The sequence below is a fragment of the Haliscomenobacter sp. genome (genome assembly GCF_041740695.1).
In the GTDB taxonomy this organism is placed as follows: Bacteria; Bacteroidota; Bacteroidia; order Chitinophagales; family Saprospiraceae; genus Haliscomenobacter.
Window position 1 is genome coordinate 1 of sequence record NZ_JBGSLK010000078.1, and the last position, 52,331, is coordinate 52,331.

General features: G+C 47.7%; 41 protein-coding genes. 33 read left to right on the plus strand and 8 right to left on the minus strand.

Annotated features, from left to right (window positions below):
- Window positions 1-418 precede the first annotated feature (418 nt).
- The 20 genes from ACEW9O_RS15975 to ACEW9O_RS16070 all read left to right on the plus strand — a co-directional run bounded on the left by ACEW9O_RS15975 (window position 419) and on the right by ACEW9O_RS16070 (window position 14,847).
- A complete protein-coding gene (locus ACEW9O_RS15975) occupies window positions 419-703 on the plus strand; it encodes a YtxH domain-containing protein (protein ID WP_373551180.1) in 285 nt (94 codons plus the stop codon).
- An 81-nt stretch (window positions 704-784) separates the two neighbouring features.
- Entirely contained in the window at window positions 785-1,126 is a 342-nt protein-coding gene (locus ACEW9O_RS15980; RefSeq protein ID WP_373551181.1) for a phage holin family protein, read from the plus strand.
- Between the two features lie 8 nt (window positions 1,127-1,134).
- On the plus strand, window positions 1,135-1,542 hold the full coding sequence (locus ACEW9O_RS15985; protein WP_373551182.1) for a hypothetical protein: 408 nt from the start codon (window positions 1,135-1,137) through the stop codon (window positions 1,540-1,542).
- A 36-nt stretch (window positions 1,543-1,578) separates the two neighbouring features.
- On the plus strand, window positions 1,579-2,223 hold the full coding sequence (locus tag ACEW9O_RS15990) for a PIG-L deacetylase family protein (RefSeq protein WP_373551183.1): 645 nt from the start codon (window positions 1,579-1,581) through the stop codon (window positions 2,221-2,223).
- Window positions 2,220-3,362 (plus strand): glycosyltransferase family 4 protein, encoded by a 1,143-nt coding sequence (locus ACEW9O_RS15995; RefSeq protein WP_373551184.1) that lies wholly within the window; start codon window positions 2,220-2,222, stop codon window positions 3,360-3,362. Before ACEW9O_RS15990 ends, ACEW9O_RS15995 begins: the two co-directional genes overlap by 4 nt.
- Window positions 3,363-3,385: 23 nt before the next feature.
- Window positions 3,386-4,582 (plus strand): glycoside hydrolase 100 family protein, encoded by a 1,197-nt coding sequence (locus ACEW9O_RS16000; protein WP_373551185.1) that lies wholly within the window; start codon window positions 3,386-3,388, stop codon window positions 4,580-4,582.
- 26 nt (window positions 4,583-4,608) lie between these two features.
- Window positions 4,609-5,274 (plus strand): DUF305 domain-containing protein, encoded by a 666-nt coding sequence (locus tag ACEW9O_RS16005; RefSeq protein ID WP_373551186.1) that lies wholly within the window; start codon window positions 4,609-4,611, stop codon window positions 5,272-5,274.
- 121 nt (window positions 5,275-5,395) lie between these two features.
- Window positions 5,396-5,578, plus strand: coding sequence for a Thivi_2564 family membrane protein (locus ACEW9O_RS16010; RefSeq protein ID WP_373551187.1), 183 nt, complete (start codon window positions 5,396-5,398; stop codon window positions 5,576-5,578).
- Window positions 5,579-5,681: 103 nt separating this feature from the next.
- Window positions 5,682-6,407, plus strand: a complete 726-nt coding sequence (locus ACEW9O_RS16015; RefSeq protein ID WP_373551188.1) for an OmpA family protein — start codon at window positions 5,682-5,684, stop codon at window positions 6,405-6,407.
- Window positions 6,408-6,479: 72 nt separating this feature from the next.
- The gene (locus tag ACEW9O_RS16020) at window positions 6,480-7,079 is read left to right on the plus strand and encodes a porin family protein (protein ID WP_373551189.1); all 600 of its coding nucleotides are present in this window, start codon (window positions 6,480-6,482) and stop codon (window positions 7,077-7,079) included.
- Between the two features lie 15 nt (window positions 7,080-7,094).
- On the plus strand, window positions 7,095-7,958 hold the full coding sequence (locus tag ACEW9O_RS16025) for a universal stress protein (RefSeq protein WP_373551190.1): 864 nt from the start codon (window positions 7,095-7,097) through the stop codon (window positions 7,956-7,958).
- Window positions 7,959-8,107: 149 nt separating this feature from the next.
- Window positions 8,108-8,632, plus strand: coding sequence for a ferritin-like domain-containing protein (locus ACEW9O_RS16030; RefSeq protein WP_373551191.1), 525 nt, complete (start codon window positions 8,108-8,110; stop codon window positions 8,630-8,632).
- Between the two features lie 18 nt (window positions 8,633-8,650).
- Window positions 8,651-9,118 carry a PA2169 family four-helix-bundle protein gene (locus tag ACEW9O_RS16035; RefSeq protein WP_373551192.1) on the plus strand — a complete coding sequence of 156 codons (468 nt, stop codon included), beginning with the start codon at window positions 8,651-8,653 and terminating at the stop codon, window positions 9,116-9,118.
- Between the two features lie 76 nt (window positions 9,119-9,194).
- Window positions 9,195-9,758: a helix-turn-helix domain-containing protein gene (locus ACEW9O_RS16040; RefSeq protein ID WP_373551193.1), complete on the plus strand. Its 564-nt coding sequence runs from the start codon at window positions 9,195-9,197 to the stop codon at window positions 9,756-9,758.
- Between the two features lie 91 nt (window positions 9,759-9,849).
- On the plus strand, window positions 9,850-10,317 hold the full coding sequence (locus tag ACEW9O_RS16045) for a hypothetical protein (protein WP_373551194.1): 468 nt from the start codon (window positions 9,850-9,852) through the stop codon (window positions 10,315-10,317).
- Between the two features lie 214 nt (window positions 10,318-10,531).
- A complete protein-coding gene (locus ACEW9O_RS16050; RefSeq protein WP_373551195.1) occupies window positions 10,532-10,705 on the plus strand; it encodes a hypothetical protein in 174 nt (57 codons plus the stop codon).
- A 309-nt stretch (window positions 10,706-11,014) separates the two neighbouring features.
- A complete protein-coding gene (locus ACEW9O_RS16055; protein WP_373551196.1) occupies window positions 11,015-11,383 on the plus strand; it encodes a hypothetical protein in 369 nt (122 codons plus the stop codon).
- Window positions 11,380-12,057, plus strand: a complete 678-nt coding sequence (locus tag ACEW9O_RS16060) for a hypothetical protein (protein WP_373551197.1) — start codon at window positions 11,380-11,382, stop codon at window positions 12,055-12,057. Before ACEW9O_RS16055 ends, ACEW9O_RS16060 begins: the two co-directional genes overlap by 4 nt.
- Window positions 12,050-14,425, plus strand: a complete 2,376-nt coding sequence (locus ACEW9O_RS16065) for a glycosyltransferase (RefSeq protein ID WP_373551198.1) — start codon at window positions 12,050-12,052, stop codon at window positions 14,423-14,425. The genes ACEW9O_RS16060 and ACEW9O_RS16065 overlap by 8 nt, the downstream gene beginning before the upstream one ends.
- On the plus strand, window positions 14,422-14,847 hold the full coding sequence (locus ACEW9O_RS16070) for a hypothetical protein (protein ID WP_373551199.1): 426 nt from the start codon (window positions 14,422-14,424) through the stop codon (window positions 14,845-14,847). Before ACEW9O_RS16065 ends, ACEW9O_RS16070 begins: the two co-directional genes overlap by 4 nt.
- 2 nt (window positions 14,848-14,849) lie before the next feature.
- On the opposite strand, the gene ACEW9O_RS16075 is transcribed toward ACEW9O_RS16070, so the two are convergent.
- Complete coding sequence (locus ACEW9O_RS16075) at window positions 14,850-15,410, minus strand: helix-turn-helix domain-containing protein (RefSeq protein WP_373551200.1); 561 nt, start codon at window positions 15,408-15,410, stop codon at window positions 14,850-14,852.
- A 127-nt stretch (window positions 15,411-15,537) separates the two neighbouring features.
- Between ACEW9O_RS16075 and ACEW9O_RS16080 the strand changes: the two genes are divergently transcribed.
- The 3 genes from ACEW9O_RS16080 (at window position 15,538) to ACEW9O_RS16090 (ending at window position 21,185) form a co-directional block, all read left to right on the plus strand.
- The gene (locus ACEW9O_RS16080; RefSeq protein ID WP_373551201.1) at window positions 15,538-17,685 is read left to right on the plus strand and encodes a prolyl oligopeptidase family protein; all 2,148 of its coding nucleotides are present in this window, start codon (window positions 15,538-15,540) and stop codon (window positions 17,683-17,685) included.
- A 206-nt stretch (window positions 17,686-17,891) separates the two neighbouring features.
- Window positions 17,892-18,392, plus strand: a complete 501-nt coding sequence (locus ACEW9O_RS16085; protein WP_373551202.1) for a dihydrofolate reductase — start codon at window positions 17,892-17,894, stop codon at window positions 18,390-18,392.
- Between the two features lie 354 nt (window positions 18,393-18,746).
- Window positions 18,747-21,185, plus strand: coding sequence for an outer membrane beta-barrel protein (locus tag ACEW9O_RS16090; protein ID WP_373551203.1), 2,439 nt, complete (start codon window positions 18,747-18,749; stop codon window positions 21,183-21,185).
- A 218-nt stretch (window positions 21,186-21,403) separates the two neighbouring features.
- Here the strand turns inward: ACEW9O_RS16090 and ACEW9O_RS16095 are convergent, their stop codons facing one another.
- Together ACEW9O_RS16095 and ACEW9O_RS16100 are read right to left on the minus strand one after the other, a co-directional pair.
- Entirely contained in the window at window positions 21,404-23,302 is a 1,899-nt protein-coding gene (locus tag ACEW9O_RS16095) for a KUP/HAK/KT family potassium transporter (RefSeq protein WP_373551204.1), read from the minus strand.
- Between the two features lie 196 nt (window positions 23,303-23,498).
- Window positions 23,499-24,806, minus strand: coding sequence for an NAD(P)/FAD-dependent oxidoreductase (locus tag ACEW9O_RS16100; protein ID WP_373551205.1), 1,308 nt, complete (start codon window positions 24,804-24,806; stop codon window positions 23,499-23,501).
- Between the two features lie 428 nt (window positions 24,807-25,234).
- Between ACEW9O_RS16100 and folE the strand changes: the two genes are divergently transcribed.
- The 3 genes from folE (at window position 25,235) to ACEW9O_RS16115 (ending at window position 27,341) form a co-directional block, all read left to right on the plus strand.
- On the plus strand, window positions 25,235-25,915 hold the full coding sequence (gene folE / locus ACEW9O_RS16105; protein ID WP_373551220.1) for a GTP cyclohydrolase I FolE: 681 nt from the start codon (window positions 25,235-25,237) through the stop codon (window positions 25,913-25,915).
- A 37-nt stretch (window positions 25,916-25,952) separates the two neighbouring features.
- Window positions 25,953-26,606: an ABC transporter ATP-binding protein gene (locus tag ACEW9O_RS16110; protein WP_373551206.1), complete on the plus strand. Its 654-nt coding sequence runs from the start codon at window positions 25,953-25,955 to the stop codon at window positions 26,604-26,606.
- A 117-nt stretch (window positions 26,607-26,723) separates the two neighbouring features.
- The gene (locus ACEW9O_RS16115) at window positions 26,724-27,341 is read left to right on the plus strand and encodes a tRNA-(ms[2]io[6]A)-hydroxylase (protein WP_373551207.1); all 618 of its coding nucleotides are present in this window, start codon (window positions 26,724-26,726) and stop codon (window positions 27,339-27,341) included.
- Window positions 27,342-27,503: 162 nt separating this feature from the next.
- Here ACEW9O_RS16115 and ACEW9O_RS16120 read toward each other — a convergent pair whose 3' ends face one another.
- Window positions 27,504-33,776 carry a M43 family zinc metalloprotease gene (locus tag ACEW9O_RS16120; RefSeq protein ID WP_373551208.1) on the minus strand — a complete coding sequence of 2,091 codons (6,273 nt, stop codon included), beginning with the start codon at window positions 33,774-33,776 and terminating at the stop codon, window positions 27,504-27,506.
- Between the two features lie 242 nt (window positions 33,777-34,018).
- On the opposite strand from ACEW9O_RS16120, the gene ACEW9O_RS16125 reads away from it, so the two are divergent.
- The 7 genes from ACEW9O_RS16125 (at window position 34,019) to ACEW9O_RS16155 (ending at window position 47,795) form a co-directional block, all read left to right on the plus strand.
- A complete protein-coding gene (locus ACEW9O_RS16125; RefSeq protein WP_373551209.1) occupies window positions 34,019-35,089 on the plus strand; it encodes a hypothetical protein in 1,071 nt (356 codons plus the stop codon).
- Window positions 35,090-35,196: 107 nt separating this feature from the next.
- A complete protein-coding gene (locus ACEW9O_RS16130) occupies window positions 35,197-36,693 on the plus strand; it encodes a C1 family peptidase (protein WP_373551210.1) in 1,497 nt (498 codons plus the stop codon).
- Window positions 36,694-36,914: 221 nt separating this feature from the next.
- Window positions 36,915-39,872 carry a caspase family protein gene (locus ACEW9O_RS16135; RefSeq protein ID WP_373551211.1) on the plus strand — a complete coding sequence of 986 codons (2,958 nt, stop codon included), beginning with the start codon at window positions 36,915-36,917 and terminating at the stop codon, window positions 39,870-39,872.
- Between the two features lie 70 nt (window positions 39,873-39,942).
- The gene (locus ACEW9O_RS16140; RefSeq protein ID WP_373551212.1) at window positions 39,943-45,009 is read left to right on the plus strand and encodes a gliding motility-associated C-terminal domain-containing protein; all 5,067 of its coding nucleotides are present in this window, start codon (window positions 39,943-39,945) and stop codon (window positions 45,007-45,009) included.
- A gap of 27 nt (window positions 45,010-45,036) precedes the next feature.
- On the plus strand, window positions 45,037-45,996 hold the full coding sequence (locus tag ACEW9O_RS16145; protein ID WP_373551213.1) for a PorP/SprF family type IX secretion system membrane protein: 960 nt from the start codon (window positions 45,037-45,039) through the stop codon (window positions 45,994-45,996).
- 29 nt (window positions 45,997-46,025) lie between these two features.
- On the plus strand, window positions 46,026-46,853 hold the full coding sequence (locus ACEW9O_RS16150) for a DUF4846 domain-containing protein (protein WP_373551214.1): 828 nt from the start codon (window positions 46,026-46,028) through the stop codon (window positions 46,851-46,853).
- 75 nt (window positions 46,854-46,928) lie between these two features.
- The gene (locus ACEW9O_RS16155; protein ID WP_373551215.1) at window positions 46,929-47,795 is read left to right on the plus strand and encodes an SMP-30/gluconolactonase/LRE family protein; all 867 of its coding nucleotides are present in this window, start codon (window positions 46,929-46,931) and stop codon (window positions 47,793-47,795) included.
- Between the two features lie 153 nt (window positions 47,796-47,948).
- On the opposite strand, the gene ACEW9O_RS16160 is transcribed toward ACEW9O_RS16155, so the two are convergent.
- From ACEW9O_RS16160 to ACEW9O_RS16175, 4 genes are all read right to left on the minus strand, one after another.
- Window positions 47,949-48,992 (minus strand): aldo/keto reductase, encoded by a 1,044-nt coding sequence (locus ACEW9O_RS16160; protein WP_373551216.1) that lies wholly within the window; start codon window positions 48,990-48,992, stop codon window positions 47,949-47,951.
- Between the two features lie 8 nt (window positions 48,993-49,000).
- Window positions 49,001-50,275 (minus strand): family 16 glycoside hydrolase, encoded by a 1,275-nt coding sequence (locus ACEW9O_RS16165; RefSeq protein ID WP_373551217.1) that lies wholly within the window; start codon window positions 50,273-50,275, stop codon window positions 49,001-49,003.
- A gap of 48 nt (window positions 50,276-50,323) precedes the next feature.
- Entirely contained in the window at window positions 50,324-51,475 is a 1,152-nt protein-coding gene (locus ACEW9O_RS16170) for a redoxin domain-containing protein (RefSeq protein ID WP_373551218.1), read from the minus strand.
- A 211-nt stretch (window positions 51,476-51,686) separates the two neighbouring features.
- A complete protein-coding gene (locus ACEW9O_RS16175; protein ID WP_373551219.1) occupies window positions 51,687-52,037 on the minus strand; it encodes a hypothetical protein in 351 nt (116 codons plus the stop codon).
- Window positions 52,038-52,331 lie beyond the last annotated feature (294 nt).

A 52,331-nucleotide genomic window follows, 5' to 3' on the forward strand; every position in this document is an offset into this window, starting at 1 on the left:
TATTTTTGCTTTGGCTTGTTGCTTCCCTGATCTGCTTTTGCTATCTTTGACATGGGCTGGTTTTGGTTGGGTTTTTCTTCGCAAAAGCAAATTTAACCGGATCAGCCTATTTTTTTAGCGGAGATTCATGCAACAACGCCATACCGAATGGAATGGAGAAAGCCTGGCCGGTGGAATTTACTATTGCAAAATTGTCAATGGCCGCCAGATTACTTACAAAAAACTGATTCTCATCAAGCAATAATTATTTGGGGTTGGAACCAGGTTTGGTTTCAACCCTAAATACTAAAATCGACCTGTGAATGATGTAACTCTTATGAAGAATTGTGTAATGCTTTCCCCAGTGAAAGACTGCACCTTTGCAAGGAGAAATTGTTCCACTTCGAACTTTTTTAAAATCAAGTCAAAAACGAAAACCATGAGTTTAGGTAAAGTTTTAATCGGCGTAATGGCTGGAGTTGCAGTTGGTACTGCCATTGGTGTTTTGTATGCACCAGACAAGGGGTCTTCTACCCGGCGGAAAATTTCTAAACAAGGAAATCAATACGCTGAAGACCTGAGTAGCAAATTCAACGCGTTTGTGGAAAGTGTCAACAAAAAAATTGAGGCTGTCAACAACGAGGTGATCCGTATGACCCACAACGGCAAAGTCAAACTGGAAGAAGTCGAAAATGACTTGCTGGCCAGCAAACAGGCTAAATAAACAAACCCAATCAACAAAACCCAATAGGTACCAACTGGTGCTTATTGCTTTTTGTTGGTGCCACACCAAATACCAACAAGCATGGAAGCATCAAGTGGCTCAGCAGAACTACTCTTCGAAAGTCTGGAAACCTACAGCAAAACAACCGTTGAATTGGCCAAACTCAAAGCTTTGGAAGCACTCAGCAAAGGTATTGCTGCATTGTTGGCCAGGTTGGGCGTAGTGATTATGGTTATACTGTTTGTGGTGCTTTTGAGCATTGGTGTGGCCATGCTGCTAGGTGATTTATTGGGAAAACCACACTACGGTTTTTTTATTGTAGCAGGGTTTTACCTCATCGCAGCACTGCTGTCGCATTTTTTTCTGTACCAATGGATCAAGGCCCCCATTGGCAATACCCTGATTAACCAAGTTCTTCAATAATATCGGAGATGCAAAAATTAGATTCAACAACTAACCTGAACGATGCCATCCTGGAATTGGAAACCCGCCGAGCTGAGGAAGGAAAAATGTTGAAGGAGCATGTCAATCAAGCCTACGAAAGCATCAAGCCTATCAACCTAATCAGAAGCACTTTTAAAGAAGCAATTGCCTCTCAGGATTTGCGGGAAGACATCATCAATTTATCACTTGGTTTGGTTGCCGGGTATGTATCCAAAAAGGTATTCTCCGGGCTGGAAGAAAGCCCTTTGAAAAAATTGTTGGGTACTTCCTTACAATTTGGCATCACCCTGTTCATCGTCAACAATCCTGAAACCATTCAAGCGATTGGTGATGGGATCATAAAATTCATCAGTGGTGACCAAGACCAAGATCAGCAGATTGAGCCTGGTGATTGAGCATTTAGTTGCAAAATTTGGCTACAATTTTTACTCATGATTCAATTGCCCCGAAAACAAGTTGCCATTATTGTTGCACACCCAGATGATGAAACTTTATGGGTAGGCGGAACCATCCTTTCTCACCCCTCTTGGGAGTGTTTTATTGTGTGCCTTTGTCGAGGCAGCGACCTGGAACGGGTACCCAAATTTAAACAAACCCTGGTTTTGCTCCACGCGGAGGGAATTATGGGCGACCTGGATGATGGGCCAGAACAAACACCCATCCCCGATTTTGACTTCCAATATGCGATACTTCAGCTCTTGCCAACCACACACTTTGACTTGATCATCACTCATCACCCTGCCGGAGAATACACCAGACACCTCCGGCACGAAGAAACCAGCAGGGCCGTAATTGAACTTTGGCATGCTGGCAAAATAGCGGCTACTACGCTTTGGTTTTTTGCTTTCGAGGATGGGGCTAAAGCCTATTTTCCCAAAGCAGTCCAAAATGCCTCGATCTGCCACCGACTATCACGCCTGATTTGGCTTAAAAAATACCGACTGATGACCAAAACCTACGGGTTTGATACCAACAGTTGGGAAGCCTTAACCACCCCTTCTACAGAATCATTTTGGCAGTTTTCTGACCCAAAAAGAGCTGTACAATGGCTCAATAATGGATGTGTTTCCATATGAAAGTACTCCTACTATACGAATACCCACCTTCACCCGGTGGACTGGCCACTCAAGGTGACCTGCTTTATCGGGGCTTGCTGGAATTGGGCGTTGATGCCCATGCGGTTCACTATGAGTCTGCACAAGAAAAAGAATGGTATTATCGTTGGTTCGAGCCAGACGTCGTCGTTGGTGTGGGGTATTGGGGGTATACGCCCCAGTTGGTACTTCACCCACAACGCTATGGTATCCAGCCAGTACCCTGGCTGGTGGCCAATGGCTACATCGCCAACTATCAGGACGTCCTGAATCAATTGCCACTGATCCTGGTTACTTCGCAGTGGGTCAAAGAAATGTACGTACGGGATGGCATCAGTGGCGACAACATTGAAGTTTTGCCCGTGGGCTGTGATACCCATACCTTTAAACCTCACGCTCGGGATGACCCCAAAATCCTGGCTGTACGCGAATCACTGGGGATCACGCCCGAACAATTGATGATCCTCACCGTAGGTGGAGATGCGGCCTCCAAAGGGGCGCAAGAGGTCATGCAGGCCTTGGCCATTATTGATACCCAGGCACCCGATTGGAAATACGTCTGCAAAGTATGGCCTCAGCCACGCACCAGCCTGCAAAATTCGGAAGATTTGAAAATGGCAGTGGCCCTTGGCATTGATAAAAGCGTCACTTATGCCACCAACATCATTTCCCGTGATTTTATGCCCTACTTGATTGGAGCTTGCGACATCTACGCTGCACCCTCACGACTCGAGGGTTTTGGTATGCCTCAGGTCGAAGCGGGCGCCTGCCAAAAACCAGTCATCGGCATCAAGGCAATGGGCATGCTGGATACCCTGGTCCATGGCGAAACCGCTTTTTTAGCAAATGTAGCCCAACGCATTGTGGTGAACGAAGTCACCCTGGGGGATGAATCGGGCTTTAAAGCGCAGTCTACCATCGTCTTCGACGAACCCCGCACTGTTGATTACAGGGCCAGTGTAAAAGACATCAGCGAACACTTGTTGACCTTGATGCACGACGCTGAGCTGCGAAAAAAAATGGGATTAGCGGGCCGGAAGAGAGTGGTGGAAAATTTTGACTACCGTGTAGTTGCCCGGCGCTTTGTACAAATCATGCGGGACAAACTGGGCATTGATTAAACCGGCCTCTAAAAACAAAAACCATGCAAACGATCAATTGGCAAGCCATTGGGCAGGCAAAACAGGCCGCGCTTGAAGTGCTGCTTTACAATGCCAAGGGACCCCATTTCGGTTTCCCACGAACGGCTGGCTGGGGTTATCCCGAACCCTACACTCGAGATTTGATGATTTCTATTTTGGGAATAGGAGTATCGGGTAATGAACAATTGTTTGAAAGCATCCGCAAAGTTTTGCATGCCCTGGCCCTAAACCAGAGCGAGCGGGGGCATATTTCCTCTATGGTGCACAACCCCGACGACCGTGGTTCAAGTGATACCACACCTTTGTTTTTAATCGCGGTCGCAGTGTTTCGAAACATGACTGGCGAACGTGAATTTTTGCATGAAGCCACCCAAAAGGCCCTGACCTGGATGGAGTACCAAAGCCCTGAGGATTTTTACCTCGTTGCCCAACAACCCACTAGTGATTGGCGCGATGAGCAATGGGTACTTGGCCATGGGCTGTTTGTCAATACCCTCGTTTACACCTACCTGCGCTTATTGGGGCAGCCTGAAAGAGCTGAACTGTTGCGCCAGGAAATGCGGCACTTTGCGGTTCGTGAAGCGCCTTGGAATCAACATGTCCATGATCGGCTGGTGTTAAAAAACAAGCCTTACTACGCCTTGTGGTCTTACAAAATTCTCGGCAGCGAACGTTTCGACCTGCTGGGCAATAGCCTGGCGATTCTCTCGGGAATTGCTTCACCAGCGCGGTCCTGGGAGATCATCTCCTGGATCGAGGAGGAGTGTACCAGTATGCAACACCGCGGCGAGCTGGCCCTGAATTTACCACCCAATTTTTTCCCCTTTGTTCAACCCGGCGATCCCGACTGGAATTGGCGTTACCCCGAATTTAACCAACCCGGCAACTACCACAATGGTGGCATTTGGCCATTTGTTTGTGGCTTTTACATCGCCGCTTTGGTTGCAGCTAAAAAATACGAATTGGCCGCTGAAAAACTGATGGCATTGACCGATAGCATCAAACTGGTCAATAAGGCCAATGTCGACTACGGATTCAATGAATGGATCAAAGCCCAGGATGGTCAAGCCATGGGGCAAGACTGGCAAACCTGGAGCGCTGCCATGTACCTCTATGCTGCCCACTGTGTGGAGCACAAGCAGACCCCATTTTTTGAAGCCATGCGCCAGGAAACCGCGACAGAAGTGATCACCTTTTAATGGACTATAAAAAAGTAAAAATGACTATGAAAATATCAATCGCGGCGGTTTTGCTGCTCAATATTTTTTTGCTGAGCGCTTGTGTGGACAACCGGAATGCAAGCGAGGCGGATATCACTACACTTCCCAAGGCACCAAAAGATTCACTGGGAAACCCCAAAATGATCATGGACAATGACTTAATGCACGCATTGAGTGGGACCATGGCAAAAATGAACCAGTTGGAGATGAGTGGTGCCTTTGATCTCGACTTTGCCAATATGATGATCCTGCACCATCAGGCGGCCATTGACATGAGTAAGATAGAAATTGCCCAAGGCCGTGACGAACAAATTATCGCAATGGCGCAAAGCATCCAGACCCTACAAACAGCGCAAATTGAACAAATGGAAGAGTTCGTTGCGAACTTTAAAATGCCAGTTGTAAAAACTGGAACGACTGGTAATCAGCCTATTCTGGCTTTGATCATGAAAAGTATGATGAACAAAATGAACAACATGGCCATGACTGGCCATACCGACCAGGACTTTATTGCAATGATGATTCCCCATCACCGCTCAGCAGTGGTGATGGCCGAAAATGAACTGAGACAAGGCAAAAACGTGGAATTGAAAAAGCTCGCCGAGCAAATGATCATAGATCAAAACAGTGAAATAGAAGAATTCAAGGCCTGGCTCATCAACCACAAATAGCTGGATCGACATAGGTCTATCTTCCTGGATATGTGAATAATGTAACTTATTCCAACTATTGTGTAAGGCACAAGACACTTGCTAGCCCTAACTTTGTGTGAATCCTTTCAAAATCATCATTATGACTCTCTTGAATATTATTATCGTCCTCGTTGTCGTGGGCTTGGTGCTTTGGCTGATTAATAACTACATCCCCATGGATCGCAAAATCAAAAGCATCCTGAATGTGGTGGTTGTGATAGCGGTAGCAATATGGTTGTTGCAGGCATTTGGTTTGCTAGGTGCCCTGAATGTTAAAATCTAGGACTGGTACACAACGCAAAACTGTTGAGACGCACGATCGTGCGACTTTAAACCGGAGACGAGAGACGCACAGCCGTGCGTCTCTACCTCAAATCTAAAATACTATGAAAAAGATACTCCTGTTTTTAATGTTGTTAAGTGTGTTTTTTGTAGGCTGTAAAAGCGCCCAAAAAGCACAAACAACTGGAAAAACCAAATCCGGCACGGAGAAAACCAAATCCAGCACGAATAAAACCACCAAAGGTGCTGTCATCGGCGCAGCCTCCGGTGGGGTAATCGGTGCCATCATTGGCAACAAAAGTAAAAACACCGCCATTGGTGCCATTATTGGGGCTGCTGCGGGTGGCGCCGTCGGTGCCGTAATTGGCAGCAAAATGGACAAGCAAGCCAAAAAAATGGAACAAGAACTGGGCGAGGTGGCCACCGTGGAACGGGTAGGTGAGGGGATCAAGTTGACCTTCAATAGCCAGCTCCTGTTTGACTTTGGTAAAGCCAATTTAATGGAATCAAACAAACAAACCCTGCAAACCTTTGCCCAAACCCTGAATGAAAATCCCGAAACCGATTTGCTCATCGTAGGGCACACCGATAATGTAGGCTCCAATGCTTTCAATCAGACCCTCTCTGAAAATCGCGCTGCAATGGTGTCCAATTACCTGGTCTCCAACGGGGTGAGCAATAGTAGATTGCGTATCCTGGGGATGGGCGAAAACCAGCCTACTGTTGCCAATGATACCGAAGGAAATCGTGCCCAAAATCGCCGGGTCGAAATTGCCATTACAGCCAATGAAAAAATGAAGGCAGAAGCCAAGCAAGAAGCTGGGCAATAAGTTGCGAGTTACGTTTACTAAACTTTCAAAGTTTAGTAAACGTCGCATGTTAATCACTTAAAAATAAAGTTTATGCAAATCTTGAAACTAAAAATCACCCTAATATTGGGCTTGGGCTTTATCCTGTTGATTCCCGCTGCAAGCTCTGCTCAAATCAAATTTGGCATCCGTGCCGGTCTGAATGCCAGCAACATAGCCTTTGAAAACCTGCCAGACCGCCGCGAGCGCTTTGGTTTCCACGCAGGTGTGTTTGCAGATGTGCCCGTAGCGTCTGGGTTTATGTCGATCCAACCGGAGTTGAGCTATTCCATCAAAGGTACTGCTTTTGAATATTTGGGCAATAAGCAGAACCTTAAAATGGACTACGTGGATTTTTTGCTCCCAGTTGCTTTTAAGCTAGGCCCAGTTGACTTGCAGGTGGGGCCGTTCGCCTCTTATCTGATCTCTAAGCCAGAGTACACCACGTACAATGACAACGTACTGGTGACCGATGCTTTTAACAAAATTGACGCCGGTCTCACCGCAGGTTTGAGTTTCAATTTCAACAAACTATTGTTGGGCATCCGTTACAACCAGGGTTTTGCCAATGTAAGCAAAGACAATGTGCAGCTCCTTTTGGGCGAAGGGAAAAACTCGGTAGGACAAGTTTCCCTAGGTTATCGGTTCCAGTAAGCAAGTAAAACATCGATGGAAAAGATCAAAAACATTATTGTTCCAACTGATTTTTCAGTCACTGCCCGCAATGCTTTCCAATATGCCCAAGGGCTGGCTGCAGCGCTTGAGGCTACCTTGACCGTAGTCCACGTCAGGGAATATTTTTTCCCTACAAGTGGAGAGAACTTTTCGCCCTTCGCCGCCAATGAAGAAACCCAACTGGATGAAGCCTTTGACCTTTTTATCCAGGAGAGCGATATCGGCGCGGGTGTCATGACAAAAGATAAAGTAAAAACCCAAATCCTGCGGGGCAATGCGGTCGATAGTTTATTGGAACTGTCCGGGCAAGAAAATACCGATTTGATCGTGATTGGAACCACCGGATTACAGGATTTTTTATCCAGAATTTCTGGCTCCACTTCCCTCAACGTAGCGACCAAAGCGCATTGCCCGGTTGTACTGGTGCCCCGTGAAGCATCCTGGATGGGCATCGAGCGCATCATGTACACCAGTAACTTTCGATCGATGACGGCCGGGATGATTGGAGAAGCCACTGATTTTGCCCTTCAGGTTGAGGCTGCCACCCATTTTGTACACATCGACAACGTCGGATATGAGGGGGAGAGCAACGTGGAGGACATCAACTGGAATCACCTATTCTCCTCGATCAGCCCCAACTTGTCTTACCAAACGCATTCCCTGTACGGTACGGACATCATCAAAGAGTTGGAAAAATACAGCGAAGCGCATCGGATCGACCTGATGGTTTTTGTCAGTAGACACCGTGGCTTTTGGGAAAGTTTACTCTACAAAAGTGTCATTCAAAACATGGCCATTTCTACCAATACCCCCATGATGGTACTCCATTTGGAGGACCAATGGGCAATAAAAAAATAAGCGTTCCTTTTGCCAAAAAATTAGATAAGTAAATGGTTCACTTCAAGTGTCTTATCTAATCTTTTGGCTCAGGAAAAAGGAACACTTATTTTTGCCCCACTACTAATGGTAGGGCAACCATTCTTCCATTCCCAATAAAAAAACCAACAATGCAGGATTTAAAAAATTCAAAAACGAAGGTAGGTAATGGTCTACGGACCTTGTTGACCGATCAACTGAAAGACATTTACTGGGCTGAGCAAGCGCTTGTTAAGGCGCTTCCCAAAATGATCAGACACGCGACCGACGCAAAATTGGTGAAAGCGCTTAGCAAACACCTCACCGAAACCGAAGGACAGGTAAGCAGACTTGAGGCTGTTTTTTCTTCCCTTGGCGAAAAACCGGAGGCCAAAAAGTGTGAAGCCATGTCTGGCCTCATCAAAGAAGCCGAAGGAATAATGGACGACTGCGAAGCGGGAGTAGTGCGCGATGCTGGCATCATTTTAGCTAGCCAAAAAATTGAACACTACGAAATTGCCACTTATGGCACCCTTTGCGCTTTTGCCCAAACGCTCGGCGAGAAAAAAGCCATGGCACTATTGCAAGAAACGCTGGATCAAGAGAAAGCCGCTGATGCCGCCCTTTCCGCAATTGCGGAGGCATCCATCAATGCCGCAGCGGTACTGGTTGATTAACCACTTTAAAACCAAAAAATGAAGCAAGATAAAGCGGTTGAAGTGTTCAATTCACTCATCACAATCAACAATAACCGGATTGAAGGTTACGAAACAGCCTCCAAGGAGACCACTGATGCAGACTTAAAATCCCTGTTTTTTCACTTGGCCCAGTCCAGCCTCAAATGCAAAAGGGAACTCATTTACGAAATTCGCAAGATGGGTGGCGAACCACTTGAAGGCGACGGAACCATTAGCAACACCTTTTCCAAAGTCTGGACAGACATCAAAGGGGCTTTTACAAAAAATGACCGCCTCAGCCTCCTCAAATCCTGTGCATATGATGAAAATGTCGCTGTAGATGCCTACTACGAGACCTTGAATAGCAATCTCGAATTCCTGGGCGCCGAACAACAAACGCTCTTGAACAAGCAATACCTGTCGATCAGTGCTGGGCTCAGCAAAATCCAAACCTTACGGGATAGTTTGGTGGAAGTACATAGCTGATTCACACTGCTCCGGATGGTAGAGACGCACGGCCGTGCGTCTCTACGGTGGAAAATTTTTAAAAATTAAATCATGCATGACCATCTATATTCAATACATGGTTTCTACCCGCTGCAAGTTGTTGGTGAAAGCCGAACTGGATAACCTCGGAATTGCCTATAGCGCCATCGATTTAGGGGAGGTAGAAATGGCGGAAAACCTCAGCACCGAACAATACGTTGCATTGAATCGAGCGCTGAAGAGATCAGGCTTGGCCTTGATCGATGATAAAAAAAACATCTTGATTGAAAAAATCAAGCACTGCATCATGGAAAGGATTCATTACAGCACTGAACCACTCCTCATCAATTTTTCGGATTACCTAAGCGAAGAATTGAATTACAATTTCAATTACATCTCCAAAATGTTTGCCGAAATAAAAGGCACCACCATTGAACAATACATCATTTTGCACAAAATTGAACGGATCAAAGAGCTCCTTTTGTACGATGAATTGAGCTTGAAGGAAATTACTCACCTATTGAATTACAGCAGCGTAGCCCATTTATCTGGACAATTCAAAAAATTGACAGGACTCACGCCAATGCATTTCAAAAAAATGCGCTCATTTAAAAAACGCATTGCTCTGGAAAATGTGTGAATCGTGTAACTCTATTCAGGAATTGTGTAACGTCTTATCTATTCAATTCCCGCATCTTTGTAAGGTGATAAAAACCAAACAACAATATACTATGAGAAAACCAATTTTTAATCTCGCTATAGCCGCTACACTGATGGCCGGACTCGTTTTTACGGGCTGCCAGTCGCCACAACAAAAAGCAGATGCTGCTGAAAACAATGTGGAAGACGCGCAGAAAGACCTGGCAGACGCCAAAGATGATAAAGTCATCGCCGATCAAAAGCTAGTTGATGAGCAAGAATGGCAAACATTCCGCACAGATACGGAAGCCAAAATCAAAGCCAACGAAACCCGCATTGTTGAACTCCGCGAGAAGAAAAAAACCTCAGGCCAGAAGATGGATGTGGTCTATACCGAGCGCATCGACACCCTGGAGCAAAGAAACATCGGCATGCGCACCTGGATGAACGATTACGAGAACTCCAATACCGATTGGGCCTTGTTCAAACGGGAATTCAACCACGACATGGATGAGCTCGGCAAAGCCCTGAGAGATCTCGCAGTTGATAATAAAAATTAAGCATGACCCAATAAAAAAAGGCAAACTAAATATTTGCCTTTTTTTATTTATGAATAAATGGCGAATCCAGTTACAATAATGAAAAAAGGTGAATATGTGAATAATGTAACTTTTTGCCGGATTTATGTAACAATTCCCCCATTCAATAGCCTTACTTTTACATTACCAGAACAAATGATCCCAGCATTCACAAATCAACTAAACAAAAACCAAAATGAGTAAAGATAAAGGCAGTAAGAACCATAAGAAAAAGCCTGCAGATAAGTCTGAAGGTAAAACAAAAGCCGGGTCGGATTACAAGTCCGAAGGGATTAAGGAAAAAGACCCCAAGCTTGACGTATTTATTCCCAAACCCAATCCGAAGACCGGCCATAGCCCTAAGTCTTAAGTAAGCTCCCAAGGCTTGTTTGTTCTAGAGTGTTTTAGTGTCAGTGTGTCAGGTGTCTTGATCCGACGAGCTAGAAAAAAAGGTGTGGCTGCACTGCATCTGGTCTTTCGAAGCTAGGAAGATCAAGACCTGGCCCTTTTTTAAAGTAACCCCAAATTACCTCCTGGTCACCCGAAGTCCAATGTGGTGACGCAGTATACCTAACTTTGTAATCCCAATCTACACAACATTCGGCCCGAGACTATCAAATCAAAAATTTGGTAGTCTTGGCTGTTTGTTGCTTATTTTCCTTTTTCCCAATCCAATACCATGGTAAACGTGATTAAACACGGAGTAGTTCTGAGTAAAACCGACCTCGAATTTGAAAACGAAGGGGTGTTGAACCCTGCTGCAATCCGCGAAGGCAATTTTGTCCATCTATTTTACCGTGCCGTCAGCAAAGGCAACCACTCTAGTATTGGGTATTGCAAATTTGAAGGGCCAATGAATCTGGTAGAACGCCGGGAAACATCCTTACTCTCACCAGAATTTGACTACGAATTGCATGGAATGGAAGACCCCCGCATCGTAAAGATCGAGGACCTTTACTACATGACTTATACCGCCTACGATGGCATCAACGCCTTGGGTGCTCTTGCAACTTCCACAGATTTGCAACATTTTGAAAAAAAAGCTTGATCGTACCAACGATAACCTATCAGGAATTTCAGGCACTGGCGGAAGCCAAGGGCTTGATCAACGCAAAATACCTTCGCTACAACGAACATTTGCGCACCCTTGAACACCAGGGCAAAGAAGCTTATTTGTGGGACAAAAACCTGATATTTTTTCCCAGAAAAATCAACAACAAATTTTGCTTTTTACACCGCATCAAGCCTGATATTCAAATCATTGTAGCTGTTGGAGATTTGAATGAACTCACCCCCGAATTTTGGCACAATTACTTTTTGCATTTTGACGAATGTATTGTACTTGCACCAAAATACACCCACGAAGTCAGTTACATCGGCGGCGGTTGCCCCCCGATTGAAACCGAACAGGGCTGGTTGTTGATTTACCATGGCGTGCACGATTCCCTGAAGGGATACGTGTACTCGGCCTGTGCAGCATTGCTCGACTTAGAGGACCCACGCAAAGAAATTGCCCGTTTGCCTTACCCCTTGTTCATACCTGCATACCCATGGGAGCTTAAAGGAGAGGTAAACAACGTGTGCTTCCCAACCGGAGCTGCCTTATTTGAAGATACTTTATACATCTATTACGGAGCCGCCGACGAGCGTATAGCCTGCGCCTCAGTTTCTTTAGCTGAGCTCTTGAAGGAGTTGTCGCTCAACCTGACCAACCATGAATAATGAAATCGTTTTTGATGTCCAGGAGGAGTTAATCAGTACATTATTCCCCACTTTTACACCAAAAATTGTCGCGGAACCTCTGGTTCGTAAGGTGAAACCACCCGAAATTTTATTCATCACTACCTACCCTCCACTAGAGTGCGGCATTGCCACTTACTCACAGGACCTCTTGAAGGCCCTGAAAAATAAATACAAGCAGTCTTTTTCCCTTAAAGTTTGTGCTTTGGAGCCAAGCAAAACCACCCACGTTTACCCCAAAGAGGTGAAATTTGTGCTTGATACCAGCAATCCGGCTAAATACCTGGAAATGGCCCATGCCATTAACATCGATATGAACATTGACCTCGTTTTGGTGCAACACGAATTTGGGCTTTTTCAGGGAAAAGGGGAGGCCGCATTTTTGCAATTTTTGTTCTGGCTCAGTAAGCCTGCCATCATCGTTTTTCACACCGTATTGCCTCAGCCCGATGCATCAATGCGGGAAAAAGTGCAAAAAATAGCCAATGCTTGCGCGGCCATGATCGTCATGACCCAAAATGCTGCACAAATTCTGGTTGAGGACTATGGCATTGCTGCCGAAAAAATTGAAGTCATCCCCCACGGCACCCATTTGGTGCCCCACCTGGATAAAACCCTATTGAAAGAAAAATATGGTTTGTCCAACCGCAAAATACTGTCCACCTTTGGCTTGCTTAGCTCCGGAAAAGGCATCGAAATCACACTCAATGCCTTGCCCGCGATCATTGAATTGAACCCCGAAATTGTCTTTCTGGTCATTGGCATCACCCACCCGGGCGTGATCAAAAATGAGGGCGAAAAATACCGCAACATGCTGATCGCCAAAGTTCGAACCTTGAACCTTTGCGATCACGTCATCTTTATCAACCGTTACCTGCCCTTGGCGGATTTATTGGAGTACTTACAAATGACCGACATTTATTTGTTTACTTCCAAAGACCCCAAACAAGCAGTGAGTGGAACTTTTTCTTACGCGATGAGTTGTGGTTGTCCCATCATTTCCACCCCCATTCCACATGCCCGCGAACTGCTGCACGAAGATACTGGCATCATCATCGATTTTCAAAACCCGGATCAATTGGCCGCGGGAGTGAATCGTTTAATGAGTGATGAAAATTTGTGTTTGGCCTTCCGCTCCAATGCCCTGCAACGCATTGTACCCACCGCCTGGGAAAACTCGGCCATTGCCCACGCCCTATTGTTGCAAAAAGTAGCTGGACCCATGAATTGCATCAATCAACTGGTCAAAGCGCCCAACCATAGCCCTCATTCAATTGAAAAAATCGTTTTGAACAACCGTATACCTCCAATCAACCTGGAGCACATCCAAAAAATGACCACGGATTTTGGGATGATCCAGTTTTCAAAAATCAACCAACCCGATTTGGAATCCGGGTACACCATTGATGACAATGCCCGAGCCCTGATCGCCCTCTGCATGCACTTTGAAACTACCGGGGAGCAACAGGACTTGACCTACCTACAAATCTATTTGAACTTCATTCAATTTTGTCAACAGCCGAATGGTGATTTTTTGAATTATGTTGACAAAGACTATCATTTTACAGCCCAGAACAGCGCCAACAACCTGGCTGATGCCAATGGCCGGGCGATTTGGGCACTGGGCTATCTCATTTCCCACCGGGGTCTTTTGCCAGTAGCTCTGGTGGCGCAAGCGGAACGAATTTTGCAGCGAGCCTTGCTACAGGTGGAAAATATGCATTCTACCCGGGCCATGGCTTTTGTGATCAAGGGTTTGTATTACACCAATTTGCAAAAAAAATCACTCTACCACACCCGTTTGATCAAAACCCTGGCCAACCGCCTGGTACAAATGTATCGGCATGAATCCGAACAACATTGGCAATGGTACGAAGGGTATTTGACCTACGCCAACAGCATTTTGCCCGAGGCTATGCTTTGCGCCTGGCTGGCAACGGGTGGGCAGGTGTACAAAGAAACAGCCCAGGCTTCCTTTGATTTTTTGTTGACGCGCACCTTCAACCAAACCGGCATCAAGGTGATTTCCAACCAGAGCTGGTTGTTCAAAGGTCAGGAAGCCGCCGTATACGGAGAACAGCCCATTGACGTAGCCTACACCATCTTTACCCTCAGCAAGTTTTATACCGCATTCAACGACGAAAGTTATTTACAAAAAATGCAGAGCGCTTTCAACTGGTTTTTGGGCAACAATCACTTGCACCAAATCATTTACAACCCCTGCACCGGTGGCTGTTACGATGGATTGGAAGAAACCCAGGTGAACCTCAACCAAGGCGCCGAATCTACCCTGAGTTACCTGATGGCCAGACTCACCATTGACAAACACCACAACCCTATAGTCAAATGATCCGCTCCAAAAAAAATCGCACCGAACGGTTTGACGATACGCAATCGGAACTGCTTAACACTGGCAATTTGTTAGAAGACAATTTTGAAGACATTGAAATGTATTCGAAAACGGAAAATATATTGCCTCCGATGTTGCCTTTTTACATGGGCCAAACGCCCTATATTTCCTTGGGCAGCCTGCACAAAACCCATCAAATCACCGATCAGGGGCAAAAGGAACTGCTCAATGAAATCATTGTAGTGACCGAAACCATCCGCGAAACCTTTGTTGAATTTTATGAGCTGCTGAGCGAAACGCCCTTATTTATTAGTAAGCAAAACAGAAACATCGATACCGCAGATTTTGAGCAGTACCTTGAATCCCTGAAGACCCAATTGGATCATTTAAAACGCATTCCGGCCCTTGTGCCGATTGTTTAGATTTACAAACTTTCCAAATTCCCTTGGCGCTTTTGCTTCAATTGTTTGTAAAAGGAAGGAGAGAGTCCAGTCACTTTTTTGAATTGGTTGGACAAGTGGGCTACGCTGCTGTAGTGGAGTCTATATGAAATTTCGGTGAGGTTGAGCTCGTCATAGAGCAGCAACTCTTTTACTTTTTCAATTTTATGGTTGATGATGAATTGTTGGATGGTGATTCCTTTCACCTCTGAAAAAATATTAGACAAATAAGTATAATCGTAATTCAGTTTTCTGCTGATGTACTCAGAATAATTATCAGTGGGCAACTCATCGGAATAGTGAATCATCTCAATGATCACATTTTTGATTTTTTCAATCAAGATGGCCCGCTTATCATCCAACAACTCCAGTCCCGACTTCAACAGATTTTTTTTCAACAGATCATGCTGCTCGAGGGTCATTTCTTCCATGATTTCCACCATACCGAGGTCAACGGACACGTAGTGTAGGTTCAATTTTTTTAATTCTTCTTTCACCATCATTTTGCAGCGCAAACTGACCATATATTTGATGTAAAGGTTCATCGTTTTTGGTTTAATAGGCACTAGACTATGCGCAAAGGTGTATGCAAAGTAAAATTCCACTTGAATTCAAAAAGTTCTTATTTTAGGGCCTTTCCAAAGCTCAATTTACGAAAAAATCACCACGATAATGAAACCAATTTCATTCCTAACCATTTTATTATTGACCTTGAGCGCTTGTGGCGCCAAAAAAGAAAAACCTACCATGGAAGAAACGATCAAAGTCACCTATCCAGGGACCGATACCGTAACACAAGTAGATGATTACCACGGCAATAAAGTAGCCGATCCCTACCGTTGGTTGGAAGCAGATACCGCCGAAAGTGTAAAGAAGTGGGTGCAGTCCCAAAATGCGGTGACCACCGATTATCTGGAAAAAATTCCTTACCGCAAAGCAATTGCCGATCGTTATACTGAATTGTATAACTTCCCGAAAGTGAGCGCGCCAAGCAAAGCCGGCGACAATTACTTCTTCACCAAAAACGATGGCCTGCAAAACCAGGCGGTGATTTACATTCAAAAAGGCCTGAATGGAGACCCTGAAGTGTTCATCGATCCCAACCAGCTCTCCAAAGACGGCACCATTACGGTGGGTTTGCTCGAAGCTGATCCCAGCAACAAGTACATGGCCATCGCCCGCAATCAGGCTGGTTCAGATTGGCAAGAAATCCGCATTGTCGACATTGCCACTAAAAAAGAGCTGAAAGACGTCCTGAAATGGGTCAAATTCTCCGGCGCGTCTTGGTACAAAAACGGCTTCTTTTACAGCCGTTATCCCGAACCCGTCAAAGGTCAGGAACTCTCGGGCAACAACCAATACCATTCGGTTTATTACCACCAAATGGGTGACGACCAATCCAAAGACAAGCTCATCTACGAAGACCGCAAAAATCCCAATATTTACCACAATGCTGGCGTGACCGAGGACTACAAGTACCTGGTTTTGTACGCCGCGCCCGGCACCGATGGCTACGCGACCTACGTCAAAGATCTGGAAAAAGATGGCCCACTTCAAGCCATTTTTCCGGGCTACACCAACAAAAGTGGCATCATCCAACACCTGGGAAATGGCCGCTTTTTGGCCCAAACGGACATCGATGCGCCGAACTACCGCGTGATTGAAATTGATGCCGCCAAACCCGACAAAAAGAACTGGAAAGTCATCATCCCCGAATCAGAAAACCTGCTGCAAAGTGCCAGTACGGTGGGCAAAAAACTATTTGCGGACTACCTCCAAAACGCCACCACCCGCTACTACCAAATGGACTACGACGGCAAAAACAAAAAAGAAATCAAGTTGCCCGGGGTAGGCTCAGCGGGAGGTTTTTATGGCAAAGAAGGCGACGATCTTACCTTTTATACCTTCACTTCCTTCATTTACCCCAGCGTCATCTTCAAATACGACCTGAAAACGGGCAAATCGGAGCAGTTCTTCAAAACGCCGCTGAAGTTCAATCCCGAGGATTACGAAGAAAAACAGGTTTTTTACCCCAGCAAAGACGGCACCAAAGTCTCCATGTTTGTAGTGCACAAAAAAGGCCTCAAGCTGGATGGCAAAAACCCGACTTACCTCTACGGTTACGGCGGTTTCAACATCAGTTTGACGCCCAGCTTCAGCACTGCCCGTCTGATTTTGCTCGAAAACGGTGGCGTATATGCCATGCCCAACCTGCGCGGTGGGGGTGAATACGGCGAAAAATGGCACCAGGCCGGGATGTTGCTCAAAAAGCAAAATGTCTTTGATGACTTCATCTCCGCTGCTGAATACCTGATCAAGGAGGGTTACACTTCCAAGGAAAAACTGGCCATTGCGGGTGGTTCCAACGGCGGCCTCCTGGTGGGTGCAGCCATGACCCAACGGCCTGATTTATTCGCCGTTGCCTTCCCGGCAGTGGGCGTTATGGACATGTTGCGCTACCACAAATTCACGGTTGGCAAGGGCTGGATTCCCGAATACGGCTCAGCGGATGATCCCGTGTATTTCAATTACCTGAAGTCTTACTCGCCGCTACACAACCTGAAGCCCGGCGTGGAGTACCCCGCTACTATGGTCACTACTGCCGACCACGACGACCGGGTGGTACCTGCGCACTCCTTCAAGTTTGCGGCCCAACTGCAAGAAAGCCACGTGGGGGACAACCCGGTTCTGATCCGCATCGAAACCGACGCGGGCCATGGAGCAGGCAAACCTACTTCGAAAATCATTGAAGAACAGGCGGATATGTGGTCGTTTTTCTTTTACAACACCAAGTCGCCAGTCAAATACTTTAAGAATTAAATATGAAGTATCCCGAATTTTCAGAGGGTCACCAAAGCAACATTTTTTAAGCACAAAGAACCCAAAGGCAGCACAAAGAACACAAAGCGAAGCGTCGTCAACGTCTAACTTTGTGTCCTTTGTGTCCTCTTTTTTATTCTTTGTGATAAAAAAATGTCGCTTTGGTAATTCTCTTTGAGATGCCTCATATTGGAAACATGTTACCAATGCAAAAAACCATCATCGCCGCAAAATCCGACAACCACGTCATCGGAAACCAACAGAAGCTGCCTTGGCACATGCCTGCTGACCTGGCTTTTTTTATGGAGCAAATCCAAAATGGCTATTTGCTCACCGGGCGCAACTCTTACGGAACACCCGAAGGAATGGGGGTTTTTGCCAATCGCCAGGATGTGATTCTGGTTACCCGCCAAAAGGATTACGCGCCCAAGGGGATCTATGTTGCCCATTCCATTGCCGAAGCCTTTGAGCTGGCTGAAAAACTGGACGTCCGACAATTGAACATCCTAGGCGGCGCCGAGATTTATGCCCAAACCATACAGCTCGCCGATGAACTCATCATCACCGAGGTACACACCACTTGTGCAGGGGATGCTTTTTTCCCGGCAATCGATCCTGCGCTTTGGAAAGAAGTGAAAAGGGCAGACCATCCAGCGGATGCGGAGAATCCTTATGCTTATTCCTTCGTTTGGTATGCTCGCATTTAAACAAACTCTTCACACTACTTGACAATTTTGTTCATTGGAAGCGGAGGACATGAATTGCCTCCAGCTTTAGCTGGTGGTTCGAAGCTCGAGTCTTGAATGGGCTTTAGCCCAAATCTCAATTTTGCAAATGGGGCTAAAGCCCAAAATTACTGTTCACTGCTTACCCACCAGCTAAAGCTGGAGGCAATTCATGTCCTCCGAGCAAAATGTCCATAGAGTGCAAACTCTTCATCCGTGTATTTCTAACACTCAGCGAAAAAAAAGGAACCTTGGTCGGGTAAAGCATTTTTACCTGTAACTTCTTCTCGGCACTTGCTCGTCCTTTCGGCATCAATCACCGAAAACAATGTTGTTATGAGCAAGCCGACAAAAATACTTTCTCTTTCCTTATTTCTCTTGTTGAGCATTTGTCAATACATGAGTGCCCAAACCTTGCTGAAAGGCCGTGTACTGGATGAACAGCAAAAACCGCTGCCCTATGCCAATGTACTGCTGCTGAAGGCCCAGGATTCCTCCCTGGTTAAAGGCGCGGTCACCGACGATGCTGGCCTTTTTACCATTGAAGCAGTTGCCGAAGGGCAGTACCTGATCTCGGGTAGCATGATTGGTTATACACCTCATTTCTCTCAAAGCATCCAAATCAAAGCTGGTCAGCCGGATTACCAATTTGAAGACATTCGTATGCAAACCGCCTCGGTGAAATTGGGTGAAGTGACCATAAAAGCTCAAAAGCCCTTCATCGAATTGCAGCAAGATAAAATGATCATCAACGTAGACGCCAGTCCGGTTGCAGCAGGCAACAACGCCCTGGAATTGCTGGCCAAAAGCCCCGGCGTGATGGTTGACCACAACAGCACGATTTCTCTCAAAGGCCGCTCTGGGGTACTGGTTTTGATCAACGGGAAACAAACCTACATGTCGGCGGAAGAAGTAACCCGCCTCCTCGAAAACACCCCCGCCACCAGCATTGAAGCCATCGAAATTATCAGCAACCCTTCCGCCAAATACGATGCTGCGGGCACTTCCGGCATCATCAACATTCGGATGAAAAAGGAAAAAGGCCTGGGTACCAATGGCAACCTGACCCTGGGCGCTGGTTACGGTGAAAACCCACGCGGTAGCGCTGAATTGCGCATGAACAACCGCAGCAAAAAAGTGAATGTATTTGGTTCTTACGGCAATTTTTACAACAAACGTTTCCAAAATATCGACATCTCGCGCCGCATTCCTTTTGAAAACACCTTCACTGAAATGAAGCAGTACGACCGCAAAATCATGTGGTCGGACAACAACCGCCTCAATGCTGGTGCCGACTGGTTTTTGAGCAATAAAACCACCCTCGGCGTTTTGGCCAATGCCTCAATCGGGGAGTGGGTGCCCCAATCCAGTGGCCGCAACTTGCTGAGTGGTGCCTTGCCGGGGGATTTCAACGAAGTACGCAGTGAGAATACGGGCGGCGACAAGTGGCGGGATTACACCACCAATGTCAACCTGAAGCACGCTTTTGACAACAAAGGCCACGAGCTGAGTTTCGACGCCGATTATTCAACCAACAGTGCAGACAAGTTGCAAACCAACACCAACCGCTTCTTCACCACCGCTGGGCAGGAAGTTGATCTGCCTAATATTGTCCGGACTGATGCGGGCTTACAAGTGGACATCCTGGCCTTTAAAATGGATTATTCCCGCCCATTGGGTGAAAAATCACGCTTGGAAGCAGGCTGGAAAAGCAGTTTTGTGGACACGGACAATGATTTGTTGGTAGAAACCTTTACCGAAAACGTTTGGCAAAACGATCCTTTGCGCAGCAACCGCTTCATGTACACCGAAAACATCCACGCGGGTTACCTGAATTTCAATACTCAGTTCAAAAAAGTGGGCATCCAGATGGGTTTGCGTGGGGAATTGACCGATGCCCTTGGGCAGTCGCCAACTTTGTCGGAGCGGTTTACCCGCAACTATTTCAACCTCTTTCCCAGTTTGAGTATTTCTCATCCCATTGGTAAAGACAACAGCCTGAGTTACAACTACAGCCGTCGCATCAACCGGCCTTCATACGACGACCTCAATCCCTTTGTGTATTTTATCGATCAGTATACTTTTGGCAAAGGTAATCCTTACCTGACACCTGAATTTACGAACACGCTGGGTCTGAATTTTTCCCTGAAAAACAAATACGTCCTCAGCCTCAATTACAACCATACCACCGACAAAATCACCCAGGTTTTGGAGCAAGACGATGCCCTGCGCCAAACCTACCAGACTACCGCCAACCTGAGCACTTTCAAAAACTACAGTGCGACCATTTCAGCACCATTTGAACTGGCCAAATGGTGGAACAGCCGCCTGAATGTGGTGGGATACATCAATGATCTTGATTCACCGCTGTCCAATGGTGCAATCAATCAGAGCCAGTTCACTGCCCAGTTTATGACCATGAACACCTTCAATCTGCCGAGCAAAATAAAGGCCGAAATGACCGTATTTTACCAAACCAAAATGCTGGAGGGTATCTTCGAAATTGACCCAATGTGGGGCATGGACATTGGTGCTTCCAAACCGATTTGGAAAGGGAAAGGCAACTTGAAGCTGAACCTGAGCGACGTATTTTTTACCCGCCAACCCCACATCATCGTCAAACAAGGCAATGTGGATGTCGTGGTAGATCCCACCAACGAAAGCCGCCGCTTGAACGCGACTTTGACTTATAAGTTTGGTAAAACGGATGTGAAACCTTCACGCAGGAGGAGTACGGCGACGGAGGATGAGTTGGAGCGGGTTTCGCGGCAATAATTCACAGTCGGCCAAAGCGGCTTACAAAATACATGAGTTAAGAGTACATGAATACATGAGTTAAGAGTTTAGAAGTGAGCTACCGCAGTAGCTTAAACCAAGGCTGTGTCTAAGTCGCTGCGGTAGCTCACTTCTAAACTCGTAAGTCATGTATTCTTAACTCTTAACTCAAAAAAAGAAAATTATCAATTGTTCGATAATCAACTCTCTTCAAGTCCTTAATCATTCACAATCACTTGCTCCTTTACCCAAGTCCCCGGCTCCAGTACAAAGTGAGACTCCGCCGAAACCCCAATTTTTTTCAGCAACAAATACCCCTTCAACAACAACTGCTCGCGGATAGGCATCACGGGTGAAATCAGGAAAGCCGTATCCAGCAGCACAAAACGGAAATCTGGCCCCACGTTGTGTTCTTGCAAAGTAGGGTAGTGGTTCTTTAGTTGAATCTTGCCCTGTGCCGCCAATTCATTCACCGCCCTTGGGAAAAACTCACTGACATCCGGGTGGATTTTGTAACCCAAATGAAAGTCGAGTCGATAAATCAAACCCGCTTCTAATTCGGTGAACTTGTAATAATTGGTATAAGGTTCATCCTCTTCCGAAAAGTGCAGAAGCCAATAGACATCCGCCCGTTTGGGTTGACCTTGGTAAATGGACTGTGGAATCGCTTCTTCGATCAGGTCCTTTTTGCGGGTCGAGGTCAAAAAGACCAGATGAGAAGAGAACAAGGGAATCCCTTCATCCTGGCTTACCGCTCTAATGGTAGGCAACACCCGGGAAAGCATGATCACATTTCGCTTCTGTTTGGTGATGAGTTTAGCGTTGTAGACCGTGAACATCACCAGGAAAAATACCCCGCCCAGAATCAGTGCAAATTCGGCACCGTGCCCAATTTTTTGAATGTTGGCGCTGAAGAAAACCCCTTCAATGGCCAAAAACAAAGCGATCAACAGATAAATCACCCATTGTGGCATGGCCTTGCGGCTGGTTAGGTAGAAATACAAGAGCAAGGTAGTGGACAACATGGCTATGGTGATCGCGATGCCGTAAGCCGCTTCCATGGCCGCAGATTTTTTAAAGAAGAGCACTACAAACACACAGCCTGCAAACAACAACCAGTTCACAAAGGGAATGTACATTTGTGAACGGTGCTTGGAGGGGTGATACACCACAATCCGAAACCAGGTCTTGATGCGCAATGCTTCGTGAATCAAGGAGAAAGACCCCGTAATCAAAGCCTGACTGGCAATGATTGCGGCTATCGTGGAAATGGCCGAGCCAAAGGGTACAAACCACTGGGGCATGATCCCCGCAAAGGGGTTAGCGTGGAGTTTTTGCCCCAAATGCTCCATCATCCAGGCACCTTGGCCCAGGTAGTTGAGTAAAAGGGCTATTTTGACAAAAATCCAGGAAATTTGAATGTTGCGTTTGCCCACGTGGCCCAAGTCCGAATACAATGCTTCGGCCCCGGTAACGCAAAGAAAAACCGCCCCAACTACCCACCAGGCATTGTGGTGGTGCTGGAACAATTTGACCGCGTAATAGGGATTTAAGGCAAAAAAGATCTCGGGATGCCCGATGATTGCTCCAACCCCCAGCACAACCAGCATGGTAAACCAAATCAACATCAAGGGGCCAAAAAACTTGCCAATGGTATCGGTTCCAAACTGCTGAAACATAAAAATGGCAATCAAAATAGCAATAACCCCTGGAACGATGGGCAGTGAAGGCAAGGCCTTTTGCGCGACCTCTAGCGATGAAGTCAAGGAAATGGCTGGAGTAATCATCCCGTCGGCAATCAAAGCCGCACAACCAATCATGGCAACATAAATGGCCCACTTGGGTGCCCGCCGCCTGACGAGCGAGTATAAAGCAAAAATCCCACCTTCCCCGTTGTTATCGGCATTCAGTGTGATGAAAATGTATTTAAAGGTTGCTTGTAAGCTAAGGGTCCAAAAGATGAGCGAAATCCCGCCGTATATGAGCTCTTGTGTCAAAACGTCTTGACCTGCAATAGCAGTAAAAACATAAAGGGGAGAGGTTCCGATATCGCCGTAAACAATGCCCAGGGTTACAATAAGGCTGGCAAATGTTACTTTGTGTTGTTGGCTTTTCACAGGTTTGTCAACTTGGTTTACGAAATACTTTGTGAGTGAGGCAAAGGTAAACCAAATGGGATATTCACCTAAAAAATTGCTGGAAATAAAATGAGGGTTGAGGAAGGTTGAGGGAGGTTGAGGCTACCGCAGCGACTTGGACGCGTCCTTGTCTAAGTCGCTGCGGCCTCAACCTTCCTCAACCTCCCTCAACCTTCTAAACCTCCCCGTATGCCTTAATGCGATTGCTTTTGGCGAAAGGCCGAATGATCAGCCGCAGCGCCCGGTCGTAAGTCAGGTAATTGTACACCCAACCCCAGAGCGTAGTGATTTTGTTGCGGAAGCCTACCAGGTACATGATGTGTACAAACATCCACATCAACCAGGCGACGATGCCGTGAAAAGTTTGGCCCAAAAAGTTGACCACGGCTTTGTTGCGGCCAATGGTGGCCATGGTGCCCTTGTCAAGGTATTTGAAGGGTTTCCAGTCCTGGCCTTTTTTCAAGCGAATCAGGTTAGCGCCCAATTGTCCTCCCTGTTGGATGGCTACGGGAGCCATCATGGGGTAGCCACGGGGAGTTTCGGGCGTGATCATGGCTGCGGCGTCGCCGAGCACGTACAGGCCATCGTAACCCAGAACCCGGTTGAACGCATCGACTTGTACCCGATTGCCACCCACAATTTTATCGCTGGAGATACCTTCGGGGAATTGACCTTTCACACCCGCTGCCCAAATCAGGGTTTCGGTAGGCAATTTGAACCCATCTTTCGTAATCAGCACCGCACCATCGTAGAAGGATACCTCGGCATTCAAATTGACTTCTACATCCAGCGCTCGTAGGTCTTTTAAGGCCCTGGCACTGGCACTTTCGCTCATACCACCCAGGAGTTTGGGCCCAGCTTCGAGCAGTACAATCCGCATGCGGCCCATGTCCAAATCGGGATAATCTTTGGGGAAGACGAATTTTTTCATCTCGCCCAACGCCCCGGCCAACTCTACTCCGGTCGGGCCACCGCCGACAATGGCAATATTGATCAAGGAATCCTGTGCAACGCCGTCGGGTAAAACGCTGGCTTTTTCAAAATTTTGCAGGATAAAACTCCGCAAATTCAGTGCTTCTGGCACCGATTTCAGGCCCATCATGTGTTCTTCCTGCTGGGCAAAGCCAAAGAAGTTGGTTTGACTACCAGTGGCGAGTACCAAATGATCGTAGCTGATGTCACCGATATTGGTTTCCACTTTTTTTTGCTCAGGATCAATCCTTTGAACTTCGGCCATGCGGAACGAAAGTTTGGGATTGCCCTGGAATATCTTGCGGATAGGATAAGCAATACTATCGGGTTCAAGGCCCCCGGTGGCCACTTGGTACAACAAGGGTTGGAAAGTATGGTAATTGTTACGGTCCAACATGACGACCTGGTATTGTTGCTTGCGCAGCTTTTTAGCCAAGGCCAGTCCTGCAAAACCGCCACCAACGACAACGACTCTGGGATGTTCGGGGATAACGGGAAGATTAGCGTCCATATGTGGATGTTTTCTTTGTTTAAGTTTAAAACTAACCCAAAGGTAGGCTGAATGTAGGTGCCAGTCAATTAATTCTTTCAGTATTTTCAATTTTAATTGAAAATAAATGGAATCGACGGGTTGTGGCTAAAACCAAGCAATTCAGTTACTTCTACACTCGGATTACCCAACTTATATTGCTCTTTTAGCACCAAAATGGATATAACAGATTGTACCAAGCAGAAAGTTCTTCCTATTATTGTTTTATTTGCCAATTTTACAAACCAATTTGATTGTAATTTTGTTAGCTACCTGATAATTGATTTTCTCATCCAAATTGGCGTAACTTGAATACCTCGAACATCAATTGAACCAACAGCCCAAATTTGGGTTTTGTTACTTCAATTGACAAGCACGTCAAAATGCACGAAAAAAAATCACACGCCAAAATGGTGACTACCGACAATGCTATCGACCTTATTTTGAGCAACAAGGCTCAATCCATGGGCGATAACCACATCAGTACAGGAATTGAAACCCCATTGCGCCCCGATGCCTTTGAGTTGAACGACAAGGAAAAAATGGAGATCATTGCGCATCATTTTGCGGCGATTATGGATACGCTTGGACTGGATTTGAATGATGACAGTTTGCAAGATACCCCCAAGCGGGTCGCCAAAATGTTCGTACAGGAAATTTTCCAGGGCCTGAATCCTAAAAATAAACCCGAGATCTCCGCTTTTGACAACAATTACGAGTACAGTCGGATGTTGGTGGAAAAAAACATCACCGTAAAAACATTCTGCGAGCACCACTTTTTGCCAATTGTTGGAAAAGCCCATATCGGGTATGTCTCCAATGGCAAAGTGATTGGATTGTCAAAATTGAATCGCATTGTCGACTATTATGCTCGCCGACCACAGGTGCAAGAACGGATGACCAAACAGATTTTGTTGGCTCTACAGGAGGCCCTTGATACCCAGGATGTGATCATCGTAGTGGATGCCAAACACATGTGCGTCAGCCACCGGGGGATTCAACACGACGAGAGTACCACACTCACCCTGGAATACAGCGGCTGTTTCGAAAACCCAGAAACCCGTCGGGAATTTATGGATTGCCTGAAATAAACTTTTCGGCTATTGCTTTTTGTTTATTTTTGCCCGCATGATTACTGCAAAACAAATTAAAAAATCATACGGCAAATTACAGGTGCTTAAAGGTGTTGACCTGAGTGTGCAGCGTGGAGAAGTAGTGAGTATCGTAGGGAAATCGGGTGCCGGGAAAAGCACCTTGTTGCACATCTTAGGTACTTTGGACAACGCCGACAGTGGTCAGATTCTGATCGCTGACGAGGAGGTTTCCAAATTGGATGCCAAAAGGCTGGCCGATTTCCGGAGTAAAAACCTCGGTTTTATTTTTCAATTCCACCACTTGTTGCCCGAATTCACGGCACTGGAAAACGTCTGTATTCCAGCCTACATCAACCGTACGCCCGATGCTGTGGCTAAAAAACGGGCTTTGGAATTGCTGGATTACCTAGGCTTGTCCGCTCGAACTACCCACAAACCCGCGCAACTTTCAGGTGGTGAGCAGCAAAGGGTGGCAGTAGCCCGGGCACTGATGAATCAACCCGCCGTTATTTTTGCAGATGAACCTACCGGGAATCTTGACTCAGCTTCTTCTCAGGAGCTGCATCAATTGATTTTTAACCTGCGTAAAGATTTTCAACAAACCTTCATCATCGTTACCCACAACGAAGAACTGGCCAAGATGAGCGATCGTCGTTTGGAAATGAAGGATGGATTGTTATTGAGTTGAGATGGTTTAGAAGGTTGAGGAAGGTTTAGGCTACCGCGAGCGACTTAGGCGCATCCTTGTCTAGGTCGCTCGCGGCAGCCTCAACTTCCCTCAACCTTCTCAACAAACTATTCGATCATGGACCAAGAAACCAGAGAACTCTACACCGTTCGTATGCTCGGCCTCAAATTGCCTACCGACCCACGTTGGGTCAACCTAGCGGAGATGGATTTGGCCGAAATATTGACGGATCACGCCTATTGCGAGCAAAAGGCCGCTACTTCCTGCATTTCGCTGATCCAGGCCTTTCCAGACAAAGAAGAACTGGTACGGGAAGTTGCGCCCATCGTGACCGAAGAATGGGGGCATTTCCGCATGGTGTTGAGTGAACTGGACAAACGGGGACTCAAATTGGGCCGCCAGCGCAAAGACGCATACGTCAACGAATTATTGGCCTTTCAGAAAAAAAGCGGCTCCCGCGAAGAACGTCTGTTGGAGAAACTGCTGATCTGTGCCCTGATTGAAGCGCGGAGTTGTGAACGTTTTCGGCTTTTGTCGCTGCACATTGGCGATGAAAAACTGCGCGATTTTTATTATAAATTTATGGTATCAGAAGCAGGGCACTACCGCCTGTTCATCGATTTAGCCAAATTGTATCATGATGAAGAGCTGGTCAAGGTACGCTGGCAGGAGTACCTGCACAAAGAGGCGGAGATTATGGATGGACTGGAGTTAAGAGGAGACCGGATGCATTAGTTTTTTTTGAACTTCGGTGTGTCTTAAGTGTCTGAGGTTTCTTAGGTGGTAAAAAAGAAAAAGCCCTGCGCAGCGGGGCACAATTTCACCACCTAAGAAACCTCAGACACTAAAGACACACCGAAGTAGTGGGGCAATATTGCCCCTAAGGAAGGGCGAAAGCTACTTCAACAACAACACCTCACCCGCCAATTTTTCCCGGCTCCCATCACAATACGTCACTTCCGCAACATACACATATACCCCTTGCGCGTAGACTCCGGTTTTACTCCGTCCATCCCATCCCAGGCGCTCATCGCTGATGTCCAAATCACTTTGTTCCAAAACCTGATTCCCCCAGCGATCCATAATCCGGAAGCTGTTGACCTTTTGGACTTTTTCTGCTGGTGCCATTGGTTTGAATACCTGGTTGTCTTTACTGCCCGTTGGCGAAAAGGCATTGGGCAAGTAAACCGAGATTTTTTTGTCTACCGTGATGAACAACTGGCTTTCCGCCCGACAACCATTTTGATCCACAATACTCACCTTGACCGCACTACTCACTTTCGGGCTGACAATCCGGGTAAAACCATCCGGTGCTTCCACCACAATGTCATTTGGCAATTGCCACTGGATTTGACGCAGTTCGGAGCTATCTAAGTTGGTGCTGATTTTTAACTCGATGGGTTCTGCACAACGGGTGAACTGCGCTGGCCCGCTTAAAGCCAGGTCGAGCGCTGAGGCTTCCGCAATGGTGTAGGTTTCTTCCCGAATACAATTGTTGGCGTCCTTGATGAGCAAGGTGTAGCTGCCTGCTTTCAGATTCCGGTATTGCCCCCCACTATTGCTACTCTGCCCGTTCAAGCTATAACTGAATGGCGCTTTCCCTCCACTGACATTTTTGACCAAAATGGCCGCATTTTGCTCGTTGTTGCAGCGAGCAGGAATAACTTCAGTATTGATTGCAGTGATGAAGGTGGCAGCAGTGCTCACCTGGATGGTATCGGAGGCGCTACAATTGTTGCTGATCTCACTCACGCTCAGGACGTAAGTGCCAGCATTATTGACCCTGATACTTGGGGCATTGGGATTGGCAATGTTGGCATTTCCGCTGAGCTCCCGCCAGCTGAATTGCAGACTCAGGTTATTACTATCTGGATTGCTCAAGGTGCTGAACGGAATGGCACAAGTCAATTGCACATCCGAACCGAGGGCGACCTTAGGACTCGCTTGTAGGTTCAATTCCACCTGCGCCGAATCGCTGGCGCAACCTGCCGCGCCCTGCACCCGGTATTGAAAACGGTAAACTCCGACACTCAAACCTTTGGTACGCAGGCTCCCCGTCGGATTGAAGGCTGAACCTGGGCTCCCACTTAGGATACTCCAGCTTCCTCCGACACTTTCATTGTTCAGCAAGCTCGCCAATCCAAAGGTGGTATCCGCCTGATTGCAGGCACTGATCCCTGGCAGCGGTGTACCCGCATCAATGGCTGCTACGATATTGAAGTTTTGGGCACTGCTCGTTTGACAACCCCGGATGGCCTGCGGCAGCTGATAGGTCAAGGTGTACAAGCCGGGAGTTTGTTGTCTCGGATCGAAAGTCGCACTGTTTATCGCTTGTGGTGTGTTGATGCCCGGCCCGGCGGTAACGCTCCAACTGCCACTGGCTTCTGAGTTGGCACAAAGGTAGGTTTGGAGTTGAATCGGAGCCGAGCCCGCAGTACAAAAAGCAGCGCTAGGTGGCGTGCTACATACAACGGGGCAACAAGCTTTGACCAGCACCGACAAAGTGTCCGAAATATTGATACAAGGTGCCACTGCATTGGTAGTCGTGGCCACAAAGCGGTAGGTTTTGCCGGGTGCCCAATTGCTGAAATCCAAATTGGAGACGGCTCCTGTATTTTGCAGGGTATCCAATGGCGTCCAACGGCTGTTGGGGTCACCCATTTGGACCAGTGTTGCAAAATTTACCCGTGCATCGTTGCCGTAAAGGTTGTTGTTGCAGGTTTCCAGCGTCTTTTGGATTTTGAAATCGGTCCGAATGTCTACCAAAACAGCCAGCGAAGTATCTGCGCCACAACCCACGCTTCCATCTTTGACCAAAACCCGGTACCAAATGCTGCTGTAATTTTGATTGGTTGGGGCGCTGAATTGGGCATTTTGGCCATTGTTCAGGTCATTCCAGTCATTTTGGCCATTGGTCGAGGATTGCCATTGATACTGGGTCAAACCTGGATTTGAAGTATTGACCTGAAGTGCCTGTGTATTGCCCACACAGCCATTAAATCCTTGCGGCTCGCTGATGATGCTGATCGGTGCTACAATTTCTACTCTGGCTACGGAGCTATTTTCACTGGTACAACCCTGCCCGGTACTGAAGACTACCATTCGATAAAAACTGACACCAGGAGCGGCATTGGGTTGGTAAATGCTGTCCTGAGCATTGTTGACATTGGTCCAGGGGCCATTGTTGTTGACACTGTTTTGCCACTGATAAGTGAGTGGTGTAAACCCTCCTGTTGCAGTAGCGCGTAGCGGCGTCTGCCCGTCGGCGCAAGTGGTGATGTCTTTGGGTGTCGTCACAAAAGTTAAAGCTGCCGCAACGGTAGATTGCACCACGACCGAAGTATCACGACACAATTGGTTGCTGCTACTCAACACCACGCGGTAGTAGGTACTGCCTGGTGCATTACTTGGTGGCGTAAAGCTGGTTTGTTGAGCCCCGGAGATATTGCTGAAACTCCCATTGCTGCTGGCACTGGATTGCCATTGGTAGGTCGGATTGCCAGATGCATTCATCGTAAAAGCGGCATTGGCACCAATACATTGAGCAATAGAATCGGGTTGGGTACTGATTTTTACCGCAGCGTCGATCAAAATTTTTGCTGGTGTACTGTATGCGGCGGGGCAAGAAGTGGATTGTGCACCCAAACGATAGTACCTCAACCCAGGTGTGTTGGATGGGGAAAAGGTGCTGTCTACTGCACCATTGACTGCGACCCAGTTGCCATTCAGGTCGGCACTTTGTTGCCACTGGTAATTCAATCCGCTGCCTCCACCTTGTGCCGAGGTGAGCAAGGTAGGAATACTGCTGCCTTCACAAGCACTGGCGTCTTGCGGATTGCGGTCAAAGGTAATGCTGGGCACACCACTTACTTTGACCACTTTAGAGGTATCACTACAGAAACCATTGAGTACCATCACCCGATAGTACTTGTCGCCAACTGCGCTAACCAATGGCCGGAAATTTGCCGTGTTTTCATTCAAATTGCTGAACGGGCCGTTGGCTGCATCGCTGACCTGCCATTGGTGCAAGGAAGGATTGCTGGCGTTTACCGACAAGTTGGCGGCAAATCCTACACAAAGGCTGGTGTCGCGAGGTTCCAGGCTGATTTGGGTTTTTGCATCCGCGTTTACAGCTACGGGATTGGTCATCGCCGTATTACAACCTCGCCCCATGGACTGGATCAACATCCGGTAGTACGTCGTACCCGCTGGCGAAAAGGCATAAAAGAGGCTGTCTCGAGCATCGGCAACGGCGGCCCAAGGCCCAGTAGTGGCGCTGCTTTTTTGCCATTGATAAGCTAGCGGAGCGATCCCGCCCTGGGTGGGTACCTGGAAACTAAAGAGCGTGCTTTCGCACAAATTTTGCACATTCAACGCCACCGAAGTAGAAGGCTGATCGGCAATGGCTACCTGCGCGATTTTGGAAGTATCCTTACAAAACTCTCGTTCAGAGTTTACTATCACCCGAAAATAGCGGGTGCCAAGGTTATTCAAGTCCGGGATATAAGTGTTTTGGGTACCCACTTGTTGGAAAGGGCCAGTGGGGGTATTCGCTTCTTGCCAAAAATATTTTTGTTTGCTCCCGGCAGCAAGCACCGTCAGGGTATCCCGCCCACCAATGCAGGCGCTGAATCCTTCGGGGTCTTGTTTGACATCGACACTATCATCTACTGTGGTTGAGGCTTCAAAAGACGTGATTTCCGTACAACCTGCATCCGCCGATTTGGCCCTGACCCGGTAATAATTGACACCTGGTGCCGTGGGTATATAGGTGGCCTGGGTCGCGTTGGGGATATTGGTGTAAGTGCCACCCAGGGTGCTGGAGCGTTGCCACTGGTAGCTCAGTTGATTGTATTGAGGCGAAATTTCTGAGGAAAGCGCCAAAGGAGTTTTGTTGCAAAACGAAACCGAAACCGGGTGAGTATCAAAACGCAACGCGCCATTGACGGTCACTTCCGCTACTTTTGAAGTGTCGGCGCAACCACCCTTAATGGTTACTACCCGGAAATAATACTTCCCAATGGTGTTCATCACCGCCGAGATGCTGGTATCCGATTTGGCAGCGATTGAATTGTAGACCCCATCGGCAGAGCTAGCGGCTTCCCACAGGATGTTTGTACCTTTTAAATTGTCGAGCTGCGTACCTAATTTAAGGGTGCCCGTGCGGCACAGGCTGGTTTTTTCGGCAGGGTCTACCGTGATGTTGGCAGCTGCATTGCTGGTACAATTGTTGACACAGATGTTGTCCAGGAAAATGGTATTGGCTGCGCTGCCCTCAAAATTGAAGAAGAACTCAAACTTGATGAACACTTTTTGGCCCGCATAGGCTTCCAGGTCGACAATTTCTTTGCGCCATTGCTGGCAGGAATTTGGGCTAAACGCTACATCAGGGTCAGTTTGTCGGGTAGTGGTGGTCGACAAAGATTGAATGGTTGGTATGTAGTTGGTTGTTCCACAAGTGAAGCGAGGCGCGTCATTTTTGTAAAAAACCTGTTCAAAAGTATTTCCACAATCACTGGATGCAGAAATTTTCATTTCGGCAAAAGTATTGCAATAGAAGCCGCTTTGTCGAGCTAAGTCAAAAAACAGCTGTGGCCCTCCATTTTTGCTAAAATCAATAGGGCCGATGATGGCGGTATAACTGGTATCATTGTGCGCAGTACCGTTGATTTCTAGGGCGTAGCCACCTTGGGCGTCGCAAGTGATGGGCAGCGCTTTAGGTTTAATTTGTGCCGTTGCCAGGGTGAAAAGCCCCTCTGGCAAATCGCTAGTGTTTTCAAAATCTGCGCAAAAGTCAGCAAGGGTACTACGGTGTTCAAATTTTACACAAATCGAATTGTCATAGTCATAAGTCCCATCACCTGCTCCGTTTACATCGGTGATGACAATGCTCAATTCGTGGGTTCCTACGGCTAAACCTTTGATTTGTTGTAGGGCCACGGCTTGGGTCGCGCCCGCAGCCAAATTGGGATTAACGGTAAAAGATCCCAAACTGATATTGTCCAGTGTTAGTGTATAGGTCAGCGTGTTGATGTTTTGGGTGCCGTAATTGACCAACTGGATTTGGGGGCTAAAACTGGAATCACACAACAAATAATCCTTGAGCAAAAACGCGGTAATCCCCACTTCAACTGCGTTTCCAGTAGGCGAATTCCCCAAACTGATCGGCAAGGTATTGCGTGAGGAATACCGCAAAGCGTACAAAACCCGATCGCCCTGTCCGGCCGTAAATCGCGTACTGACATTGCTCCCACAATAACTCATATAGTTGACCCGGGAATTGTCCCAAATGCCCACATTGCTGCAGGGGTTGTTGGGGCCACAATCGTCTTCTCGGTGCGGAGGAGTGTCGCATACGCCGTCGCCATCCACGGTGCAATCGGTATCGATGGGACAGGTGTTGTTACTGTTGTCACCTTCAAAGGTATGGGCCAGATTAAAAGCATGACCCATTTCGTGAGCCAGCGTGATGGAGTTGTAAATCATTGCATTGCTTTCAATGACCGTTCCATCATACCGATAGGGGGCTTCATTAAAAAAGGGGTAATGAGCAAAGCCCAGCACGCTACCTTGGATGTCGCGCACCACCCAGATGTTGTAATACTGATCCGGGGGCCACTTGCTCAAGTCTTTGAGCACCTGATCATCGGTTCCAGGGCCATTTTGAGCAGATTGTACCCCTTCGGTAGCATAGCGGGGAACCGCAGAGGCATTGTAACGGACGATGCCAGAGCTAGGCGATCCATCCGGTGCACGTTTAGCCAAGGAGAAACGGATGGGAATGGCCACTCCGTCACCAATGGCTTTGCTCCAGCGGTCGTTGAGTCCACGAATCGCATCATTGATTTGGGCCACAGAGATATTGGAACCCACTCCAACGGATTCACCAATGTGCATGACATGGACTACCACGGGAATCTCAGGTGTGCTATTTCCAATGTTGCAAGGGAGAATACCCAATGCATCTTGTGGGCCCAATTTGCTTTTTTCATTCAGCAAAGGTCGAGCGAGCAAACGTTGTTTGGGATGACGGGATAAAAACTGTTGGAAACTTTCGGTGCCGCAAAGTCCAGGTTGATCTAGGCTTTTTTGGGCATATATTAGGTTGGCAAAAAGGCTTAAGCATGCAAGGATTGAGCCGATTACAAGCTGGAAGTTCGTTTTTTTCATCGGAGGAACGGTTTCTAACAAAGGTATTTTGTTTCGGGGTGCAAGTCTAGGCATTGTTGCATAAAAAACAAAGCAGCGCACATTATTTTTTTGTAAGTTTGTTGAAAATGTGCCGTTTATCCTCTAGCCTTCACGTCTTTACGCTTCACGTTAACAATTGATTTTGCCTTAAAAATAAAAAAGACCATTATGCTGGGAACGCCTACCTGGCTTTTCAACACATCAAACAAAATTCAACTGTCATGAAAACCCATCTGTGTATCCTCATCGCCACTTTATCGCTCATCAGCGGATTGAGCGCACAACCCAATAAGAAGTTAGCCCCGGCTTTGGGCAAATTCCTGAATACTGAATTCATGGTCAAGTTTCACGACCTGAAACTCGAAGCTGAAAGTGCTGCCATGAATGTCATTGCCAAGGAGCAAAAGATGAAACCAGATGATGTAGCCAAAGTGCGAACCGCCTTCAACCAAACGGCTCAACGCGCCAATAAAATCCTGGAAGGCATCAAACAAGACTTTCTGGATTCCAAAAAACTGAAATCTATTGAAAGTATGCCCGACTTGTATTCCGATGGCTTGAAACTGCGCCTGATCGAATTGCAAGAGTTTTATTCCATGCATTTTCAACAAACCCTGGCTGATGCTACCTCTGATCAGGTGGATGGTAGTGCCTTGTTGCTGATCGTTACTGAGTTGATCAACCTAACCCGCGGACTTACTTCATATTTTGCGCAAATGCAGCGTGAAGCGAGGATGTACACCGAAGATTACCTAAATCAACACTTGGTGAAACCGCACCGCTGGCGTTATTGGAATGAGGTACAATCTGGCGAAGGCAATGGTGACCACTATACCGATTACATCCAGTACCACGACATCCAAACCACTAACCCCAATGCAAATGGATTCCCAGCTACGGATTTAAACAACCTGAACAACAGCTGGAATTCAACCAATAACGCCAACAACAACAACTGGAACAACACCACGAACAACACGGGTACCGATTGGAACAATACGAACAATACCAACAACACCGGGAACTGGAACAATGCCACCACCAATAATGCGGGTACCACCACTGACCCCTGGAACACCACTACCCCTGGACAAATCCCCGGTGATACCATAACGACCATGCCTCCTGCGGACAGCCTTTCCAATTTGGCCAACGACCCCTTCAAATTCGATGGTGCTGGCCAAAAGAAACCTACGCTGCCTCCTGGCAAACAACCGGTGAAAAATCAGCCTGGAGCAGTACCACCTAAAGCAAAAGTGAACACCCCAGTACCACCCAAAAGTAACAATTAAAGGTTCCAGGGTTCCAAAGTTCCAGGGTTAAGTCCTGAACCTTGGAACCCCGAACCCTGGAACCTAGGAACTTGGAACCCCGAACTCCACCCTAAACTTTAAAACCAATGAAACGCCTGTTCTACCTCATCCTCTGCAACTTGTTTTTGCTGAGTTACACCTTTGCCCAAGAGTTCCCTGGCGGTTTGATCCTCGACGATGAAAATACTTACAATCAAACGCAACGCCTGGATGCTCAAATCAACAGTAAAGCCAATTTGCCCGCTGCGGTGAGTTTGGAAAATTTTTGCCCCGAAGTCCGCCACCAAGGCGACATCTATTCTTGTGTAGGCTGGGCCGTAGGCTATGCAGGCATGACCATCCAACGCGCCATTCACAACCGCTGCACCGATCGCCAATTGATCAATGAAAATGCTCATTCCGCGCTTTTTGTGTTCAACCAGGTCAAACAGGATTGTGCCAAAGGGGCTCGCTTGACCGATGCCCTGCGTTTCCTGAAAGACCGGGGTGACTGCCTCGCCAAAGAATTCGATTTCGACGTCAACGACTGCCAAAAAGCACCCGCGCCTAATCTGGCCCAAACCGCCGCTCGTTTTGCGGTGAGTGATTACCTGACCTTGTTTGAAAGTGATGCCTCTTTTGAAATGAAAGTCAAACAAGTCAAAAATGCCTTGGCGGGTTTCAAAGCGGTGATCATCGGGATGAACGTACGTCGCAATTTTTACAACCTGGCCAATGCCAAGTTTTGGTGGCCGGAGATTGGCAATATTACCCCTGCTGGCGGCCACGCCATGGTGGTGGTGGGCTATGACGACCGGGCAGGTGCTTTTCGCCTGCTCAACAGTTGGGGGCAAAACTGGGGCGACAAAGGGTACATCTGGGTGAAATACGAGCACTTTGCCCAGTTTTGCAAATACGCTTACATCATTCAACTGAGTAATACACAGTCGGGTATGCAAGCTGGAAGCCAGGCAACCAAGCCTGCAGCCAATGCCGCGGCGGAAATCCGCCCCTTGGTACAGTTGGGCGGTGCCTTCGGCTTCCAGCATTTTACTGGCTATGACAATTATAGCAATCAAGCCCAGTTTGAACTGGACAGTGTGCGTTTTCAAAATGGTCGCTACCTGCTCAAAAAAACCGATTGGCCCATTGGGCAATTGTTCCAACTTGAAGTGAGTACCCTCAAAGCGGAGGAATACCTGTACGTACTCAGCATTGATGCCCAAAGACAAATCCATGTCCATTTTCCACGTCAGGAGGCTTTGAATGGAAAATTTACGGGGCAAAATGAAAGCGCACTAGTCCTCAATCAGGGTAGCACCTTACTCGTGCCCGGCCCGAACAAAGCCCTGAAAATTGCTAACCCGGGTACCGATCGCCTGATTGTACTCTACACGCAACGTCCCATCAATGACTTGAAGGGTTTGGCCCAGGCTTTGACCCAATACCAGGGTGATTTTTGGCAACATTTGTTAAGAACACTCAACCGACATGCGATTCCACCTAGTGATATTCGTTATCATCCACAGAAAATGGCTTTTGAAGCTTCTACCCGAGGAGATGGCTACATCGTCCCCTTGCTGCTGGAAGTAGAAGCCAAATAGACTTTGTGGGGGTAGCGTATTCAAAAATCCACGGAAAGTATTAGTTTTACCTTGTCTTTTGAAGCAAATGGTATTTCCTTTGCACAGTGAATTTTTTGAATATTACTACGCTAGTTCCCGCACAGTCTGTTGAAACCTGATCAACATCATTACAGTATGTGGATTTGCTTTGCACTACTAATTTTCCCAACAAGTCGGCAAGAAGCCTAAATATTTCCATAATGAACAAGCTCATCGTACTGCTTGGTGGTATTTTGTTATCACTCAGTTCAATCGCTCAAGATATTAAACCCGCTTGGACCAAATCCTTTGGTGGCGGGAATGACGTATTTCACCGGGTCATTGAGGCCGGCAATGGCTCGGTCATTGCAGTAGGGGAAAGTAGTGCGCAATCTCAGGGTGGCAAAGATGGTTTAGTGGCCATCCTCAATTACAGTACGGGCACTGTAGTGAAAGAACTGCGTTTTGGCGGTGCCAAAGACGACGTCATTTACGATATTGCCCAAACCCCACAGGGCTTTTTCCTTTTAGCTGGATATACCGAGTCAATTGGCAAAGGTGGCCACGACGGCTGGCTACTGTTGATAGACGAAAAAGGGCGGAAAATTGATGAAAAAAGCATCGGGGGAGTAGGCAAAGACGAATTGCGCCAAATTGAAATCCTGCCCGATGGTTCTGCCATGGTATTGGCTGGTTTTAAGAATGACCAAAAAGATGGAGATGCCTGGTTGGTCAAGCTGAGCCTTAAATATGAAATGATTTGGGAAAAACAACTGGGTCGTGACAAGTATGGCACTCCCAGTGGTTTGGTGCTTTCCAACGATGGTGGGGCTTTGTTCAGCGGCAATACCCGCAAAAAGGAAGACATCTACCTGGCTAAAATTGACGCGCGCGGGGCCGAAGTATGGTCACAATCCTATGGCAAACGTGAATATGAAGAAGCCCTGGATTTGATTACCACCCGTGACGGTAACTACGCGCTGGCCGGATTGACCAAATCCGAAAGTGCTGGTGATGCCGATGCCTGGTTGTTAAAAATTGGGCGGGATGGCAGCCTTTTATGGGACGTGCCACTGGGAAAAAGAGACTTTGACCTTGCCTCTGCGGTGGTGCAGTACAATACAGGGGCTTTTGGCCTCTTTGGTTCTTCCAATTCTTACCGCTCTGGTGCCCGTACCGCCAAAGCCCTGCGCATCAGAGCAGCCAGTGATGGCCGCCTGGAATCAAGCGCCTATTGGGGCACTGGCAGCGACGAATCCTGGGAGGCCGTAACCCTGCTGCACGATGGCAGTGTGGTGGTAGCTGGCAAAGTTCCAGGCCAGGGTGCTTTTGTAGGGCGTTTGCCCCTCGAAGACCAGGACAACCCACCCATCGTCGGGGTACGCGATCAAAATGCGGTAGAGATAGCCGAGCTGAAACTCAACTCACTGGACAATCAAAGCATCCAGCGCAACGAAAATGCTTACCTGAGTTTTCGGTTGAACAATAAGTCAGGTGCGGAATTGTCCGACATCAAAGTAGAAATTGAAGACCAAACCGGGAGCTCCAGATTGGAATACTGGGCGGTCAATTACCTGGGCCAGGTTGGGAGTGAGCGCACGGGCAAAATGGTGCGTATTCCCGTACGCAGCAAGGACATCAGCAATGGTGAACACAATTTTAACATAAAAGTCTCTGCTGGTGATAAATACCTTGCAGATACTGATGTGAAACTGGTGACTCGGGTACCATTGCCCGCTACTTTACAGATCGCTTCACACAATTATTTCTCGAGTACGCGTTCTGATGAAGTCACTTTACGCGTAGTTTTGGAGAACTCTGGAGATGCCAATTCAGGCCCCACCGATGTAACTTTCCAATATCCCGTTGGGATCAAACCCAGCGCTTCGGCCAGCAATACCATTGGTGCGGTGGCCGCACGCTCCAAGCGGGAGGTGGATTTTTTGTTTACCAAGACTGCTCAATTTACGGGCACGGCGGTCAACATCGTTTGTATTGTCAAAGAAAATGGTGCAGAGCGCATCCGCAAAACCCTCGAAGGCCGTAGCGGTGGAGTAGGGGCGGGAGGCCCAATCATGATTTGGACCGACCCAGACCCCAATGAGGTGGGCAACAAGTTGAAAAAGACCAATAGCCAAATGGAGTTCAAAATGAACGTCGTTTCGGATAAAAACCTTGAGCCCAAAAACTTTAAACTACGGGTCAACGGGGTGGAAATGGAAGGCTCAAAATTCAATGAACAGGACCTGTCGGCACCCAAACGGGATACTGGATATTATTCCTACACTTATCGGAATAAAATTCCCCTTATTATGGGCACCAACCGGGTCGAAGTAATTGTAGATGGGAAACCTTCTGCCCCAATTTTTGTAGAATATGCCCCACAGCGTTCTAATTTGTTCATCCTGGCAATTGGCCCGGTACACAGCGATTTGATGTATACGTCCAAGGATGCCAAAGACTTTGCTGAAGCTTTCCGCAGCCAGGGTGGCGTAGACAAGTTGTACCCCAACGTACATGTCCAGGAAATTACCACCCCAGAGACGACGAACCTGACCGGAATCAAACAGGCAATGTACGATTTGAGTTACATGTGGAAGGATGGACTCATTACTGCCAACGATGTGGTGGTGGTGTTCATCTCCTCCCATGGAAAAATATATGAAAACCAGTTCAAAATCTTGCAAAGCGGGTACAACCCTAAATACGAAAGTGTGTCCATCGACTACAAAAACGAGGTACTGGATGTACTCAATCGTTTGAGTTGTAAAAAACTCATCTTCCTCGATGCCTGCCATAGCGGTGGCGCCAAAGAAGGTTTTGGTGGTTTGAGTAAAGCGGTGATTGATTTGGCAAAAACCCAGCCAGGGGTGAGTACCCTCTCTTCCTGCAAAGCCGATGAGAAATCTTACGAAGCCCAAAACTGGGAAAACGGCGCATTCACCGAAGCCATGCTCGAAGCCTTTGCCAACAAATCATTCAGCGATGCCCGGGGTGCCTATGCTGCTGATGTCAACAATGATAAGATCATTACCCTGGGCGAGTTGTACGATTTCCTGCAACGCCGTGTTCCTCAACTGGTAAAATCCGTAATCCCGAATGCCCCCACCACTCAGGCACCGTTTATGCCGGAAGACCAGTTGGATCGGGCGATGCCGCTGTATTACATTCAAAAATAGCTTTTAAAAACCAATGGTCCCTGAGCGAAGTCGAAGGGCCCATTGGTTTTTAAAATTACACCGATTACCCATGAAAAAATCCCAAATTGCTCTTTTTACCTTACTCTTTTTGTTTAGCATTACCTCAATTGCCCAGGTGGCTTGTCCTACTGTGAATCCCATTACGGTCACCCGTACCACTGGTGGGGCAGGTGTTAGTGGTAGTTTGCCCTGGGCCATCAACTGTATGAACAACGTTACCCCCCTTAACACCATCCAGTTCAGCATCGCAGGTGCCGGGCCACACATCATTCAACCCATCGCCAATGCACCTTTTCCTACAATCACGAAAACCAATGCCCATATTGATGGCAGCACCGACAACATCGTCATTGATGGAACACTAGGAACAGGACAGAGCCTGGTTCTTGCTGCAAGTAATGTAAAAGTCAATGGTTTGACCCTACGCAATTTTGCTTCTACTTCCTTTCCTAATGGATTGGTGCTGAGTACCGGCAACGGTCATGACATCAGTTCCTGCCAGATTTTTGACAACCTGGTTGGGATATCCGTAGCCCGCAGTGTAGGCTCTTTCACCATTAGCAACAACTACATTGGAGTAGACAAAAGTGGAACCAACTTTTCGAACAACAATACTGGGATTGAGGTAGCAACTTTTGCCGGCGCGACTGCTGTACCAACTGGAACAATTTCCAATAATTTTATTGCCTATAGTTCAAATGGTGTTGAAGTGGGTACCGGACGCAATGTAGTCATCACTAGGAACAGTATATTTTGCAACAGTAAAATAGGGATTGAACGCATTGCAACCATCACCATTCCAGCCATTACGAATGCCACCACCACTCAAGTAACCGGTACTGCACCGGCTGGTTCAGTGGTGGAGGTTTTTAGGGTCAACAATACAACTTGTCCCAATGCTCCTTGTCAGGGCGGGACTTTTATTGGATCAGTAACCACCAACGCATTTGGTGCCTGGAACCTCAGCGTCACTGCAGGTTTAAGTGCCGGCAACCTGGTAACGGCCACCATGACCCAAAGCAACAACACTTCCGAATTTTCTACTTGTCGTACTGTAGTGGATGTATGCGCTAATTTTTTAGCCAGCATCAAATCCAATGATGTAAGCTGCAATGGTGGCACAAATGGATCTGCGACTGCAAGTACCAGCGGCGGAATCAACCAGGGCATCAATTTCTCCTGGAGCAATGGTGCCACTACGGCTACCATTAGCAACCTCAAAGCGGGCACTTACACCGTAACTGCCACCGACGCCGCAGGTTGTCGGTCCATCCAATCGGTCAATATCCTTCAACCAACGGCCATTATTATCACGCCCAGTAGCGTCAATGTGGCGTGTAATGGAGAAAAATCGGGGCTAATTAATGCCGCAGTCACTGGCGGAATTGCCCCGTATACTTATCGTTGGAGCAATGGAGCTACCACTTCTGCCAACACATCCCTGGTCGCTGGAGCCTACACGCTCACCGTCACCGACCAGAATAATTGTACCAAAACGGCCTCAGTCACCATCACTCAACCTACGGCGATCAATCTGCTCTTAAGCGGTAATGATACCTTATGTGCCGGCGCAAAAAATGGTACAGCTTTGGCTACAGTCACTGGTGGAGTTACTCCTTACAACTATGCCTGGAGTACTGGCGCTACTACCTCAAGCATCAGTAATTTAGGCGTGGGAAATTATGTCGTCACGGTTACTGATCAAAACAAATGCCAAAAATCAGGCACCATCTCGGTCATTGAAACGGCGCCATTACGCCTCGATTCCAGCTTGGTTCAGCCCAAATGTGCTGGCGAGGCCAGTGGTTCGATTGAGATTAAAATAAGTGGTGGCATTCCCCCCTATACTTACTTGTGGGAAAATGGGGCTACTACTGCCAATCGGAGTACCCTGACAGCTGGCAATTATAAAGTAGAAGTCACCGATGCCAACCGTTGTTCCGCTACCTGGACATTCACCTTGAAAGACCCTGCACCCATCAGCGCTCAGGTAAACACCACCGAGCCCGCCTGTTTTGGACAAACCAATGGCGCGGCCACTGTAACGGTAAGCAGTCCTGGAAACCATACTTTTTTGTGGAGTACGGGCGCTACTACTTCGGCCATTAGCAATATAGGGGCTGGACGTTACAACCTGACGGTCACCAATGCCAATGGTTGTACAGCTACTTTTCCTTTTACCCTCAATGCCCCTAGTGCTGGAATCGACATCACCACCCAGTCCAACAATATCGATTGTTTTGGCCAAAATACTGGTCAAATACAAACCACTACCACTGGGGGTCGAGCACCTTATCTCTACATTTGGTCTAATGGATCTACTTTGGCCAATTTAGCCAACCTCCCTGCGGGCACTTATGCGGTAACCGTTACGGATCAGTCGGGCTGCGGAGATACCGCTAGTGTGAACATCCGGCAAAACCCAGCCATCACGACCAATATTACTGCGAGTAACCCGGCTTGTTTTGGCCAAACCAATGGCCAGGTCAGCGTGGTGGTAAGTGGTGGAAGCCCTGCCTACAGCTACCTTTGGAGCACCGGGGCCACTACTACGGCAATTACAGGTTTGGCGGCTGGTAAATTTGTGCTGACAGTCACCGATGCACTGCGTTGTTCCAAAAAAGACAGCGCACAATTGACTGCGCCCACCCAACTTCAAGTCAATGCCACTGCTACCAACGTGAATTGTAATGGAACCGCGACGGGTAGCGCCCAAGCAATAGCTACTGGAGGCACCGCACCCTACACCTATGCCTGGAGTACCGGGGCAACAACCTCGGCCATCAGCAACTTGGTCGCCAACACCTATGGCGTGACCCTAAGTGACAGCCGCGCCTGCCAGGCCAACAGCAGCGCAACCATTACCCAACCTGCTGCCCTTGCACTGGTGTTAACTACCTTCGACATTCCTTGCAACGAAACCAATACGGGCCAAGCCACTACTCAGGTCAGTGGTGGAACCAGCCCATACCGCTACGCCTGGAGCAATGGGGCCACTACTTCTGCGTTGAGCAATTTAGCCCCCGGAGATTATGGTGTGACGGTCACCGATGCCGCAGGTTGTGTGGTCAATGACAGCAAAAGAATCAGTTCTACCGCTCGAATCAATCCACAAATCAGTGCGACCAATATTTTGTGCAACGGCCAAAGCAATGGCCAGGCATCAGTAACCGTGACTGGCACTGGCGTCCATTTTTACCTCTGGAGCAACGGGGTCACTACTTCGGCCGTCAATAACCTTGCAGCAGGGACTTACTCCGTAACAGTCACCAATTCGGCGAGTTGTAGAGAAAGTGCCAGTACCACCATCACCGTACCACCCGCACTAACCTTGAATATTGTGCCCACCAACTTGCGTTGCAATGGACAAAACCAGGGCCAGGCCGTAGCCACCGCGGGTGGGGGAGTAGCGCCTTACGCCTACCGCTGGAGCAACGGTGCCACCACCAGTAGCATTACCGCCCTGGCCGCAGGCAATTACAGCCTGACCATCACCGATGCCAATCAATGTACCCGCACCCAAAGTGTGAGCATCACCGAGCCAAGTGCTTTGCAAGCCAACGCCACCTTTACCCGTGAGACCAGCCCGAATGCCCGCAACGGCACGGCAACAGCCACTGCAAGTGGTGGCACCAGCCCTTATCGCTTCAGCTGGAATACGGGTGCAAGCACGGCTGCAATCACGGGCTTGGCACCTGGGGTGTATACCGTCACGGTTCAGGACGCCAATGGCTGCACCGCTATACGGTCTGGATCGGTAAGTGGGGACAATTGCCCTGGACTGAGCGTTTCGGGCATTGCTACCGACCTGGGTTGTGCAGGAGCAGAAACGGGATCGATTAGTCTGACGGTGGTCGGCGGTGCCACACCCTATTTTTACGCCTGGAGCAATGGCCAAACCACCGCCGATTTGAGCGAACTAAATGAAGGCACCTATAGCGTAACTGTAAGTGATGCCAATGGCTGTACGGGCAATTATTCAACTACCCTGAGAGCAGGCAGCAGAATGCCCAAGCCATTGTATGGCATTGTCGCACCTGATACCGTATGTGGCAACGAAACCTTCACTTTGCGCGCCGATGACCTCTTTCAAGGCCCCAATGTGCTCTACATTTGGCAATTGCCCAACGGAGAAGAACTGACTTCTACTACTCCTTCGCTCAAGCTAAAAGCGACCAGTAGTGCTTACTCTGGTGAATATACTGCGCTGCGTGATTCAGCGGGTTGCCGTTCCAGCGTTTTTGGGCCAGTGATTGTAGATGTTGTTTCACTGCCGCCGAATAGTTTTAGTGCGGGTAGGGATACCACCCTTTGCCAGGGCACGAGTATCACCCTGAAAGCGCAAGCACCCGCTTCGGGCAAGGCGACCTGGTTTGCTTTGTCTACCCGAACTTCGATCCAAAATGCCAACTCGCCGAATGCTACAGCGCAAAACTTACAAATCGGGGCCAATCGTTTTGTATGGCGCATTGCTCTCGGCAAATGTATTCAGGCGGCTTCCGATACAGTGATCGTATTTTTAGAAAAAGGGCCCCAACTGGTCGATGACAAATACACCATCGAACGGGCTCAAGACGTTGCCGCGATGAACATCCTGCTCAACGATAATCTGGCTGGCCTTCAGGATACTACGATAACCTGGTCGGGTGCACCAACGATGGGCACTTTTGAATATGTGCCTGGCAATAAAAGTTTCCGCTATACCGCCGAGGCAGAGTTTCGGGGGGTATTGACTTTTACCTACACCGTATGCAACGAAGCCTCTGCTTGTGCCAGCCCTTGTGATTCGGCTATCGTAGCTATTGAGGTATTCAATTTGCCGAAACCCACCGAGGGGATGGTGCTGGAAGACCCTGGCCCCAATGGCACCCTACAAATCCGGGGTTTGCAGGGCTTTAGTTCGGTCGACATCGTGGTGACCAACCGTTGGGGAGACATCGTGTACCGCAACAACAACTACGACAACAACGCACCCTGGCGAGGCCGATCGGGAGACAATGGCCCATTGTTGCCTCCGGGGGCTTATTATTACGTTATCCGGGCTTACGACGATGGTAAGCTGGTAGGCAAACCCCAAACCGGAGCGATTTATTTGTTCAAAAAAGAAAACCCCTAAGCCATTCAATCCTAAAAACCCAAGGTCATGAAAATCCAACACCTATTCATCGGCATATTGTTGTTCAGCGCAGTTCAGCTCAGCGCTCAGCAACTCCCCAATTTCACCATTTACCGCGACCAGTGGAATGTAATCAATCCCGCCGCATTGTCCAATAACTACATCATCAACGAGTTGAATTTTACTGTAGGTGGTGCTTATCGGCGCAACTGGCTCAATGTAAATGATGCCCCCGAAACTCAAATCCTTAATTTTGAGATGGTTTTGGAGGATCGCAATGCGGTATTTGGTGCCCACGTCATCAACGACCGCACTGGTAAACTGGGGCAAACTGGTTTTTATGGCAATTATGCCTACATCCTGGACATGGGCGGACGTACCGATCGGGCGCTGGTGATTGGCCTGGGCGCGGGCTTGGTGCAATACGGTGCCAAATTGAGTGAAATTGACTTTCCAGACCTCGCCAACCGCCCAGGCATCGACGACAACCTGATGTACCCCGATTTTTCACTGGGGGCCTTTTTTTACGAAGAAGATGAATATTATTTAGGCGTTTCAATTCCCCAGGTATTTGGCCTGGATACGCGTTTTGTAGCAGAAAATGGTCGTTATGATGTCAAACGTTTGCCGCACGTTTACGCCGTAGCTGGGAAATACATCAATTCTTTTTTGGGCAACAGTACCTCATTTTTTGAAGTGTCAGGTTGGGCACGTTATGTGCCTAATGCTCCACTTAGTTTAGATATCAATGGTCGTTGGCAAATCAGTGAATTGTATTGGGCGGGCTTGGGTTTAGGAACAGCCTTTGGTCAAAAACTATCTGGATCGGCTCGCTTGGAAACGGGCTTTGTACTGGGAGAACAGGTGCGGATTGAAAATGGCCAGTTTAAAATTGGACTAGCTTATGATCAACCCTTGGTGTCACCTTTGTCGCGCTATTTTGGCGGTGCTTTTGAAGTACATTTGTTGTATTCCTGGTGGAAATGAATAAGTATTTTTAACCTCACAACCAATTCATGTACAAAAAACAATACCTCATTTTTCTATGCTGTTTAAGCGCATTAAATTTTGCAGCTTGCCAGAAAGTTTCACCCTTTATCCAAGCGGAAGGTACTAGTGTAGAAACCCGCATCAAGCCACCAAGTGGTTTTGAACGAACTGCTGCTCCACTAGGCAGCTTTGCAGCCTATTTGCGAAAAATCCCCCTCAAACCAGCGAGTGCTGGGGTGTTTTTTTACAATGGACTCCCCAAACTCAACCAGGTACACGTAGCCGTAATGGACATTGATGTAGGCACCCGTGACCTGCAACAATGCGCCGATGCGGTGATGCGCCTGCGTGCCGAATACCTTTTTGCCCAAAAACGCTACACCGAGATCCATTTTAATTTCACCAATGGCTTCAATTGCACCTACCCCAAATGGCGCGAAGGTTACCGCGTCAAAGTGAGCGGCAATCAGGTCAGTTGGTATAAAAAAGGTGCAGTGGATGGAACTTACAAAACCTTCCGCAGTTACCTGGACATGGTGTACAGCTACGCAGGCACCCTTTCGCTGGAAAAAGAACTCAAACCCACCAAATACAGCGAGATGAACATTGGGGATGTGTTGATTCGCGGGGGCAGCCCTGGCCACGCAGTGATCGTGGTGGACATGGCCCAAAATCCCAAAACGGGTGAAAAGTTATTCCTGCTGGCGCAAAGCTACATGCCCGCGCAAGACATTCATATTTTGCAAAATCCAAATGATCCGAAGCTAAGCCCCTGGTACAGCGCAAACACCACTGGGGAGGCTGTGCTGACACCTGAGTGGGGTTTTGTGAAGGGGAATTTGCGGAGGTTTTGAGAAAATTGGATCAATAGGTGTCGTCTATTTCCTATCTTACGTCAACCTACTTCTTCCACCAAAATCAAGATCACAATGAAAAACACTTTAATCGGATTGGCCGCATTCTTGCTGATCCTTAGTGCTTGTACCAATAATTCTAAACCAAGCACCACCAATCAGGCCGCTTCCCTGGGCCTTGAAAAACTTTGGGAATCTGATACGGTATTCACCACAGCCGAGTCGGCCTTATTCGATGAGGCGACCAACACCATTTACGTATCCAATATTGAGGGTGAGCCTTGGGGCAGTGACAGCACGGGCTCCATCGGGAAGTTGTCACCCGAAGGCAAGGTGATTGCCGCCAAATGGGTAACTGGATTGAATGCGCCCAAAGGTTTGGCCATCGCCAATGGCAAATTGTACACCGCAGACATGACCCAATTGGTGGAAATTGACCTCGCCTCGGGTAAAATCACCAATAAGTATACAGTGCCCGATGCTGTAGGACTAAACGATGTGACCAATGCACCGGACGGAACCATTTTTTTTACCGATTCCGAAAAAGGGGCAGTCTACCAACTGAAAAAGGGAACAGTGTCAAAAGTGCTCGAAGGACTTGGGGGCTCAAACGGTATTCTGTATGAAAAAGACCGTTTGTTGTTGGGCATCTGGAAGGATTCAACCTTAACAGCCTACCAGTTTGGCGACAAAAAACAGGTTGTGCTGGGCACTCAAATCCCCCAACCAGATGGCATTGAGGCCGTTGGTGATGGCTCTTACCTGGTATCTTCCTGGAAAGGTTTGATTCATCAGGTACATCCTGACGGCAATGCCACCCTCATCCTTGACACAGCGAAGGACGGCATCAGTGCTGCGGATATTGATTATGTGAAAGCGAAAAAAATGATTTTGGTGCCTACTTTTTTTAGGAATAGTATCGCGGCGTATACATTGAAGTGAAGCTTAAACATCACTAAGCGGCATTTTTTTATCACAAAGGAAACACAAAGGTGCACAGAGGACACAAAGTTAGAGGTTGACGACGCTTTCATTGTACCCTTTGTGCTGCCTTGGTGTCCTGTGTGCTTAAAAAATGTTGCTTTGGGTTATCAATCAAGGTGCCGGATTCGGAATCTCCACCTGAATCCGATCTATCGCAGCCAAAACCTCATCCGACAACACCACCTCAGCCGTTTTGATGTTTTCTTTCAATTGTTCCATCGTGGTTGCGCCGATGATGTTTGAGGTGGTAAACTTCTGCTGGGTCACAAAAGCTAGTGCCATTTCGACCAGTGTCAAACCATGTTGCTCCGCCAGGGCCAGGTATTTTTCCGTTGCTGCCCAGGACAAGGCCCCATTGTAACGAGCGAGGCCTTTAAACTGGTTGATCCGATCATTGGGCGTATCGGTCTTTTTGTGAAACTTACCCGACAACAAGCCAAAAGCCATGGGTGAATAAGCCAAAAGGCCACAGTGCTCCCGAATGGCACACTCAGCCAGGCCCACCTCAAAAGATCGATTGAGCAAACTGTAAGGATTCTGCACACTTACCGGCACGGGCAGGTTGTGCTTTTCCGCCAGTCGAATGAAGTGCATCAGGCCCCAGGGTGTTTCATTGGATAGCCCGAAATGACGAACTTTGCCTGCTTTGATCAATGCATCCATCGTTTCCAATACTTCCAGGCAATTGTCCTGCCAGCTGTCGTCAGGATCGTGCCGATAACCCAAATTCCCGAAGGTGTTGGTTTTGCGTTGGGGCCAATGGAGCTGGTAAAGGTCGATGTAATCGGTTTGTAAGCGGCTCAGGCTACCTTCCAGGGCCAGATGGATTTGGGCTTTGCCGTACTCCAAGTCGTGGTTGCGGATAAAACTGAGGTCGGCGCGGGGGCCGGAAATTTTGGTGGCCAGAATAACCTGCTCCCGTTTTTTGGATTTTTTGAACCAACTGCCAATGTACACTTCGGTCAAACCATTGTTTTCCGGGCGCGGGGGCACGGCGTACAACTCGGCCGTATCAAAAAAGTTGATGCCCTGCTCCAGCGCGTAATCCATTTGTTCGTGTGCTTCAGCTTCGCTGTTTTGTTGGCCCCAGGTCATGGTGCCGAGGCAAATTTTGCTGACTTGTAGATTGCTTCTACCTAGTGCTCGGTACTCCATATTGTTCATTACCATTTTGGTACATACTGATCTTTGTAACTCAACTTAGCTCCTTTGATTGCCTCAACCACGTACAAAGACTGCGTTAGTTTATCCGCTGGAACCAAGCCAGCAAAGGTAAACTTACAGCCCTTGGCCTTGGCTTTGCGGAGCACCGCTATCGAAGGACTTTTGCTGATGTTGTCAATTTCAATGGCCACATTGTTCTGTTTGGCCAGATCCAGTAGCGCGTCTGCCTGATCGGTATTCAAGTCTTGACCTTTGTCCGACCAGACCTTGATTTTTTGGCTATTCAGCAAAGCTCGGGCCGATTCTAGTCCCGTACTTTCCCCGATTACGTAATCAGCGGTATTGGCTTTTAATGAGGCCAGGGTTTCTACATTGACTTTGATGCCTGTAAAAAGTGGTAATTTTTTAGCTTCAGCGAGGGCTTTGGTAGCTTTCGGGCTTTTGAGCAGGGCAACGTTGATGCCCGTAGTATAAGTGTACTTGGCCAAATCCTCAGGGGAAAAATTGGTATTTGGATTCAAATCGATGAAAGCAAACTGTTGACCCTGGTATTTGAGTAAACTATCCTGCCAGGGTGCGTAGGTGAGTGGCGCAAGATTTGAACTGGCCTCATCGGATAAACGGCGGACTTTAAAACTCCGGTATTGCATTTTGCTATTGGGATCGTGCCCTTGCAGGCAAAAAGTCCCTGTGGACAATTTTTTGATGCCACCCATCTTGCGCTCTGACTGCACGTAATCCACGGTTTTGATGCCATTGACCCAAATCTGTACCCGGTCATTATCCACCCGGGCTTTTACGGTCATCCATTCGTCGTCTTGGGCAAAGGTCTTGTATACGTTGCGCACTCCGTACAGGCTACCCATACGTTTGAGTTCGATGTAGTCCCCTTCGCCGATGTGAGAATTGTTCACCTGGATTTCGATGCCTTGGCCGGGCCAGCCGGACTCTTGGTATTTGGTATGGAAATAAATACCCGAATTGGCTAGTTTAAAGGTACGCACCTGCGCCTCGAATTCGAAATTTTTGAAGCCGCTCTTAAGGTGTTCACCTTCGTAAAAGAGGTGTGAACGTTTGCCTACTGCCTGCAAATAACCTTCGGGAGTGACCGACCAGGTTTCTTTGTTCTCGCTGGCTTTCCAACCGCTCATGTCCTTGCCATTGATGAGTTGTATCCATGCTCCAGTGGCCATAGATGCAGTTGGTCGGATTGCGCCACTAAGGAGTAGACCGAGGGGGATAATGACACCCCAGCAGAAGTGCATTGTTTTCATTCGTTTGTATTAGTCGTGAATAAAGCTGGGTTGAATATAAACTTTTTTCTACATTTTTAACAATTCATCCAGCTTGTGGTAAATTTCATCGTCTTCGCCCACAAAACGGCCGATGATGATGCCCTGGGGATCTACGATGATTTTGGTTGGAAAACCTGCCACATTAAAGGCAAGCACATAATTTTCATTTTTTTTACTCAATACATGGTGCCATTTGTATTCAGAGTTGTCGATGAATTTTTTCCAGCGCTCCCCACTGTCCGATTCCTGAGCTACCCCTACAATCTCCAGTTTGCCGGGGTATTTGTCCAGATACTCTTTCATGCGGGGCATCCCGGCAATACAGGGGCCACACCAGGTACCCCAAAAATCTAGCACCACGTATTTGCCCTTCAAAGAAGACAAGACAAAAGTTTTGCCATCGTAGGTGTTGAGGGAGTTGATTTCCGGTACCGGGCTGCCGATTTTGGTTTTTTTGATACCTTCCATTCTTTTGGCCACTTCCGGGTAGTACTGAACGGAAGCCAATTTGGGATGCATTTTCCCAAAAAAAACTTCTGCTTCGTCATTGCTGACCTGCGAACGAATCATCATGTCGGAAAGCAACCAGGCTGTGGCGACAGAATTCGGATTTTCGGCCAGAAACTTTTTTTTGATGGCCACTACCGCTTCATCGCATTGTGCCGAGGTATCTTTCATGGCCTTGATGAGTAGGGTGTCGCTGACCAGTTTGTTGGCAATTTTTGCCTCAAGGTTGACCGATTTGTTCATCAGGGGATACACCGCCCGATTGAGTGCGGCCAAATCGGCATTGGTGGAATCACCAGCGGGGTAGGCATGGACAAAATCACTGATTTCACCTGTGAAATGAATTTTTGATTCAGGGGAAGCAATGAACATGAACTGCGAGGATTTAGCTGGATAATAGCCCGATTTGCCCACTCGTTTCACGGTGCGTTCCACATTGGGATAGATGACCACCATGGCTGTGCGGGGAAGGGAGGCCGTGAAAGAAAAACTTTCCTGGGCCACTGGAATGGAGTCTTTACGCGAACCCTTAGCGAAGGACTCGTCGTAGATGTACATGGACAAATATTCTGAATCCAGGCCTTTGATTTTCCCGCTCACCGTAAAATTGCCGCTTTGGGCAATCATAGAAAAGGAACTCATTAAGGCAATCAAGAGGATGAAAGTACGCATGTCGGAATATGTTTTTGGGAAAAAATCACTTAACTGTAACTAGGAATACTGCAATTTACCAAATCTAGCCACCTTTTTTGCATTATTCCCACAAAATTCCAGCATCGCTTTTCGAGCTGTTTCGGACTGGGATTCCCAAAAACCAATAATAGAACCAACCTGGTTGATACAAAGTGCTGATGATTTGCGCCGTTTTCACCTGCATCAATACTTAACTCCGACTCGTCACTTGCCTAAATGAATACCCCAAATACCCAAATAAACCACCGATCAAGCCACCGATAGCAGCCGTAATGAGGACCAGTTCAATGGCACTGATCCCTCCAAACAAGGCCCCGATTTTCCCAGCCAACAAGCCTCCATTGGGTACGTTGTGCCTTTGCACCCACATCCCCCACACCAAGGCCAAAATGGTACTGGCTTGTGAAAAAGCACGGAGCCCATTCGTCGCCATATACCCAAAAACCAAGGCCACAATGGCGACACTCCACCAGGGCAAAAACAAAGGCAGCACCACATAAGCCAGGGCTAGGGCTAAATTTGAAAGGATATTTTTGATCATGATGATTGCATTTTTAATAATTAGTAGGGCAAAAATAAATGTTCATTTTTCTTGAGTCAAAGGATTAGATAAGATACTTGAAATGAACCGTTTACTTATCTAATCCCTTGACAAAATGAACACTTATTTTTTTATAGCCCTAAGTGCTTAACGCCTGTCGATTACCCACAAAACCTCAAAATAGATTTGGGGTAATGGAAAAGAAGTTCATTGAGAGAATGTAATGTAAGCATCAACAAGAGTTTTGAGTCTTTCCAGAGCTCTGGTCAAGATGATGATACCCGGTACGGGTTG

Bases quoted from the DNA above. Each gene is read 5' to 3' on its own strand.
- ACEW9O_RS15975 (WP_373551180.1), top strand. From the start codon at position 419: ATGAGTTTAGGTAAAGTTTTAATCGGCGTAATGGCTGGAGTTGCAGTT.
- ACEW9O_RS15980 (WP_373551181.1), top strand. From the start codon at position 785: ATGGAAGCATCAAGTGGCTCAGCAGAACTACTCTTCGAAAGTCTGGAA.
- ACEW9O_RS15985 (WP_373551182.1), top strand. From the start codon at position 1,135: ATGCAAAAATTAGATTCAACAACTAACCTGAACGATGCCATCCTGGAA.
- ACEW9O_RS15990 (WP_373551183.1), top strand. From the start codon at position 1,579: ATGATTCAATTGCCCCGAAAACAAGTTGCCATTATTGTTGCACACCCA.
- ACEW9O_RS15995 (WP_373551184.1), top strand. From the start codon at position 2,220: ATGAAAGTACTCCTACTATACGAATACCCACCTTCACCCGGTGGACTG.
- ACEW9O_RS16000 (WP_373551185.1), top strand. From the start codon at position 3,386: ATGCAAACGATCAATTGGCAAGCCATTGGGCAGGCAAAACAGGCCGCG.
- ACEW9O_RS16005 (WP_373551186.1), top strand. From the start codon at position 4,609: ATGAAAATATCAATCGCGGCGGTTTTGCTGCTCAATATTTTTTTGCTG.
- ACEW9O_RS16010 (WP_373551187.1), top strand. From the start codon at position 5,396: ATGACTCTCTTGAATATTATTATCGTCCTCGTTGTCGTGGGCTTGGTG.
- ACEW9O_RS16015 (WP_373551188.1), top strand. From the start codon at position 5,682: ATGAAAAAGATACTCCTGTTTTTAATGTTGTTAAGTGTGTTTTTTGTA.
- ACEW9O_RS16020 (WP_373551189.1), top strand. From the start codon at position 6,480: ATGCAAATCTTGAAACTAAAAATCACCCTAATATTGGGCTTGGGCTTT.
- ACEW9O_RS16025 (WP_373551190.1), top strand. From the start codon at position 7,095: ATGGAAAAGATCAAAAACATTATTGTTCCAACTGATTTTTCAGTCACT.
- ACEW9O_RS16030 (WP_373551191.1), top strand. From the start codon at position 8,108: ATGCAGGATTTAAAAAATTCAAAAACGAAGGTAGGTAATGGTCTACGG.
- ACEW9O_RS16035 (WP_373551192.1), top strand. From the start codon at position 8,651: ATGAAGCAAGATAAAGCGGTTGAAGTGTTCAATTCACTCATCACAATC.
- ACEW9O_RS16040 (WP_373551193.1), top strand. From the start codon at position 9,195: ATGACCATCTATATTCAATACATGGTTTCTACCCGCTGCAAGTTGTTG.
- ACEW9O_RS16045 (WP_373551194.1), top strand. From the start codon at position 9,850: ATGAGAAAACCAATTTTTAATCTCGCTATAGCCGCTACACTGATGGCC.
- ACEW9O_RS16050 (WP_373551195.1), top strand. From the start codon at position 10,532: ATGAGTAAAGATAAAGGCAGTAAGAACCATAAGAAAAAGCCTGCAGAT.
- ACEW9O_RS16055 (WP_373551196.1), top strand. From the start codon at position 11,015: ATGGTAAACGTGATTAAACACGGAGTAGTTCTGAGTAAAACCGACCTC.
- ACEW9O_RS16065 (WP_373551198.1), top strand. From the start codon at position 12,050: ATGAATAATGAAATCGTTTTTGATGTCCAGGAGGAGTTAATCAGTACA.
- ACEW9O_RS16070 (WP_373551199.1), top strand. From the start codon at position 14,422: ATGATCCGCTCCAAAAAAAATCGCACCGAACGGTTTGACGATACGCAA.
- ACEW9O_RS16075 (WP_373551200.1), bottom strand. From the start codon at position 15,410: ATGAACCTTTACATCAAATATATGGTCAGTTTGCGCTGCAAAATGATG.
- ACEW9O_RS16080 (WP_373551201.1), top strand. From the start codon at position 15,538: ATGAAACCAATTTCATTCCTAACCATTTTATTATTGACCTTGAGCGCT.
- ACEW9O_RS16085 (WP_373551202.1), top strand. From the start codon at position 17,892: ATGCAAAAAACCATCATCGCCGCAAAATCCGACAACCACGTCATCGGA.
- ACEW9O_RS16090 (WP_373551203.1), top strand. From the start codon at position 18,747: ATGAGCAAGCCGACAAAAATACTTTCTCTTTCCTTATTTCTCTTGTTG.
- ACEW9O_RS16100 (WP_373551205.1), bottom strand. From the start codon at position 24,806: ATGGACGCTAATCTTCCCGTTATCCCCGAACATCCCAGAGTCGTTGTC.
- folE (WP_373551220.1), top strand. From the start codon at position 25,235: ATGGTGACTACCGACAATGCTATCGACCTTATTTTGAGCAACAAGGCT.
- ACEW9O_RS16110 (WP_373551206.1), top strand. From the start codon at position 25,953: ATGATTACTGCAAAACAAATTAAAAAATCATACGGCAAATTACAGGTG.
- ACEW9O_RS16115 (WP_373551207.1), top strand. From the start codon at position 26,724: ATGGACCAAGAAACCAGAGAACTCTACACCGTTCGTATGCTCGGCCTC.
- ACEW9O_RS16120 (WP_373551208.1), bottom strand. From the start codon at position 33,776: ATGAAAAAAACGAACTTCCAGCTTGTAATCGGCTCAATCCTTGCATGC.
- ACEW9O_RS16125 (WP_373551209.1), top strand. From the start codon at position 34,019: ATGAAAACCCATCTGTGTATCCTCATCGCCACTTTATCGCTCATCAGC.
- ACEW9O_RS16130 (WP_373551210.1), top strand. From the start codon at position 35,197: ATGAAACGCCTGTTCTACCTCATCCTCTGCAACTTGTTTTTGCTGAGT.
- ACEW9O_RS16135 (WP_373551211.1), top strand. From the start codon at position 36,915: ATGAACAAGCTCATCGTACTGCTTGGTGGTATTTTGTTATCACTCAGT.
- ACEW9O_RS16140 (WP_373551212.1), top strand. From the start codon at position 39,943: ATGAAAAAATCCCAAATTGCTCTTTTTACCTTACTCTTTTTGTTTAGC.
- ACEW9O_RS16145 (WP_373551213.1), top strand. From the start codon at position 45,037: ATGAAAATCCAACACCTATTCATCGGCATATTGTTGTTCAGCGCAGTT.
- ACEW9O_RS16150 (WP_373551214.1), top strand. From the start codon at position 46,026: ATGTACAAAAAACAATACCTCATTTTTCTATGCTGTTTAAGCGCATTA.
- ACEW9O_RS16155 (WP_373551215.1), top strand. From the start codon at position 46,929: ATGAAAAACACTTTAATCGGATTGGCCGCATTCTTGCTGATCCTTAGT.
- ACEW9O_RS16160 (WP_373551216.1), bottom strand. From the start codon at position 48,992: ATGGAGTACCGAGCACTAGGTAGAAGCAATCTACAAGTCAGCAAAATT.
- ACEW9O_RS16165 (WP_373551217.1), bottom strand. From the start codon at position 50,275: ATGAAAACAATGCACTTCTGCTGGGGTGTCATTATCCCCCTCGGTCTA.
- ACEW9O_RS16170 (WP_373551218.1), bottom strand. From the start codon at position 51,475: ATGCGTACTTTCATCCTCTTGATTGCCTTAATGAGTTCCTTTTCTATG.
- ACEW9O_RS16175 (WP_373551219.1), bottom strand. From the start codon at position 52,037: ATGATCAAAAATATCCTTTCAAATTTAGCCCTAGCCCTGGCTTATGTG.